The following is a 56,320-nucleotide window of genomic DNA, read 5'->3' as shown; positions in this document are numbered from 1 at the left end:
GCGACGCGTCGCAGCAGGGCCCCGACGTCCACCTCCCGCAGCTGGAGGAAGTCCGGGCGGCCGGACTTCGCGAGGAGGAGGAGGTCGTCGACCATCCGCGACATGCGGTCGAGCTCCTCCATGACGAGGGCCGTGGTCTCGCGCCGCTCTGCCGGGTCGTCGCCGAGCAGCTCGAGGTGCCCCCGGACGATCGTGAGCGGGGTGCGGAGCTCGTGCCCGGCGTCGGCCACGAAGTCCCGCTGCACGGCGAAGGCCTGCTCGAGCCGGTCGAGCATGCCGTTGAAGGTGCGGGTGAGGGTCGCGACCTCGTCGCTGCCGCGCGGGTCGGGCAGCCGGCGGGACAGGTCCGTCGCGCTCTCGACGTCCTTCGCGGTCGCGGTGAGGAGCCGCAGGGGTGCGAGCGCGCGGCCCGCCGCCAGCCAGCCGACGGCGACGGCCACCAGCAGGAGCAGCGCCGCGACGGCCTCCGCGCGGCGGATGGCACGGGTGATCTCGCGCCGTTCGCCGGTGTAGTCGAAGAGGACGGCGAACGTCGCGCGCGCCTCGCCGTCGGCGACCAGCGGCACGACGAGGTACTCGTAGCGGCGCTCGTCGAGGACGATGGCGTCGCGTTCCGGCTCCAGCAGGCCCGACCACCGTTCGACCTCCGTCGCCGGCAGCGGCAGGGGCCGGGTGGTGTCGCGGACGGTGCCGTCGACGATCGTGACGAAGACCTCGCGCTCCGCGGGGATGTTGCGGGCGAGGAAGACCTCGAGGATGCGGTCGACGTCGCCGGCGAACGGCTGCGCGGTCTCGGGGTCGACGCCCTCGGCGAGCCGTCGCAGCTCCGCCACCTCCTGCGTGAGCCCCTGCTCGACCCGGCGGTCGACCGCGGACACGAGGACCCGCTCGAGCACGAGGACGAAGCCGAGCAGCGCGACGGTGACCGTCACCATGACCGCGAGCAGGACGCGCGCCCTCACCCCGAGGTGAGGGCGGCGGACTCGCGTCACCGCGGTGGGCGGACGCGGTCGCGGGGCGGCATGGAGGAAGGATGACGCGCGAAGGGTCCGGCCGCGCGCCGTATCAGCGGGCGCCCACCGCGCTCCTCGCACCCGTGGGACGGACCGCGATCGTGTACCCCGGGTTCCTCCGTGCGGCCGCGAGCACCGTCGTCAACACCACCCGCTACGTGTGGAGCAGGCGACGGCGCCTCACCCTCGAGGGCCGCGTCGCGGGTAGCGAGTACCGCAACTGGTCCGGCGACCGACGTCACACCGCCGTGCTGCACCAGCCGTCGACCGTCGAGGAGCTGCAGGAGGTCGTGCGGACGGCCACGTCGGTCCGCGTGGTCGGGTCCGGGCACTCGTTCAACGACGGGCTCGCGACCGACGGCGCTACGGTGTCGCTCGACCGGCTCGCGGGCATCGTGCGGATCGACCGCGACACGCGCCGGGTGACGGTCCGCGCGGGCACGCGGCTGCGCGACCTCACTCCCGCGCTGCTACGGGAGGGACTCGCCTTCGCGACGCTCGCCTCGCACGACGCGCAGAGCATCGGCGGGATCCTCTCGACCGACGTGCACGGGACGGGTCGCGGCCCGGCGCACTTCAGCGACTGCGTCGTCTCGCTCGACCTCGTCGACGGCACCGGCGCCCGCCACGACGGGCTGCGGCCCGACGACGACCGGTTCCGGGCCGCGGTCGGGGGCATCGGCGCGGTCGGGATCATCACGGGTGCCACCGTCCAGTGCGTCGAGGCGTTCACGCTCCAGCAGGGCACGCGCGTGGAGACGTCGGAGTGGGCGGCGGCGAACCTCGAGGCGCTGGACGCCGCGCACGAGCACGTCAGCTTCTACGCCTACCCGTTCACCCCGCTCGTCCACGTCCACACGTGGACGCGCACCGAGCGGCCACGCTCCTTCCTGGGAGCGTTCCGGGAGTCGCTCAACGAGGCGAAGGCGGCGGTCGCCGCCGCGACGCTCGGCGACGCGACCGCCCACTGGGGGCTGCTCCCCCGCACCGCGACCCCCACGATGCGGCTGCAGAAGCCGTCCACCCTCGCGCTGCACTCGCACGAGGCATTCAGCCGCAGCCAGTACCACCTCCACCAGGAGCTCGAGGTCGCCGTCCCGCGGGAGCGGGTGTGGGAGGACCTCGCCCACCTCCTCGACCTCTACGAGCGCCGGTACGCGGGACAGCGGCTGCCGTTCCTCCTCGTCGAGGTCCGCTTCACCCCTGCGGGCCACGACGCGTCGCTGCTGGGGGCCGCGGTGGAGCGGGACAGCGCGTGGCTGTGCCTGTGCGCCAACCAGTCCGGTGCCGTCGGCGACTACTTCGCCGACGTCGAGGAGTGGGTGCGCACGAGCGACGCGCGCGTGCACCTCGGCAAGTGGTGCGAGGGCCTCGACGCGGCCGACGTCGCCCGGATGCACGGTGAGCGGTTCGCGCGCTTCCAGGAGGTGCGCCGCCGGCTGGACCCCGACGGCCGGTTCACGAACGGGTTCGTCCGGCGGGTGCTGGGAGACGGAGCACGTCCCCGGACACCGGACGGCGCGCCGCCCGAGGGCGTCGGAGCGGCCGGAGAGCAGCCACCGTGAGCACCCAGAAGACGCTCGTGAACAGCGCCAGCCCGAGTGCCAGCGGGACGGAGGCGCCGTCGACGTCCCGCACGAGCATGACGACGGCCATCGCGACGACGGACGTCCCGACGAGCGTGTAGGTCCCGAGGACCGCGTACATCGGTCGCCGCGCCCATGCGCGGTGCCGCAGCAGCCCCACCCCCGTGGCGACGGCGAGCGGCACGAGCAGCGCGAGGTCCATGAGCTTGACGAGCCAGAACGCCGTCGGGGTGGCGAGGTACTCGCTGCCGGTCGGGACGGGGCTCATGGCGTCGAGCAACGTCGGGAGGTGGAGCCCGACGACGAGGAAGACGGCGAGCACGAGGAGCGTGGCGCCGACCGTCCGCTCGAGCCGCCGCCCGACCGGCGGGACGTCCGCGGCGGCCGTCCAGGCGAGCGCGAGGCCCGTCCCGCCGAGCACGACGAGCCCGAGCAGGAGCGGGACGAAGCGTTCGACGGTGCCGGGGTACGTGAGCCACTCCTGACCAACCGCGTACTGGGTGAACGTGTACGCGGCGAACCCGGACGGGCCGAGCGCGAGCGGCGCCGCGACGGGGTGCTCCCGCCACGCGAGCACCGCCGCGACGACGCACAGCGGCACCACGACGAGCAGGCCGGCGACGTCCGCGCCGAGCAGCTGCGCGGCGCCCGACGGTGACGTCCGCGGCCGGAGCAGCCCGGCACCGAAGGGCCCGAGGAGCGTGACCGCCGCGGTCCCGCCGGCGAGGCCGAGCAGGACCGGGGTGAGCGGGCGGGTCGACATGCCGCACCTCCTGGTCTCAGTGCAGGCCGGACGGACCTGCCCGTCCAGCCTGGTCGGCGCGGGCGCCGGCGACCCGAGACCTACGTCGCGGGCGGGCCCGGGAGGAGGTTCCCGGTCGCGAGGACCCCGTCGGGGTCGAACGCGTCGACGAGCGCCCCGAGCGCCGCCGTCCCGACCGGGCCCTTCTCCTCGACCGCGGCCGCACGGTGGTCGCGACCGACGCCGTGCTGGTGGCTCACGGTGCCGCCGCTGCGCGCGATCGCAGCGAGCGACGCGCTCTTGAGCGCGCGCCAGCGTTCCAGCGTGGCCTCGCGGGAGGCCCCGAGGGGGAAGACGGCTGTCGTGTACACGCTCGAACCCGTGCGGTAGACGTGCGACAGGTGCGTGCCGACGTGCGCGCGAGCGCCGGTCGCGGCGACGGCCTCGGCGACCGACCGCTCGAGGTCCGCGACGAGCGCCGGGACCGCCGACCAGACCGCGGCGGTCTCGACGGTGTCGACGCCGTAGCCGAGCTCCCACAGCCGCGACCGCCAGTACGGCGAGTCGTAGCGGCTGCGCTGCCACCGCCGCCCGAGGCGGGTGCCGACGACCCGGCCGGCGTGGCGGCGCACGGCGTCGCGCACGCGCGCGCGGACCCGGCGGGCGGTCGTCGCGTCGCCGGTGACGCCCGCGAGCAGCAGGCACGGCGCCCCTCCCAGCCTCGCGAGGCGCAGCCCCTGCTGCAGTGCGCGCCCGGCGGCTCCTGCGAGCGCGAACGACACGGCGGTCTCGGCGGGCGTGCTGAGCCGCAGCATCGAGAGACCGGCCGTGCCGGTCGGGTCGGCCGCGAGTGCCCGGACGGCGGCGACGCCCTCGTCCCAGCCGGGCAGGTAGCACGCGACGACGTCGTCGACCTCGGGCAGCGGCCGGACCCGGAGGACCGCCTCGACGAGGACCCCGAGCCTGCCCTCGGAGCCGAGGACGGCGTGCCGCAGGTCCGGTCCCGCGGCGGACGCGGGGAACGGCGGCAGCGTGAGCGGGCCGACCGGCGACTCGACCGTACCGCCGGCGAAGAGGTCCTCGATGCGTCCGAAGCCGAGGGACTGCTGCCCGCTCGAGCGGGTGGCGACCCACCCGCCGACCGTCGAGTGCTCGAAGGACTGCGGCCGGTGCCCGAGGACGAGCCCGTGCTCGCGGAGCCCGGCCTCGCAGGCCGGTCCGGTCGCGCCGGCCCCCACCGTGGCCAGCGACGACACCCGGTCGACGTCGCGGACTCCGCTCAGCCCGACGAGGTCGGCGACGACGACCGGCCGCTCCCCCGTCGGGCAGTCGACGCCACCGACGACGCTCGTGCCGCCGCCCCACGGCACGACGACGGCGTCGTGCGCCGCCGCCCACGACAGCAGCGCCCGGACCTCCGCCGCGGCACCCGGCCGGGCGACGGCGTCGGGCACGGGGCCCACGTCGCCGGAACGGACGGCGACGAGGTCGGGGAAGGACTGCCCGCGGGCGTGCAGGAGGCGGTCGAGTGGGTCGAGCGCCCACGCGACCGGCGGCGAGGTCCCGGCGAGCCGGCTCGTGCGCGTCGCAGCGACGACGTCATCGAGCGGGACGTCGAACGGGGGGACGCCGACCCCGACCTCCCCGGCCAGCAGGGCCGGCAGGCGGCTCGGCAACGGCACGTCGCGAGAGCCGTCGCCCCACTCGCCCCAGCGGTGCACGGTGCCCTCCCTCCGCGGCCCCGGCTCCCAGGGTGACGCGTGGGAGCCGGGTCCGCGAGGGAGTGCGTCAGGTGCGGTCGCGGTGCCCGTCGTCGTCGCGGCTGTGCGTCGCGAGAGCGCTGATGATGCCCATCGCCATGATGGCCGCGCCCACGAGGATGTCGTTCCAGTAGATCCCGACGGTCGGCCCGCCGTCCTCGTACACGAGGACGAACGGGGAGACGATGAGCCAGGCGCCGAGGACCACGTTGACCCAGCTCAACGCGGCGGCCGTGTGCGGGGCCGCGACGCGCACAAGGGCCAGCACGGCCACGGCGATGCCGATGACGGTGTGGTTCCACACCGCGTTCGTCTGGTCCCCGTAGCCGATGACCCACGGCGCGATGACCAACCAGATGCCGAGCAGGACGTTGATCCCGCTGAACGTGCGGGTGAGCCCCGTCTCGGAGTCGTCGCGGTAGTAGCGCTCGTCGCGCGCACCGTACGGGTCGCCCGCAGGACGCTCCGGCGCCGTGGCTCCGCGGTGCTCCACCCGCAGGTCGTCGTCGTGCGCGGTCGTCCCTGGCTGCGTGTTCCGTGACATGTCGTCCACCTCCGAGAGTGGTCCTACGGCGCAAGGGGTGCTGCCCCTCACGCCTACCCGTGGGCGGGACGGCGATTCGTTCTCGTGGTCACGGAACGATCACGCCTGCCGCGACGACACCTCGGCGGCGTGCGGCCGTGACCTCCGGGTAGGGGTTGGGGATGTCCGTCGCCCCGTCCCCGAAAGAGATCTACGCCCGCTCCGAGCGCGAGGGGGAGCGGCGGCTCTCGATGTCGCTGCTGGAGGAGACGTCGACCGGGTTCATCGCCGGCGTGACGATCGTCTTCGGCGTCGTCGCCCTCGGGATGGCCGAGGAGCTCGTCCTCCCCGCCTTCGGCGAGGGTCCGGCGAAGCTGGCCGGTGCGCTCGCCTTCGCCATCGGCGTCGTGTTCCTCGTGGTGGGTCGCTCGGAGCTCTTCACCGAGAACTTCTTCGACCCTGTCGCGAAGGCGATCGACGCGCGGCGCAGGAGCACGTGGCTCCGTCTCCTGCGTCTGTGGGGTGTCGTCCTCGTCCTGAACTTCGTCGGGGGTGCGGTGATGGCCTTCGTCTTCAGCGTCGACGGCACGCTGCCCGAGGGCGCCCACGACGCCCTCGACCGCGTGGCGGAGGAGATCGCCGCGAAGAGCGACCTCGCCACGTTCACCCGCGGGGTCGCCGCGGGGACGCTCCTCACGCTCCTGTCGTACCTTCTCAACGCCGTGGACTCGGTCGGTCCGCGCATCGCCCTCGCCTACGCCGTGGGCTTCTTCCTCGCCCTCGGACCGTTCGACCACGTGGTCGTGTCGGGGCTCCACGTCCTCATGGGGGTGTGGCTCGACGGTGCGGTCGGGTACGCGGACGTCCTCCGCAACGTCGTCCTGGCCGGGGCCGGCAACCTCGCCGGCGGCCTCCTCCTCATGACGCTCACCCACACCGCGCAGGTGAGGGGCTGAGCGGAGACCGAGGGCGGACCGGGAAGACCTCGCTGTCGTACCGGACGCCCCGTCGTTCCTCCTCGCTGAGCCCCATCGGAGGTCGACGCGGCCGACGAGGCGTGCCGTGACGCGACCGTTGGGGACTGCCCCCGTGCGCCCGTAGCCTGCCGAGGGTGCGCCACACCCCCCGCTACCTCATGACGGAGCCCGACGAGGTCAAGCAGCTGGTCCGCGCCAACCCCTGGGCGACCGTCGTGTCCGCGACGAGCCGCGGGCTCGTGGCCTCGCACTACCCCGTGATGCTCGACGAGGGGGCCCCGGGCATCGCGCTGGTGAGCCACGTCGGGCGCCCGGACGACGAGCTCCACGAGCTCGGGCAGCACGAGGTCCTCGTCATCGTCCAGGGCCCGCACGACTACGTGTCGCCCAGCTGGTACCCGCCGGGCGACGTGGTGCCGACGTGGAACCACGTGACCGCGCACCTGTACGGCACACCGCAGGTCCTCGACGACGAGGAGAACTACGCGGCCCTCTCCGCCCTCACCGACCACTTCGAGGCGCACCGCCCGGGCGGACGTTCGTTACGGGAGGACGAGGCCGGCACCCGCAGGATGGCGAAGGGCACCGTCGGGTTCCGGCTCCGCGTCGAGCGGTTCGAGGCGCGAGCCAAGCTGAGCCAGAACAAGGCGCCCGAGGTCGTGGAGAACGTCATCGCGCACCTCGACGACGCCAACCCCGCGCTCGCGGCGGAGATGCGCCGCACCATGGGGTGACAGACCCCCGTATTGTCCACGAACGGCGTTTGGGTGAGGGGTGCTTCGGGGCTCCGGCTACCGTCATCACGTGGACGAGGCGGCGTCGGGGCGCAGGCTCCTCGTCTCCGGCCGTGCCGTCGCGCGGTACTGGGGGGTGCACCACGCGCTCGTCGCCCAGGCGCAGCGTGCGGGGCTGCTCGACTGGCACGTCGTCCCGCGGCCCGGCGCGACCGACGCCGTGGCCGAGCAGGGCTACGACGCGGAGCGGGTCCTCGAGCTCGGTCGGCGCCCGCCGGTCGACCCGGCGGACCTCGTCGCCTTCGAGGAGCGGTCGGTGCTGCTCGTCCAGCAGACGAGCATCCACCGCACCACTCCCGAGAACTACGACTGGTCGTGGCGCAGCGCCTACGGGTGGCACACCACGATGGACCCCGGCGAGGCGCTGCTCAGCGCGTCGGGCTGGTGGTCGGTCGACGCCGGTCGGCAGCGCGGGGTCCAGGCGATCGTCAGCGCGGTGAGCGGGTTCGTCGTCACGGTGGCCGTCGTCGACCGGGACCAGGAGCCGCAGGAGCACCCCGACGGGCGCGTCCGGTTCTCCGTCGCCCCCGCCGACGACAGCACGCCCCTGGGCCGCCACCTGCTCCGCGTGTTCGAGGGACGACGCGTGCCGGTGAGGAAGGGCGTCTCGCGCCTCGTGCCCCGCAGTGGCAGCGCACCGCTCGGCTGAGACATCTGTCCAGAGCGTACGAAAGGGCCTATCGTGTCCTCGTGCTGAGGGGAAGCATGGCGGTGGCAGGGGCGCAGGCCCCTGCCACCGCGTCCTCGTCGGGGGTGCCCGTGTTCTTCCTGACCTGAGAGCGGGCCTACGCGCGGCCGTGCGCCTCCCGCCACGCCACCCACACGTGCGGTCGCAGCCGACCCCGGTCGGGCACGGCGATGCCCGCACCGCGCGCCCACGCGCGCACCTCGGCCGTGCTCGGCTCGGGCGCCTCGGGCCCTGCGGCTGCGTCGTCGCCCACGCCGACCGCCGTTGCGGCAGCCGCCTCGCCGGCCGCCCACTGGTACGCCGCCGCGAGGTAGCGGTACGTCCACTCCTCGGCCAGGGCGCGGGTGTCGCAGAACACGACCGGCACGTTCGGCCACCGCACCTGGAGCTCGGCGAGACCGTCGGCGACGACGGCAGGGCGCACGTGCTCCTGCCGGAACACCTGCGAGTACCGCTCCTCCACCACCACGGCCGCGCGGGGCAGGGCCGCGAGCTCGGCGACCGCGAGGGCGAGCCGACCCGACGTGAGGCTGGAGACGAGGTCCGGGAGCGACTTCCGCTCCACCGACGCGACGAGCCGGCCGTCGTGCGTGGTCGCGTAGTCCCCGCACGGCAGGGCCCGGCGGACCACGCTCACCTGCTGGGTGGCGAAGCGGTAGGCGTAGCGCTCGTGGGCGTCGACGACGACCTCGAGCTGTGCGACACCGGCGGCGCGCGCCGTCGGCGTGCGGACATCGGGCCGGGACTTGACCCTCGTGCGCGGGGACTGCCAGAACACGACCTGCCGGCCGCGGGCCCTCGTCCACACCAGCTGGGACCGGTTCTCGCGGCTCCGGTCGAGGACGAGGTCGACGGCGGCCCCGCGTCGCGCGCACGAGCGCACGCCCACCTGCTCGACGAGGTCCGGCTCGGCCGGCCACTCGGAGGCGGCCACGGGATGGCAGTACACCGCGCTCGTGCGGGGCCACGTGTCCTTCGCGCGGAACACGAGGCCGTCGCCGAGCGGCAGGCGCAGCAGGTACGGCAGGCTCGACGAGGCGTCGGGGTTGCGCGCGACGAGGAACTGCCGGGCGGGGGCCACGGACCCATCATGTCCACAGGCACGGCGGCCGTGCTGCAGGCACTGCGCGTAGCCTGCAGCGATGTCGTTCGTGGAGAACCTCCGGGCGGATCTCACCGCCGCGATGCGCGCCGGCGACGCGCTGCGCGTCGGGACGCTGCGCATGGTCCTCACCGCCGTCCGCGAGGTCGAGGTGTCGGGGAGGACGCAGCGGACGCTGAGCGACGCGGAGGCGCAGAAGGTCGTCGCCAAGGAGGCGAAGAAGCGCCGCGAGTCCGCGCAGGTCTACACCGACGCGGGCCGCCCGGAGCTCGCCGAGCGGGAGCAGGCGGAGGCGGAGCTGCTCGAGCAGTACCTGCCGCAGCAGCTGTCGCCCGCCGAGCTCGAGGCGCTCGTCGACGAGGTGATCGCGGCCGAGGGCTACGCGGGCCTGCAGCAGATGGGCGCGGCCATGAAGGCGGTCAACGCCCGGGTGCAGGGTCGCGCCGACGGCGGCGCGGTCGCGGCGCTCGTCAGGTCCCGTCTGACCTGAGCCTCGCGCTGCGTCGCCGGTCTCGACGAGGCTCCGGGGGGCCGGCCCTGGCCGCGACCGGTACCGCACGGTCGAGGAGCAGGAGCACGCCGGCGAACACCACGGCCACCACGAGGAGCACCGTGAGCATCGTCGTGACGCCCGCGACGCCGACCTCGCCCGGGTCGAAGAACGGGTACGGGGTCGCAGGCTCGGTCGTGGGTGGGCGGGACGCGGAGGGCGTGGAAACCGTCATCAGGCACTCCTCGGATGGCACGGGCGCGAGGTCGGGGCTGCGCTCGCCATCGTCCTCCGCGTGCGGTGGGGGTCCGCGCCGCCCCGACCTGCTCACCGGGACCGACGGCGCTACTCATCCCGGCTCCCCTCCAGGCGGATGACGTGCTGCACCGCGTTGATGAGCGCGAGGTGGGTGAAGGCCTGGGGAAAGTTGCCGAGGTGCTGGCCCGTGTGGTGGTCGAGCTCCTCGGCGTAGAGCTCGAGCGGGCCGGCGAACGACAGCAGCTTCGCGCACAGGTCGCGGGCGCGCTCGAACTCGTCGATCTCGCACAGCGCCGAGACCAGCCAGAACGAGCAGATGGTGAAGGTGCCCTCCTCCCCGGAGAAGCCGTCGTCGATCTCGTCGACCTTGTAGCGCAGGACGAGGTCGTCGACCGTCAGCTCGTCGGCGATCGCGAGGACCGTCGCACGGATGCGCGGGTCGTCGGCCGGGAGGAACCGGAGCAGCGGGGCGAGCAGCAGCGAGGCGTCCAGGGCCGTCGTGTCGTAGTGCTGGGTCAGCACCCCCCGCTCGTCGACGCCGTGCTCGAGGATGTCCGCCTTGATCTCGTCGGCGGCCGCCGACCACTCGGCAGCCTTGCCGTGCTCCCCGAAGATCTCCGCGAGGCGTGCCCCGCGGTCGGCCGCCACCCAGCACATGATCTTCGACGAGGTGAAGTGCCGCAGCGGCCCACGCACCTCCCAGATGCCGGCGTCGGGTTCGCGCCAGTGCTTGAGCGCCTGGGTCACCTGCAGCTCGAGCATCGGCCAGACCCGGTTGTCGAGGTGGTCGACCCGTCGGGCGTGGAGGTAGACGGAGTCGAGCAGCGCGCCCCACACGTCGTGCTGCGCCTGGCAGTAGGCGGCGTTGCCGATCCGCACGGGCCTCGACTGCGCGTAGCCCGGGAGGTGGTCGAGCTCGCTCTCGGGCAGCTCCCGCTCCCCGCCGATCCCGTACATGATCTGCAGGTCCTCGTCCTCGCTCGCGATGTCCGCGATGAACGCGAAGAAGTCGAGCGCCTCCCAGTCGAAGCCGAGGGAGTACAGCCCCCACAGGGCGAAGGTCGCGTCGCGGATCCACGTGTACCGGTAGTCGTAGTTGCGCGCCCCGCCGAGGGTCTCCGGCAGCGACGTCGTCCCCGCGGCCGCGATGGCGCCGGTCGGTGCGTAGGTGAGGCCCTTGAGGGTGAGTGCGCTGCGCTGGAGGTAGCTGCGCCACGGGTGGTCCGGGAAGTCCCCGCGGGCGAGCCACCGCTGCCAGTGGTGCGCGGTCCACACCTGCTTGGCGTAGGCGGCGTCGTAGTCGTCCGGTGGCGGCGCACCGTTCCACGTCAGCGCGACGAAGCGCTGCTCACCGTTCTTCAGCAGGGTCCGCGTGCTCGCCCGACCGCCCTCGAAGCCGATCCGCATGTCGGAGCTGAGGACGATGCCGGACGCGGGCGCGCCGTCCGCGACGGCCTCGGCCCGGTGGTAGGAGTCGCCCGTGTAGCGCCACTCGACGTCGCGGCGGCCGTAGTCGAGCACCGGCTCGCACTCCATGATCATCTGAGCCTCACCGCCGACGCAGCGGATGGTCCGCAGGAGGATGTGCTCGGCGGCGTAGTCGGTGGGCGTCCGCCGGTAGGTGCGCGAGCGGTCGTCGTCGTGGTGCCAGGGCCCCATGAGGAGGGCGTCGCGTACGACGACCCAGCCGCTGTCGGTCCCCCACGTCGTCTCGAGGATCATCGTGCCGGGCAGGTACCGGCGCGCGGCGGGCACGCGGGTGTCCGCGGGGGCGACGCGGAAGGAGCCCGCGAGCCGGCCGAGCAGCCGCCCGAACACGCTCGGGGAGTCGAAGCGGGGCACGCACATCCAGTCGATGGACCCGCCGGGGGCGACGAGCGCGGACACCTCCCCGTCGCTGAGGAACCCGTACGCGCCGATGGGCACGTCCCGGGCCCCCGTCGGGTCGGTCGGACCGGTGACGTGGCTGTGGACCGCGTTCATCTCCCCGAGCATCCAGAGGCACCGGCGCACCGGCAAGGCGGGACGGTGGCTGCCGGCTCACCGCGCCCGCCACGACGTCCGCGAAGCGGACACCCGGACGACCCGCGCCGGCCTCAGGTCGGCACGACCCCGTCCTGCCGCAACCAGGCGACGACGGCCTCGGCGGCGCGCTCGACGTCGTCGTCGCTCACGTCGACGACCAGCGACGGCAGGGCGGAGGCGGTCACCGCTGCCCGCATGGCCTCCTGCTCACGCACGAAGACCTCGAGGTCGTCGTACTGCGAAGGATTGCCCGAGACCTCGAGACGGCGCAGCCGTGCGGCCCTGAACGTGGCGGGGTCACGGACGCACAGCACGTGCCGGAAGCCGAGGTCGGCGAGCGCGGTGTCGACGTCACGCAGGTCGACCGGACGCCCGGCTGCGGCCTGGTGGACCTGCGTCGACACGTGGAAGCGGTCGACGAACCACGGGTAGTGCGCGTGGGCGCGGAACAGCTCGAGCCACGCGTCGTAGCCGCGACGCGCCGCGTCCGCCAGCTCCGGCGGGTAGCTGATGAGACTCGGCCCCCACGGCACCGGCGCGAGAGTGCCCCACTCCGCGGACACGACCGGGAAGTGGTAGCGGTACCGCCGCCGGCCGGTGACGGCGGGGTGCTCGTGCAACGCGAAGAGCAGGTCCGTCTTGTGGGTGAGCCGGGTTCCCTCGACGACGAGCTTCGGCAGGGGAGCAGATGCCGTCGGCCCACTCTCGGCGGCGGAACCGGGCGGCACACGACGATCCTGACAGGCGCGGCGTGGGACCGGGCGCGCTCAGTCGACGAACTCCTCGGTGTCGTCGTCCCACAGCCGGCCGTCGAGACGGTCGGCGAGGTCCTGCAGGCGCTCGCGGAGGCGCGCGTGCTCCGGCGCCGACGCCCCACCCCGCCCGCTGACGGACAGCGAGACCGTGCGCAGCGGGCCGTCGCGACGGTCGACGTGCACCTCACCGGTCAACGTGCGACCGATCCACAGCCCGATGGCGGCTCGGTACTCGGGCTGCTCGGCGAGCCACCGCTCGAGGGTGCCGTCGTCCCGCAGCGGCGGACGCGGCAGGGAGGTGTCGTACTGGTGGCCGACCTCACCCGTCGTGACGACGAGCCACGTGCTCACGGTCGGTCGGCCGCGGCTCCGCCGTCCACGTGGGCGACCCGGCGCCGGAACACGTCGAACAGGGCCGTGTCGTGCGTGTCGCGCCCCTTGCGGGCGCGCAGGCACATGGTCCACGCGACGTCCGGCCCCACGAGGTCCGCCTGTCCCAGCGCCACGCCCGAGCGCTGGAAGTCGGCCATCCGCACCCCGTCCCGCTCACCGACGAGCCGCCACCTCGCCCCGGGGACGGTGCGGAGCGCGACCTCGTCGAGGTAGTGGCCGAGCTCGTCGGCGAGCACGAACATGCCGTTCGGGAAGGCCGTCTCCCGCGGGTCGTCACCGCGGACGAACCAGGGCGGGAGCCCGGCACCGGCCGGATCCCCCCCTGCGTCCGGCTCGCCGAGCCGCGCCACCGCCCACCGCCACAGCGGGACGAGGCTGTCGCGGCTGCCGTCGAGGTCGACCTCGCCGGCCGTGCGCGCCCGGAGCCGCTCGAGTACCTCGCCGTGCCGGGCCACCACCGCCTCGTGGCGGCGCTGCGCCTCCTCCGGCGGCAGGGCGGCGTGGTCGACCATCGGCACGGCGCGGCTCCTAGGGCAGGTGGAGGACGTAGGGGATGCCAGCATCGTCGAGTGCGTCGAGGATCCGCACATCCGCCCCGACCGTTCCCGCCTGGCTGGCGAAGAAGTGCCACTCGACGTCGGCGAACTCGCCGGAGTCCAGCAGCGCCCTGTCCTTCGCGATCTGCTCGAGGGTCTCCTCGACCCTCGCCTCGATCACGTACCCGCTCTTGCTCTCGTAGGCCGTTCGCGTCAGCGGGTCCCAGGCGTCGACCTTGCGGCCGCCCGTCATGTCACCGGGGCGCGTGGGGTCCACGGGGAACGGCTGCTCGTCGGCCTGCGACCCGGTGATGCGTCGCAGCTCGATCTCCGCGTCGGACCCCTTCGCGAAGTAGCCGCTGCCGGAGTCGACGCGCGTGGCCCGTGAGGCGAGCGACTCGAGCTGCTTCATGTCGGTCCGCTTCGCCAGCCGCACGAGGTCGGCGTCGGCGACGCCCGAGCGGCGGACGGTCGCCAGCCCGCCGGCGGCCTCCTCGAGGATGTCGACCTTGACCGACGCCGGCAGGTCGAGGCCCATCGCGAAATCGATCGTCGCCCGACCGCGGGGCGTGTCCGCACCCACGCGCCGGAGGAACTTGACGACCCCCTCGCCCGCCTTCACGGCGTCACCGGCGATGGGGATGACACCGCCGGCGGCGAAGCCGACCCCGATGAGGTCGAGCCTGATGAGGCTGGAGATCGCGTCGCGGACGTCGCCGTACACGACGAACCCGCTCACGAGGTTGCCCGCCAGCCACGCGATGCTGTCGGACTCGCAGAAGCCGAAGAGGTCCCCGCACGTGGCGCCGACCAGGAAGTCCCCGAGGTAGGACCAGCCGCTCTGGATCTCGGTGACGACGAGCGCGTCGTACCCCTGGTCGCGGTTGGCGACCTCGAACGCGTCGAGGAAGCCGTCGCCGTCGGAGTCTCGCGACATCGGGTCCGTGCCCTCGGCATCCTCTCGGCCGTCATCGAGGTCGTCGAAGTCGCTGTCGGGATCACGCGGGAGCGAGCCCTGGTCCAGCTCGGTGAGGTCGTCGAGACCGTCACCGTCGCTGTCGACCGCGCGCGGGTCGGAGCGGACCCCGAGGACCGAGGACACGACGTCCGGACCGAGCGGGGCGAGGAGCAGCCGCTCGAGGTCGGTCATGTCGCGGCGCGCGATCTCCGTCCCGTCGGGCAGGCCGTCTCCGTCGGTGTCGGGCAGGCGCGGGTCGGACGTGAGGCGCTCACCCGACTCCGGGTCGAGGGCGCCCAGCTCCTCGTCGCAGTCGGACAGTCCGTCGCCGTCGCTGTCGCGGCCGTCGTCGCCGGTGTCCTCCTCGATCTCGCGGAAGACGTCCGGCAGGTCCTCGGCGGTCGCCACCGGGTAGTACGCGCCGCCGGTCTCGTCGGCGATCCGCTGGAGCAGCGCGCTGTCGACGAAGCTGCCGAGCCCGACGGTGTAGACGGTGACCCGCTCCTCCGCCGCACGTGCCGTGAGGGAGCTCGAGTACGAGCCGACACCGTCCGTGAGCAGGATCATGATCTTGGCGACGGTCGGGTCGGTCTCGGCGGCGAGCGCGCTGAGGCCGGTACTCACCCCCGCCCCGATGTTGGTGCCGCCGCTCGCGCCGACCCGGTCGATCGCGGCGCGCAGCGCGGCCTTGTCGCCGGTCAGACCCTGAAGCAGGCTGCTGCCGCTCGCGAAGGACACGACCGCGCCCTTGTCACCGTCGACGAGCGCGTCGACGAAGTTCTTCGACGCCTGCTGACGCAGTCGCTGAGGGTCGTTGGACAGCATCGAGCCGCTCGCGTCGAGGACGAACGCGACGTCGACGAACACGCTCGCCCCGGTCCCGCCGCCGGGACGGCAGGTGCCACCGAGGCCCGTGAGGGTCGAACCCCAGCCGGGCACGGAGAAGACGGCGTAGACGGAGAAGTGCTCGAGCGTCGCCGTCACGGTGCCGCGGTTCTGGTCCACCGGCTGCTCGCCGGGCACCGGGAGCCACGTGCCGCTGGTCGGGTCGTGGACGAACACCCGCAGGTCGTCGTCACCCGCCGCGGCCGGGTCGAAGGGCAGCTCCACGACGGCCTGCTCCAGCCCGGCCATCGCGCCGGGCGCGAGACCGAGCTCGAACGGTGTGCCGACCCGGCCACCACCCGGCGCCGCGGCGGGGCCGCCGCGGACGGGCGTCGCGGAGAAGCCGTCGGCCAGATCGGCCCGGCCGGTGAGGGTGACGCGGACGCCGCCGGAGGTCGTCGTGACGTCGACGACCTCGTCGGCGTCACCGGTCCCGTCGTCGTCGGTGTCCGCGTCGCGGGGGTCGAGGGTCCCGCCCGTGCGCCGCTCGCTGGCGTCGGACAGGCCGTCACCGTCGGTGTCGGTGAGCGCGGCGTCACTGCTGCCGTCCTGCTCGACGGCGTCGGTGACGCCGTCGCCGTCCGTGTCGGCGGTCAGGGGGTCGGTGCCGAGCCGCTGCTCGTCGAGGGCGGTGAGGCCGTCGCTGTCCACGTCGGACGCGTCGTCGCGGACACCGTCAGCGTCGGAGTCCGCGGTGGTCGGCCGGTGCTGCAGGCCGCCCTCGAGCGCCTCGAAGCGGTCGGTGAGGCCGTCGCCGTCGGTGTCGGCGACCAGCGGGCTGCTGCCCCCGCGGAGCTCGAAGAGGTCAGGCAGGCCGTCGGCGTCGAGGTCGCGGAGCCTGTCGAGCGGCAGCAGACCCGCGTCCGCGAGCACGGCGCCGCTGGATCGCACGGACTGCTCGAGGTGGGCGACGACGGCGACGGGCTGCCCGGCGCCCCACTGACCGAGGGCCTGGTCGAGCTGTCGCTCCGCCTGCGCGACCTTCGCACGGTCCTGCGCGTCCGCCGCGACGAGCCGGGCGTCCACGAGCGAGGTCCGCGCGGACTGCACGTCGGCGGCGAGGACGTCGGCGAGGGCGTCGACGATCGCACCCTCGGCCGCGGTCCCGTCGTTGAGCGCGGCCTGGAGGACGACGGCGAGCCGTCGGTCACCGTCGAGCAGCTCCCCGGCGGCCTGCGGACCGGCGAAGCGCGTCTCGTCGGCGTAGCGGGCGGCGTCGTCGCGCAGGTCGGCGACGAGCGCATCCGCCACGCCGTCGACGGCGTCCAGCGCGGTCGACGCGACGACCCGCCGTTCCGCGCTCGTCACGCCGGGGGCGGTGTCGACCATCGCGCCGAGGGCGTCCCGCCACGTCGGGGGCGGCTCCGCGGCGGAGGCTGCGCCTGGTGTCGTGGCGAGCAGCGCCACCGCCACCACCGTGCTCGTGAGAACCCGTCGCCAGCCGTGCGTACGCGTCATCGCGTGATCCCCCTCGTCCCCGGAACGGTCGACTCCGACCGTCGAGCGGACGCTAGTGGCGCGACCGGGCCCACGTACGGAGATTCGACGAATGGGGTGAGCACTCGCGATGGGGCCCGGCCATACCAGGGTTGAGGCCGCCGGTGTCCGTCCCGTCGCACGATCGTGACCCGGCCGTCGTCGTGCTCCCCGACGAGCCGCGCCGCGCGCGCCCCGTCCGGTGGGAGGGTGAGCAGTGTGACTGATGCCCGGTCGGGCCGGCCCCGGGGACCGCTGTTCCCCGGCCTCGTCGCTGCGCGCTCCTACCGTCGCTCCTGGCTGCGGGCCGACGTGCTCGCGGGTGTCACCGTCGCCGCGTACCTCATCCCGCAGGTCATGGCGTACGCGAGCGGCGTCGCCGGCCTGCCGGCCGTCGTCGGGCTGTGGGCGATCATGGGGCCGCTCGCGGTGTACGCGCTCCTCGGCTCGTCGCGGCAGCTGTCCGTGGGGCCCGAGTCCACGACGGCCCTCATGACGGCCGTGGCGGTCGCCCCGCTCGCGCTCGGCGACACCGGACGCTACGCCGCCCTCGCCGCGCTGCTCGCACTGGCCGTCGGGGTGCTGTGCCTCGCGGCGTTCGTCGCGCGACTGGGCTTCCTCGCCGACCTGCTCAGCAAGCCCGTGCTCACCGGGTACCTCGCCGGGATCGCCGTCGTCATGATCCTGGGACAGCTCGGCACCCTCACCGGTGTCCCCGTCGACGGTGACACCGTCGTCGCGCAGGTGACGTCGTTCGTGTCGGGCCTCGACCAGACCGTCACCGCGACGCTGGTCCTCGGCCTGGCGGTCCTCGTGCTCCTCCTCGCCGCGCAGCGCGTGTTCCCGCGCGCTCCCGGCCCGTTGATGGCGGTGCTGGCGGCGACGGCCGTCTCGGTCGCGTTCGATCTCGAGTCCGCCGGCCTCGCCGTGGTCGGTGACATCCCCGCGGGCTTCCCGACGCTCGGCACGCCCGACGTCGCGTGGTCGGACGTCCGTCACGTCCTGCTCGCCGCGGTCGGGGTGACGATCGTCGCGTACTCCGACAACGTCCTCACCGGCCGCGCGTTCGGCAGCCGGAACGGCTACCGCATCGACCCCAACCAGGAGCTGCTCGCCCTCGGTGCCGCCAACCTGTCCGCGGGGGTGTCGCAGGGCTTCCCCGTGAGCAGCAGCGGCAGCCGGACCGCGATCGGCGACGCCCTCGGCAGCCGCACCCAGCTGTACTCGCTCGTCGCGCTCGCGAGCGTCGTCGTCGTCCTGCTGTTCCTCCGGCCGGTGCTCGCGCAGTTCCCCACCGCGGCGCTCGCCGCGATCGTCGTGTACGCGGCGCTGCGCCTCGTCGACGTGCACGAGTTCCGACGGCTCGCGGCGTTCCGGCGCAGCGAGCTCGTCCTCGCTCTCGCCACCACCGCGGGCGTCCTCGTCTTCGACATCCTCTACGGCGTCCTCGTCGCCGTCGGCCTGTCGGTCCTCGACCTGCTGCGCCGGGTCGCCCGCCCCCACGACGGCATCCTCGGCTACGTGCCAGGTCTCGCCGGCATGCACGACATCGACGACTACCCGACGGCGGTGCAGGTGCCGGGCCTCGTCGTGTACCGGTACGACTCCCAGCTGTTCTTCGCCAACGCCGAGGACTTCCGAAGACGCGCCCTCGACGCCGTCGACGCCGCCGAGGGCCCCGTCGAGTGGTTCGTCCTCAACGCCGAGGCGAACGTCGAGGTCGACATCACGTCGGTGGACGCGCTCGACGAGCTCGTCGCGGAGCTCAAGGCCCGCGGCGTCCACTTCGCGATGGCGCGCGTCAAGCAGGACCTGCGGCGGTACCTCACGTCGTCGGGCTTCGTCGACCGGATCGGCCCCGACCGGATCTTCTCGACGCTCCCTACGGCCGTCCAGGCGTACCTGCGCTGGTACGAGACGGAGCACGGACGCCCGTTGCCGGACGTCAGCGGGCTCAGCCCCACCGTCAACCCCGTCCTGCCTCCGCGGGCCCCGGCCGACGCGCCTCCGCCCGACGTCCCGGACGTGAGCGACCACGACGCCGGGATGACGTGAGCAGCACTGCGGGACGGGCGGCCCGCGTGACGCTGCTGTGGGCAGAACCGCCTGCAGCAGCACGACCACCCCGCTGGCGCTCGGCGAGCGCAGCCTGGCTCCATGAGCGACGACTCCCCCGACCCCGGCCTCGTTCTCGACCGCGCCCTCCAGCAGACCCTCTTCGAGCGCCGCACCCTCGTCCTCGACGGGCCCCTCGAGCAGCGCACCAGCGCGCGGCTCTGCCAGGCGCTGCTCCTGCTCGCCGCCGAGGATCCGGAGGAGGACATCCGCCTGCTCATCAGCTCCCCGGGCGGCTCCGTGCCCGGCATGCTCGCGATCCGCGACTGCATGCGGGCCGTGCCCAACGATGTCGTCACCGTCAACCTCGGCATGGCGTACAGCGCCGGGCAGTTCCTGCTGTCGGCCGGCACGCGCGGGCGGCGGCTCACACTCCCCCACGCGAAGGTGCTGCTGCACCAGGGCTCGGCCGGCATCGGCGGGACGGCGATGGACATCGCGATCCAGGCCGACGACCTGCGCCACACCCGCGACACCGTCCTCGGCCTCATCGCCGAGGACACCGGCCGCCCCGTCGAGCAGGTCGAACGTGACTCCCAGCGCGACCGCTGGTTCACCGCCGAGCAGGCCCTCGAGTACGGCTTCGTCGACGCGGTCGTCGCGTCGGCGGACGACGTGCTGCCCGGCCGTCGTCGACGGCTCGGCCTCACCGGGACGGGCGGCCGGTCGTGAGCGGCTACGCCGTGCCCTACGTCACGACCCGGACCAGCGGCGGCGAACGGACCGTCGACGTCTACAGCCGGCTGCTCGCCGACCGGATCGTCTACCTCGGCACGGGCATCGACGACGGGGTCGCGAACACGGTCATCGCCCAGCTGCTGCACCTTGAGAACGACAACCCCGACGCCCCGGTCCAGCTGTACATCAACTCACCCGGCGGCTCGATCCCGGCCACGCTCGCGATCTACGACGCCATGCAGTTCATCCGCCCCCGCGTGGAGACCACGTGCGTCGGGCAGGCCGCTGCGACCGCGGCGCTGCTGCTGGCCGGCGGGGCGGCGGGCAGCCGGGCGATCCTCCCGCACGGCCGGGTCGTCATCCACGCCCCGGCCGCCGAGGGCCGGGGCACGGTCCCCGACCTCATCCTCGAGGCGGAGGAGGTCGAGCGCGTCCGCACCGAGCTGGAGACGATCCTCGCCCGCCACACCGGTCGGAGCGCCGAGCAGATCCGCGCCGACACCGCCCGCGACCTCGTCCTCACCGCCTCGGCCGCGCGGGAGTACGGGGTCGTGGACCTCGTCCTGGGCTCGCGTGCGCAGGCGTGAGGTCCTCAACGGGCCGAGGGCAGCCAGGCCGCGACGTGCGCCGCGACGTCGTCGATATCGGCGTAGCGGTGGACGAGCAGGTCGCGCAGGCCGACGGTCCGGAGGACACGCCTCACGCGGCGAGGCGGACCTGCGCCGGTGTCGACGGCGGGACGGTGGTGGAGGGCGCCCGTCCGGTCGAGACCACGGCCGCGGTGAGGTCGAGGACGCTCGCACCCAACGCCCCCGCGACCGCCGCGAGCACCTCCGAGCTCGGGTCCTTCCGGCCGCGTTCGAGCTCCGACAGGTACTGCGAAGACACGCCCGCGCGAGCGGCGACGTCGACGAGGCGTGCGCGCCTGGCCAGACGCCGGCGTCGCAGCTCCGCCCCCACGAGCTCTCGCCACAGCGGCTCCAGGCCCCCTCGCGGGACCCTTGCGCGGAACTGGACGACCTCGCTCATCGCGCCACGTTAGAGCGGTGAGCGCGGGCAGCACCCCACCGTTCGCTCACGGCTGCATGAGGTTTGACGATCCGTCGGACTTCACGATCGGTCAGGACGAGGTGGACGGAGCCCACCTCACCCCACCAAGCGTGCGGCAGCCGTCCGGTACTCCCGCGTGATGCGCAGGAGGCCGAGCACGACGTCTTCTCGCTCCCCCTCGGGCACCATGTCCTCCACCTGCCCCTCCTCCACGGGCGCGCGACCGCTGCGGGCGCGCGCGTCGAGGACGAGCCGCCGCAGCCGGCGCCGCTCGGCTGGTTCGAGCTCGTGGAGGTCCCCGTCGTCGCAGAGCTCGGCGAGCACCTCGACGACAGCGGCTCCCACGAGGCCGGTCGCCGACTCGACGAGCTGCTCGACGAGGTCGAGCCAGCGCTGGTCGTCCGTCTCGAGGCTCTGCGCCGCGTCGGCGACGGCCTCAAAGAAGCGGAACGTCGCGGTCTGCAGGGCGGGGACGGCTTCCTCGTGCGGGTCGTAGCCGAGGTCGAGCGCGCGTCTCACGAGCGCGCGGGAACGCGCCTCGTCGGTGTCAAGCGACCGCTCCGCCTTTCCCAGCAGGTTTTCGGCGGCGAGGAACAGCGACCTGCTCCGTTCGGCCGCCACCGCGTTCATGCCGAAGCCGAAGGCGGGTTCGAAGTCCTGCAGGGTGACGGCCACGACGTCAGGGTGGCACGGGGGCTCGCCCCCTTCGGCGAAGCGTCGGCCTCGTGTCGCGGGGCGACGCCGCTACCGCAGCCGCACCCAGAGGTGCCCCGTCCCGGAGCCGTCGAGCCGTGTGTCGACTTCGAGGTACGCCTGGTCACGAACGAGGTCCCCCAGCTTGAGGTATCCGTATCCGCGCGAGTCGAAGGTCGGGTGGGTGTTGACGACGTACCAGCCGACGCTGGACAGCGGAGCCCACCCGTCGTCCTTCGCCCTTGCAGCAACAGCAGCACGAAGGAGGGGCTCCAGAGGCGGCGCGACCGCTTCCGGCTCTGCCATCGGCTCCGGCTCGCTGGCCTGGTCGACCGCCACAGGGCCAGACTGCGTCGTGTTCGGCGTCTCGCTCGGGGAGGCATCAGCCAGGATCTCGAGATACGTGAATCGGTCGCACGCGTGGCGGAAGGCCTGCGGCGTCCTTCGCGCGCCGATGCCGTACACGCGCCGGCCGGCCTCGCGGAGCCGCATGGCGAGCCGCGTGAAGTCGCTGTCGCTCGACACGATGCAGAAAACCTCGGTCCCCGTGCTGTGGAGCAGGTCCATCGCGTCGATGATGAGCGCTGAATCAGTTGCCTTCTTGCGTGTGCTGTACGGGAACTGCTGCACGGGCTGGATCGCGAGTGCCGGCAGGAGCGCTCGCCAGCCGGCCAGCCGAGGGCTCGTGAAGTCGCCGTAGGCGCGTTTGATGCTGAGCGTCCCGTGCTTCGCCGTCTCCGCCATCACGGCTTCGGCTGTCCTGGGACTCACGTTGTCGCAGTCGATGAGGAGACGCGGACGGCCTCAGGCATCGCTCGCCCCGCTCGACGAACCTTGCGACTGCCCTGACGCGGATCCTTCGCGCCGGGTGACGCGACGCCGCGCGGCGACGTCGGACAAGCCGCTGGTCACCCTCCCCGTCGCACCCCTGGCGCGCCCCAACGCGTCGAGACCGAAGCGTCTGGCGGCCACCACACCTTCGGCTCCGCCATCGACCACCTTGTCACGCACGTCGGCCGCGGCGTCGCGCCAGCGACGCCCGTTCCTCGTCTGCCGGTCGCCGTCCAGCCCGAGGAGATCCCGGAAGTCCTCGACCGATAACCCTACGGAGTTGCACGTCCGGACCACGGCCGGCGACTCGAAGGGGTTCATCAGCACCTTGGCGTTGGCTACGTTCGCAGCGGCGTCGAGCCGTTCGAGGAGCATCGCGGTCGCTGCGGCGAAGCTGTCCCGACGCATCTGCCGGGCCTTACGCAGCCCCAGGCGATGCTGGTCGAGCTCCTCCGGCGCCGCATCGAGCACCCGATCGAGCTCGAGAACAGCCAACGCGTCCTGGAGCTGGAAGCATCGAGCCAGGACGGCAAGCCACTCGCGGACCGACACCTCCGCCTTCTTCGTCGCCTTGACGAGCTCCCCCACCCTGTCCTCGCGTTCGAGGTTCTCCGCCACGCGGACGATCTGCTTGAGGGCGTACGACTGTGTCGTGGCGATCGTCTGGCTGCTCCCCTGCACCTTCGACCACGTGACGTCGGAGACCCTGCCCACCTCGTCCCGGACGGTCATCGCCTCCTCGATCAACAGCTCGACGCCGATCATGTCCGCGAGGACGGAGTCCTTCTGGGCGCGCAGTACGTCGTCGATCTTCGCGTCGATCACCGCGAGGTACTCGGTGATCTCGTCCATCGTCTGCTGCATCGCGAGCTGCGCCATGACGCCGGCGGCGCCGGCGAGGAGGGCAGGGTTCGTGAGCAGCGCCCCCGCGGTCTTCGGGTCGACGATCTCGAGCAGCCCGGTGATCTTGCCGCTGCTCGTCGTCAACACCGCTCGGTTCACGCCGGCGCTGGAGCCCTTCATGAGCGCGGGCGACTGCTTGAGGGCGACGGCACTCTTCTCCGTGAGCTTCACCCAGCGTCCGGACTGCTCGGCGAAGACGGACGCCACCTGTGCAGCACCGCCCCCGGCACCGAGGGCGGCGGAGAACCGCGCCCGGTCGATGCTCCTCGACTGCAGTCCCTCGGCGTCGAGGAAACGCTCGACCACACCAGGGTTGCCGATGACGAGGACGCCCTCGCCGTCGTTGATGAGGTGGATCTCGTCGCTCATCGTTCACTCCCCCTCGTCGGGCCGCCGAGAACCGCGACCCCGTGATGTCTGACTCGCGGTGGTGTCGACATGTCGTCTGCCGATCTGAACTCGGCGGAACCGCGTGCCCCTGCCAGGACACACCGGTGCGGCTTGTAGATGCAGCGGAACTGGTCCGCGATCGACCAGACGAAGTTCCCCAGAGTGCTCACCGTGCTGCCAGAACCCTGCCGTACTCGTCGCCGTCGTCGATCCTGGGCAGTCTGCCCCAGGAGCGACCGGCCCATGAGCGTTCACCGGATCGGAGATGTCTTGCAGCGCGCGTTGCAATACTGCAAAACTGCAAAACATGGCTGACGAGCTGCGAGACACGGTGGCCACGCTCGTCGCCCGGGTGAGGCGCCTCGGCACGGACACCGCCCGCATCGAGGTGAAGGCTGCCGCGGGCGGACTCCCCAAGTCGACGGGAGAGACGCTGTCCGCCTTCCAGAACACATCGGGGGGTGTCGTGCTCCTCGGGCTGGCCGAGTCCGAGGGCTTCCGCCCCGCTGAGGGCTTCAACGCATCGGCCGTACGCGACGCACTCGCAGGCCTCTGCGCCGATGCAATGGAGCCGCCGTTGCGCGCCGAGATCGACATCGTCCCGTTCGAGGGGCGCGAGGTCGTCGTACTCGAGGTGCCCCCGCTCGACCCGGTGATGCAGCCCAGCCATATCCGGACCAAGGGCGCATACGCAGGCTCCTTCTTCCGTAGCGGCGACGGTGACCGGAGGCTGACGCACTACGAGGTCACACAGCTGCTCTCGAACCGGAGTCAGCCGCTGCACGACACGGAGGTAGTGCCGACGGCGACCCTCGACGACCTCTCTGACACCGCCGTCGACGTACTCGGATCCCGGCTGGCCACCTCGTCGAGCCGCGCCTTCTCGGGCCTCACGCGCGAGCAGATGCTCATCCGAGCAGGCGCTGCCACTCGGGACCACGACGGGACGGTGCGGCCCACGGTCGCCGGCGTGCTGTGCCTGGGCGAGTACCCTCAGCAGTTCTTTCCACAGCTGCTCGTCTCGTTCGTCGCCCTGCCGGGATCGACCCTGGGGGACACCGCGCCAGACGGCACCCGCTTCCTCGACAACGCCGTCTGCGACGGCACGATCCCCCAGATGCTGGAGGGCGTCCTCGCCGCGTGCAGGCGGAACATGCGCACGGCTGCGGTCATCCGTGGAAGTGGCCGGGAGGACCGGCACGACTACCCCGTGGAGGTGATCCGCGAGCTCGTCGTCAACGCCCTCCTGCACCGGGACTACTCCGCGGGAGCACGAGGGACGCAGGTACAGGTCGAGCTGTTCCCTGACCGTCTCGTCGTCAAGAGTCCCGGGGGTCTCTTCGGGAACGTGGTTCCGAGTCAGCTCGGTGTCGAGGAGGTGTCGTCCACCCGGAACGCCACCCTCGCCCGCCTCCTGGCTGACGTCCCCGGAGCCGACGGCCTGCCCGTGAGCGAGAACCGGGGTTCGGGGTTGTCCTTCGTCATGGCGCGACTGCGCAGAGCGGGGATGAGTCCGCCGAGCTTCGACGTCACTCCGGCGCACGTGCATGTGACCGTCCCGCAGCAGGCGCTGCTCGAGCCCGACACCGTCGCGTGGATCGGCTCGCTGACCGATGCGCACCTCACCGACGAGCAGCACATCGCCTTGGCGCTGATGCGTACGACGGGGACGGTCTCCAACGAGATGCTGCGTGCCTGGGGCGTCGGGTCCCACGATGCCACTGCGGCGTTGCGGGGCTTGGTGGACAAGGGTCTGGCCGTCAAGCTCGGGGGCCGTCGGTACGCCACGTACGAACTCGCCGCGACCCCACCGGATGGCGCCGGATTCCATGGCGCGGACCAGTTGAGCATCGTCGGCGTCGAGGACGACGACGCCAAAGACCCCCGACCCGGGGCTCCCGTACCTCGGGGAAGGGACGCAGGGCTGGAGGCCGTCATTCAGGCTGTCCGGGCGGGTGCAGACAGCACCAGGACCATCACCGAGACGCTCGGGGTCAGTGTCGCGACCACGACCAGACGGGTGAACGCGTTGCTGACAGAGGGCCGTCTGGGACAGACGGCCGGGCCACACAGCCGGTCGCGGCGGTTTTTCGTCATCGATCCCGGTTCCGACCGTTACTGATTCCCGAGGCCCGCACAGGTGAGCGCGCTGCCCTGGGCCGCGTCGCTCCCAGCAGCGCCCCCGGGGGCGACGGTCGGCCGGCGCGCTCCTCCGGCTCGTCTGACAGATACCCTCGAGCGTCTTCCGGGCCTCTAGCTCAACTGGCAGAGCAGCGGACTTTTAATCCGCGGGTTGTGGGTTCGAGCCCCACGGGGCCCACTCGCACGCGGACATACTCTCCCCGTGGACGGGGAGGGCTCTCGGGCTCGGAGCATCGGCTTCGCGCGGCTCACCGAGTTGCCGCTCGAGGACGTGCGGGCGCTGCTCAACGAGCCGCGCAACCACCGGCACATGCCGCTGGCCACCGTGTTCTCCGAGGAGGACACCGCCCGGTGGGTCCACGACAAGGATGTGCAGTGGGAGCAGCACGGCTTCGGTCCCGAGGCGGTGCTCGTCGACGGCGGGCTCGCTGGCTGGGGCGGTTTCCAGCGGGAGGACGCGGGCGCCGACCTCTCACTCGTCCTCGCGCCCCGCTTCTGGGGGCACGGCGCGGAGGTCGCCCGACGCTTCGTCGACCGGGGGTTCGGCGAGCTGGGGCTCGAGGAGATCGTCGTCTCGCTGCCGTTCAGCCGCTCACCCGCCCGCGCTCTCGCGCCGTACGGCTTCCGGGACCAGGGCACCGTGACCCACGGATCGGTGACGTTCCGGCTGTTCCGGCTGCGGAGAGCCGACTGGGCCGGGTCGGGAGCTCGCCCGTGACCGACACCGGCGGCCTCGCGCGCACACCGCAGCCGCCGTACACGGCCGTCATCTTCACCTCGACACGCACCGAGGCCGACGACCAGGGCTACGAGGCCATGTCCGCGGCGATGGCCGAGCTCGCAGCCCAGCAGCCCGGCTACCTCGGCATGGAGTCCGCCCGCGAGGACGTCGGCATCACGGTGTCGTACTGGACCGACGAGAACGCCGCGCTCGCGTGGAAGGACGTGGCTGCCCACCTCGTCGCCCAGCGCCGGGGACGCGCCTCCTGGTACTCCGCCTACCAGGTGCGGGTGGCGACGGTCGGCCGCGACTACGGCTGGACCGCGCCGACCCCTCACGACCGCTGATCCGACGCCTCGGCGCCCTCGGCGTCAGGCGGAGGCGTCGCCGAACTCCTGGAACAGCGTGAGGTGGATGCCGCCCGGCGCGTCGAAGCGTGCGTTGAGGGAGTCCCACGGCGTCCGCGTCGGCGGCGCCACCTCCGCGGCGCCGCCGGCCGCGGCCGCCTCGCTCGCCGCGGCAGCGTCCGGCACCTCGAGAGCGACGCGCCAGGTCCCGGCGACCTGCCGGCCGACCTCGACGTCGTCGATGTACCGCTGCTGGGCGGGGTTGGCGATCTCCAGCGTCGCCCGACCGGCGCCGAGGATCGTCACCTGCGCGCCGTCCGGACCGTCGTACGCCTCCTCGACGGGCATGCCGAGGACGTCCCGGAAGAACGCGACCGCTGCCTCCGCGTCCTCGGTCGCGACGACGAGGCGCAGCTGCCGGACCGGGGCGGGACTCTCGACCATCACCGCACGCTAGACCCGGCGCCGCAGCCGACGCGCCAGTCCGGCGAGGACCTCCATCACCTCCCGCACCCCGAGCAGTCGCGCAACCGGTAGGTACACGAGCGCGAACAGCACGATCGCGACGACGCCCTCGAGCTCCGGCGGCAGCCGCAGCAGCAGCGGCCGCAGCGGCACGAGGACGACGGCCGCCGCCACGGCGGCGAGCACGATCCGACCGAGCTGCCCCCCGCCGAGCCGCACCCGTCCGAGCCGTCGGCCGACGGCCCGGCGCAGCAGCACGAGCTCCACCCACGCCGCGACCCCGCTCGCGAGCGCGATCCCCACCGCCCCGAGCCGGACCAGTCCCGCGACGTCGTCGCGCTCGTCCGCGGGCAGGGGCGTGAAGGCCGGGAGGTCGCCGACGACCCGGAGCCCGTCGGCGTCGAGCACGAGGCGGTCGAGCTGGAGCATGAGCACCGCCCCGAGCGCGAGCGACACGACGACCCGGACGGTCGCCGTGACCGCCGGCACGCGCGTGTCCCCGGTCGCGAACAGGGCGGCCTGCAGCAGCCGCCCGGACGTCGTCGCGACGAGACCGACGGTGAACCCGGCGAGCACGAGCCACACGGCGAGCACCTCGAGGCGGCCGAACGCGCCGGTCTGGAACAGCGTCGCCGTCACGAGGTCGCCGACGACGAGGTAGCCGGTGGCCGTCGGCACGACGAGCGCCGCGACCCGACCCAGGCCGGCGTCGACCCGGCGCAGGGTCCGTTCCCGCGCCACGGCGTCGTCGGTGTCCGTCGAGCCCTCGGCCGACAGCCGGGGCAGCGCCGCCGCCGCGACGGCCATCCCGAAGAGGCTGATCGGCAGCATGTACAGCACCTGCGCGTACCGCAGGGTCGCGAGCGCCCCGGCGGCGAGGAAGCTCGCGAGCAGCACCTGCAGGTACGTCGAGATCTGCACGACGCCCTTGGCCGCGACGACGGGGCCGAACGCCCGCAGCACGTCGGGCACGCCGGGCACCCGGACACGCGGGACAGGCCGCAGGCCACGGGTCAGCCGCACGACGGCCGGCAGCTGCACGGCGAGCTGCACCGCCCCCCCGACGACGGTCCCGATCCCGAGCCAGCGGACGAGGTCCTCCTGCAGCGCGACGCCGAGCGGACCGCCGCCGTCGACACCGGTGAGGAGGTAGTGCGCCGCGACGACGAGCGTCACGACCTGCACGGCGTTGAACAGCGCGGGCGCGACGTACGACAGGAAGAAGCGCCCGTGGCTGTTGAGCACCCCGAGGCACCACGCGGACACCACGAGGAGCCCGACGGCGAAAAACATGATGCGGACGAGGTCGACGGTGAGGTCGAACACCTCCGGCCGGGCGCGCAGGCCCGCCGCGACGAGCACCGTGAGCGGCTCGGCGAGGAGGACCCCGAGCAGCGTGAGCCCGCCCGCGGCGAGGAGGAGCAGCCCGAGGACGGCCGAGGCGACGCGGCCGGCGTCGCGGTGCCGGCCCTGGGCGAGCAGGCGGCTGTAGACGGGGATGAAGGACGCCGACAGCACGCCCTCCCCCAGCAGGTGCTGGAGCAGGTTCGGGATGCGGAACGCGACGGTGAAGGCGTCCGCTGCGCCGCCCGCTCCGAGGTAGTGGGCGAGGGCGCGTTCCCGCACGAGACCCGTCAGCCGGGACACGAGGATGCCGGCGGCCACCAGACCGGTGCTGCGGCGGCCGGTGACGTCGGCCGGCGTCACCGGGGCGGTCGCAGCGGACCGGGGAGCAGCCTCACGCGCAGGCGCCCTCGGCGGCGGGGTCGACCTCGTCGCCGACGGTCCGCGGGTCCGGCGCCGGGCCGGGACGCAGGCGCCCCGTCACGAGGTGCCACGTGGGCCCCGGGTCGCGCAGCGACCACACGCTGCGCTGCGCGGTCGCCGACCACGCGAGGGTGCGGGCGACGTCGCTCACCAGGCCACCGCGCCGTTCGACGCTCGCGCGCCGCAGGTCCCCCGCGCCCCACGAGAACCGCACGCCGGCGGGCGCGTCCGGCAGGTCCGGCACATCGAGGCCCAGGACCTGCCGGCCCCACGCGTCCGCGAGCCCCGGCCGGGCGGCGTCGGTGAGCGCCATCGAGCCGTAGAAGCGGCCGTTGAGGTCGATGAGGTGCGGGACGCCGTCGGGGCCGGTGAGGAACTGCAGCTCGACGAGCCCGGTCCAACCGAGGTCGACGAGCAGCCGCTCGGCGCGGGCGGCGAGGTCGGCATCGACCGGGACGGTGACGGCGCTCGCCGACACCCCGCTCGGCGTCGGCCACAGGCTGCGCGCCCGCTGCTGGAGCCGACCGGTCAACCGGCCGCCGTGCACGAGCCCGATGAGCGCGCCGAGCCCACCGTCGACGGGCTCTTGCAGCACCGCCTCGAGGCCCGAGTCGCGGATGAGGTCGAGCCGCTCGCGGGCGGCGGGGTCGTGGGCGGAGGCGAACCACCTGGCCTCGACCCGCAGCAGCTTCCGCTGGCCGGGCCGCCAGTGCGAGCGGCACTTGACGACGACCGGGCCCTGCCACGCCTCGAGCGCCTCCGGCGTCGCCTCGACCGTGCGCGGGGCGGCGAGGCCGACGGCGCGGGCGCGCTCCACGAGACCCGCCTTGTCGAGGGCGCGGTCGACGACGTCCGGTGCCGGGTGCGCGACGACGGCCGGGATGTCCGCCCGCAGGTGCGAGAGGGCGGCCATCCAGTCGTCGCCCCCGCCGAACACGACGTCGTAGCCACCGGTCCGGACGGCCTCGGCGACGGCGCCCGCGAAGTCGCGACCGTCGCCGCGGGGTCGGGGGACGACGTGCGTCGCGCGGCAGGCGCGGGACGCGCCGACCATGCCGCCGCCGTCGGGCGTGCCGACGCCGACCCTCCAGCCCGCGACGTCGAGCGCGCGGACCGCGGCGAGGGCACCTCGTGCGCGACCCAGCGTCACGACGAGCGCGCGGCGACCTGTCACGGTTCCGGACGGTACCCGTCACACATGAGACGGCGACGGAGGCGTGCTGGGACCGCCCGGGCGAGCGCCTCCGTCAGCCGGCGAGGGCCCGGCAGATGTGACTGCCGTCGTCCAGACGCGTCGGCTCCTTGAGCACCTCCCCGGTGTCGGGGTCGAGCTTGAGGACGCCCTTGTAGTCGCGTGGCAGCTGTCCGACGATCGACAGGATGAGCGAGCCGTCCGGCATGCGGAGCAGGGTGTCCGCTCCGACGTCCCGGACCGTGATGCTGCGCTCCCCCGCAGTGAACGTGATGGCGACGTTGACCGTGCGCACCGCGAGCAGTCCCTGCTTGCCGGTGTCCTCGAAGGTCCGGTTCGTCGCCGTGCCCTCGCCGGAGACGATGACGGGCCCGGGGATCCCGCACAGCTCCGGAAGGGTCTCGGACTCGAACTCGAACTCGATGACCTCCTGCTCGCTCGACGGCGCGGCCGCCGACGCCGGTCCGGCCGCGGCGGCCATCGTGAGGGTCGCGGCCGTCGCGACGGCGATCCGCAGAGCTCGTGCCTGGGTCATGGGGCCTCCTCGGGGTCGTGCGCCGGCGCGCTCCGTGCGGCCGCGTCCCGACGCTAGGGACGGCCCCTCTCCCCGACATCCGTGCCACCACGGGAGTCCGGTCCCTGCCGGGACGCCACGTCCGCCCCGTACCGTGAGGCCATGGCAGGCGGAGCGGCGGACGAGCCCGCGCTGCTGCGCCGCATCCGCGAGTCCGTCATCGGCGACGACCAGGTCATGCACGGGCCGTACGGCCCCCGCCGCGTGACGTACGCCGACTACACCGCGAGCGGCCGGGCGCTGACCTTCGTCGAGGACTTCGTGCGGGGCGAGGTGCTGCCCCGCTACGCCAACACCCACACCGAGTCCAGCGGCACGGGCCTGCAGACGACCCGACTCCGCGAGGACGCCCGCCGCCTCGTCCGGGAGGGCCTCGGCGCCGGCGACGACGTGGCCGTCATCTTCTGCGGGTCCGGCTCGACCGCCGCCATCGACAAGATGATCGGCCTGCTCGGGATCCGGCTGCCGTGCGGGCTCGAGGACCGCTACCACCTGTCGGCGCACATCCCGGCCGACGAGCGCCCGGTCGTGCTCATCGGCCCCTTCGAGCACCACAGCAACGAGCTGGGCTGGCGGGAGTCGATCGCCGACGTCGTGACGATCCCCGAGGACGCCGACGGCCACGTCGACCTCGCCGCACTCGAGGCGGCGCTGCGCGAGCACGTCGACCGTCCGCTCAAGGTCGGCTCCTTCTCCGCCGCCTCGAACGTCACGGGCATCGTCACCGACACCCGCGCCGTCACCGACCTCCTCCACCGCCACGGTGCGCTCGCGCTGTGGGACTACGCCGCCGCCGCCCCCTACGTCGACATCCGCATGGGCGAGGTCGGCATGGACGCCGTGTTCTGCTCCCCGCACAAGTTCATCGGCGGGCCGGGCACGCCCGGTGTGCTCGCGGTGCGTCGGGACCTGCTCCACAACCGCGTGCCGGTCGTGCCGGGCGGCGGCACCGTCGCGTACGTCAACCCGACCGAGCACCGCTACCTCGCCGACGCCGAGCACCGCGAGGAGGGCGGCACGCCGGCGATCGTCGAGTCGATCCGCGCCGGGCTCGTCTTCCAGCTGAAGGCCGCGGTCGGTGTGGCGACGATCCGGGCGCGCGAGGAGACGCTGCTGCGTCGCGCCGTCGACCGGTGGCGGGAGGTCCCGGAGATGGAGATCCTCGGCAACCTCGCCGCGGAGCGGCTGTCGATCGTGTCGTTCGTCGTGCGGCGTCCCGACGCCGACGGTCGCCCCGGCCGCTACCTGCACCACAACTTCGTCGTCGCCCTGCTCAACGACCTCTTCGGCATCCAGTCCCGCGGCGGCTGCTCGTGCGCCGGCCCGTACGGGCACCGCCTCCTCGGCATCGACCTCGACCGCTCGCACGCCTTCGAGCGCGAGATCGCCACCGGCTGCGAGGGCATCAAGCCGGGCTGGGTGCGGGTCAACCTCAACTACTTCGTGTCCGAGCAGGTCGTCGACTACGTCGTCGAGGCGGTCGGCTTCGTCGCCCGGCACGGCTGGCGCTTCCTCACCGACTACACGTTCGACCCGGGCACGGGGCTGTGGCGGCACCGGGACGGACCGGTCGAGCCGCCGCTGCGCCTCGACCAGGTGACGTACGACCCCATCACGGGCGAGATGACGTACCCGCGTCACGACGAGCCGGTGCCGGAGACCGCGCTCGCCGGCTACCTGGCGGACGCGGAGCGACTGCTCGGGTCGCGGCCGTCCGAGACCGCGGCGGTGCCGGGTGCGCGGACACCGCAGGTGTCGGACGACTTCGAGCACCTCCGGTGGTTCGAGCTGCCGCCGGCGTGCCTGCTCAGCGGCTGAGCAGGAAGGGCTGCGCGAGGAGCGCCGCCGGGGGCAGACTGAGGCTGCATGGGGAGCCTCCCGTTCGTCGGGCGGGACGCGGCGCTCACCGAGCTGGCGGCCGCCGTGACCGCGGGCGAGCACGTGCTGCTCCGCGGCCCGCCGGGGATCGGCAAGTCCCGCCTCGTCGAGGAGACGCTGCGCGTGGCGCGGTCCACGGGCCTGTCCGACGCCGGACGTCATGTCGACCGGCTCCTCGCGAGCGCCAGCACGTCCGGGCGGGCGCTCAGCACCCTCGCTCCTCTTTTGCCGACAGGCGCGGCGGGCGGCGACCTCGCGGCGGTGCTCGCGACGTTGTCGCGGCGCTGGCGGCAGCTGGCCCGTGCCGGCGAGGCCCCTCTCGTGTGGCTCGACGACGCCCACCACGCCGACGCGATGTCCGCGGTCGTGCTGCGGTACGCGACGAGCCCTGGGGACGTGCAGCTGCTCGCCACGCGGCGTGACACCGATCCGCTGCCGGACGACGTCGAGGCGCTCCTGCGTGAGGGGACGCTTCGGGTCGTCGACGTCGGGCCGCTGCGCGACGGGGACGTCGTCCGGATCGCGACGGCGGCGGCCGGGCGCCCCTTGGACACCGACCGTGCCGCTCGCGTGGTGGACCTGGCGGGCGGCAACCCGCTCTTCGCCCGGGAGCTCGCGCTCGCGGCCGCCGGCGTCGGTGAGCCGTGGGGCGGCCTCGACGACCTCGTCGGCCACCAGGTCGCGGCGCTGCCGCCGCACCAGCGTCGCGTCCTCGAGCTCGTCGCGGCCGCGGAGCCGACTCCTGCCGCCCTGCTGGCCGGGGACGAGGAGAGCGTCGCCGACTGGTCGGTCGCGGCGGGCCGACCACCCCCGCCGACCGTCGCCCTGGAGGCGGCACGCCTGGACGCCCTCCGACCTCCGGAGCAGCCGTGACCATCCGTCGGACGCCGGACGGACGGGACGCGCCCCGTCCCGGGTCGTGGGGCCGCGCCGGACGCGAGGAGGCCGCGCTGGAGACGACGCTCGTGCCCGGCGACCCGGCCGGGACGGGACCGGGCGAGCGCCGCCGGCTCCCGGTCGCCGTCCTGGCCGTCCTCGCCGGGGTCGTCGGCCTCGTCGTCGGGTCCGTGCTCGCCTCGCCCGGCGTGGCGACCCCGGAGACCTCGGACCCGGAGCGGGCGGCGGTGGCGGCGTTGCTGCGGGAGTGGCACGAGGCCGTCCGCGAGGGGGACGTCGACGGTGTCCGCCGGCTCGCCGCACCCGACGCCCAGGTGTTCGGCGGCAGCGTGGGGGACGCGAGCACGCAGCTCCAGGTGGAGTCGTGGCGCGGGAGCTTCGACTCGGGCGCGCAGGTCGGGCGGCCGGTCGTGGCGATCGTCGACGGGTCGACGTACCTCGTCGCCCAGCACGCGCAGTGGCCCGGGTCCGAGGACCTCCTGGTGTTCTGGGTGGTGGCGGGTGAGGACGGCCTGCGCGTCGCGCGGCTCGGGGACGTGACGGGACTGGACCGGTGAGCGCCGTGCGGGCCGTCTCCCTCGTGCTGCTCTCGGGCTGCGTGGGGACGGCGGTCGGCGCGTTCGCGCTGCCCTCCGGTGTCGCACCGCACGACACCACGGAGACCGAGGCGGAGGTGACCGCCTTCATCGACGAGTGGGAGACGGCTCTGCGCGCCGGGGACTCGACAGCGCTCACCGCCATGACGCGGCCGTCGGCGTACGTGTACGGCTCGCAGTGGGAGGACGGGCCACCCGACGTGGGGGTCACGACCGACGTACCCGAGCCGCGGGCGGCCGGCCCGTCGGTGGTCATGCCGACGGCCGGCGGCGTCGTCGTCTACGTGGCCCAGGTGGTCGACCACGGCGACGGGGAGGACCTCGTGCTGTACCGGCTCGAGCGGACCCTCGATGGGCTCCTCGTCGCCTTCGCCGACCGCACACCGCGCCTCGAGTGAGGCTCGTGCACGTCACACCGACCGGTGGTCGACCGTCGTCCACGGCTGCGGCGGACCGAGGAGCCAGCCCTGGCCGCTGCTCACGCCCAGCTCGAGCAGCCGGCGTCGCTGCACCTCGGTCTGCACGCCGCACGCGCTGCACCGCAGCCCGAGGTCGTGGGCGGCGACCGTGACCGCCTGCACGGTCGCGGCCGCCCCGCGACGCTCCAGCCCCGAGACGAGTCCCCTGTCGATCTTCACGCCGTCGATCGGGAGCGAGGCGAGGAGGTCGAGGGAGGTGGTCCCGCTGCCGAAGTCGTCGAGCACCCCTCGCACGCCCAGGCCGCGGAGCGCCCCGAGCAGGCCGCGGGCCCGCGCCGGCTCGTGCAGCACGGCCTCCTCGGCGATCTCGAGGGTGAGGGCCTCGGGCGGGCAGCCGTAGCGGGCGAGCAGCTCCTCGACGGTCCACGGCAGTCGCGGGTCGCGGAGGTCGGCGAGCCCGATGTTGACGGCGATCTCCTCGCCGCGCTCCGGCACGACGCGGCGGATGGCGGACACGAGGACCGCGCGGGTCACGCGTCGCGCGATGCGCGGGTGCGCGCTGCGCCCGAGGAAGGTGTCCGGCGTACGGAGCCCTCCGTCGGTGGTGAACCAGCGCAGCAGCGCCTCGCCCTGGGAGCCGGAACCGTCCTCGAGCGACACGACGCCCTGGCGGAACAGCTGCAGGCCACCGCCGGCGAGTGCCGCCTCGAGCTCGCTCTCGACCTCCGCCCGCTGCCCGGCGCGTGTCCGCAGGTCATGCGAGGCGACCTCCGCCCGCCGGCTGCCGAGCCGCTTCGCGCGGTACATCGCGGCGTCGGCGTCGGCGAGCAGGTCCTCCGGCTGCAGGGCGGTGTCCGGGCCGGTCGCGAGGGCGATGCCGCAGCTGACGGTCACGGAGACGGGGAGGCCGTCGATCGTGACCGGGCGGCGGACGGCGGCCGCGGCCCGTCGCGCGAGCCGTCGCGCCTCCGGCACGCCGCTGCCCGGCATGACGGCGACGAACTCGTCGCCGCCGAGCCGGGCGAGCAGGTCCTCGGGACGCCGGAGGTTCTGCAGCCGGAGCGCGAGCGTGCGCAGCAGGCCGTCGCCGGCCTGGTGGCCGAAGGTGTCGTTGACGGCCTTGAACCCGTCGAGGTCGAAGTACACGACCGCGACGGAACCGCCCGCCTCGTGCGCGCGGTGCAGGGCCCGGCGCAGCTCGGGCAGCAGGACGGCGCGGTTCGGCAGGCCCGTCAGCGGGTCGTGGCCCGCGGCGTGGGCGAGGGCGACCTCGTCGAGCTTGCGGGCGGTGATGTCGAGGTGGGTGACGAGCGCACCCGTCGACGTGCCGCCGGCGTCGTCGGGCAGGTGCAGCGGCACGACCGTCAGCTGGAACCACCGCTCCTCCTCCGGGGAGGAGCAGTCGTAGTCGCGCGAGTACGAGGGCGCGCCGCCGGCGAGCACGGCCTCGATGCCGTCGGCGACGGCGCCGGCCTCCTCCTCGCACGACCCCTCGGCCCGCCGGCACACGGCCAGGTAGTCGGCGCCGACCCCGCACGCCGCCTCCTCGCCGTCGTTGGCGACGCAGAAGCCGCGCCACGACACGTTGACGGCGGCGATCCGACCGTCCCGGTCGAGGACCGCCGCGTTGGCCGGGAGGGCGTCGAGCACCGCCGCCAGCACGTCGCGTCCCGCGGTCTCGCTCACGACCGGCCTCCTCGTCGGGCCCTCTCCCCCAGGATGCTCCGGCCGTGCGCCGCTGACCAGGAAAGAGGTCCCGACCGCGCCTACCGTGGGTGCCGTGACCCCGACCTGCGACTTCTGCCAGGCCGCCGACGCGGTGTGCGAGTACCCCGTGAGCACGGGGATCGCGACCACGTCACCGGTCAGCGGGCGCGCCGACGACCGCGGCACCCGCCCCTGGGCGGCGTGCGAGGCGTGCGCCGAGCTCGTCGACGGCGACCGGTTCGGGGAGCTCCTCGAGCGCAGCCTCGCGGTGGCACCCCGCCCGGACGTCGCGGGCTCCGACCCGCTGTTCGGCTTCGCCAAGGCGTCCCTCCGCGAGCAGCGGGCGGACCTGTTCGCACAGGTCGCCCTGTCGCACGGACCGCGCCGACCGCTCGGCGGCTGAGGCGCCCGAGGTCAGGTCGGCTCCCAGCCGTCGAGGAAGGCGACGACGGTGGCCGCCGGCATCTCGCACGGGCGGAAGCGCTCTCCCCCGCTCGTGACGTAGATGTTGGCGCTCACGACGCCGGTGCCGCCCAGCTCCTCGCCCCACAGCTTCTGCACCCGACCGCCCTGCTGGACGGTGCGCGTCACGGACCAGGTGCGACCGCGGTAGCGGACCCGGCTCGTGCCCTCGGGGATCCGGGCGAGGCGCGCGAGGACGGCCTCGTGGCCCGTGGCTCCCGGATCCTCGCGCGACACCCCGACATCGTCCCCCGGCCGCCACGTCGACATCACGAAGGGGCCCGCTGTACGTCAGCGCGCCCAGGAGACCGTCGCATGTGTCGTCGTGGCGGCGTGTGGGGACCCGGACGCCGGCTGTCAGCCCGCAGGCCGCTCCAGCGGCACGAGCTCGGCGGCCGTCCGGACCCCGCTCCAGCGCTGCCGCTCGCCGGCGAGGTCGAGCCGCTCGACCGGCGCCGTGTTCTCGTAGACCCCCCACTCGGCGCGCGGCAGCATCCACATGACCTCGAACTCGTTGCCGTCCGGGTCGGCCGCGTACAGGCTCTTGGTGGCGCCGTGGCTCGACTCGCCACCGAGGGCGCCGAGCCGGCTCAAGGTGTCCCGCGCCTCGACGAGCTCGTCGATCGTGTCGACCTGCCACGCGAGGTGGTAGAGCCCGATCGCGCCGCGGGGTCGTGGCGGCTGGTCGCCGACCCCGAACAGACCGAGGTCGTGGTGGTTGCCGGAGCGCGGCAGCCGGAGGAACGCGGCGTTCGCGCGGGGCTCGAGCGCGACGACCTCCATCCCGAACGCCTCGCGGTAGAAGGCCAGGCTGCGCTCGAGGTCGGCGACGAAGAGGACGGCGTGGTTGAGGCGGACGGCGGCGACGCTCACGCGGCCACCCCGAACCCACCGGTCCACGACACCTTCTCCTGCGCGGCGAGGGTGATCTGGAGGAAACCGAGCGCCTCGAGCTCGCGGGCCCGGGCGAGCGGGCCGGCGTCCACCGCCGCGAGGCCACCGTCGGTGACGATGCCGGCGAGGAGCTGCTTGGCCTCGGCGTCGTCACCGGCGACGAGGACGGTCGTCGGCAGCGAGCCCACCGCCCCGCTGGCGAGGGTGCCGGCGAAGTTCGTGTTGAAGGCCTTGACGACGCGGGCGGTGGGCAGCGCCGCGGCGATCTCGGCGGCGGCGGAGCTGTCGGCCGGGACCACGAGGGAGTCGAAGGTGGCGAAGTCGAGCGGGTTCGTGACGTCGACCACGACCCTCCCGGCGAGCTGGTCCGCCCGCTGGTCGAGGACCGCGCGGACGGCGGGGTACGGGACGGCGAGGACGACGACCTCGCCGCTGACCGGAGTGGCCGTGTCGGCCGAGCCGAGCTGCTGGACCGAGTGGCCGCCGCGGGCGACGAGCGCGGCGATCGCGCTGCCCATCGCGCCGGAACCGAGGACCGAGACGACTGCCATGAGGGTGCTCCTTGCTCTCGTTTGGTTGTTGCTACAAGTAACACTGTCCACGGGTTCACTTGTTCCGTCAAGTGATGCGGGTAGGGTCCGCGCATGACGGGGACCCGCTGGCTCGACGCCGAGGAGCGAGAGGCGTGGCTGCGGCTCATCGCCGTCGTCGAGCTGCTCCCCGGGGTGCTCGACACCCAGCTGCGCGCCGACTCCGCGCTCTCGCACTTCGAGTACATGGTCCTCGCGATGCTGTCCGAGGCGCCGGAGCGCACGCTGCGCATGACGGCGCTGGGACAGCGGACGAACGCCTCGCTGCCGCGCCTGTCGCACGTCGTGCGGCGGCTGGAGGACCGCGGGCTCGTCGAGCGGTTCCCCTGCCCGGAGGACGGGCGCGCGACGAACGCGCGCCTCACCGCCGCGGGCTGGGACACGGTCGTGGCCGCCGCGCCCGGCCACGTCGAGACGGTCCGCCGCACGGTCCTCGACCCGCTCACCCGCCAGCAGGTCACCCAGCTGCGCCGTATCGGCGACGCGCTGCTCGGGCAGCTCGACCCGGAAGGCCGCATGACCGCGCGCCCGTGACCGGATGCGCCGGCGTGTCGCGGTCACGGGCGCGCGCTCACCCGCGAGCACCGGCTGCTCAGGGCTCGAGCAGCCCCGCGATCTCCTCCGTCGTGAGCGCGCCACCGAGCGCGTCGCCGTCGTCCATCACCGAGGCGAACAGCTCGAGCTTGCGCTCCTTCAGCTGCATGACCTTGTCCTCGATGGTGTCGCTCGCGACGAGCCGGTACACCATGACGGTCTTGTCCTGCCCGATCCGGTGGGTGCGGTCGACGGCCTGCGCCTCCACGGCCGGGTTCCACCACGGGTCGAGGACGAACACGTAGTCGGCCTCGGTGAGGGTGAGCCCGACACCGCCCGCCTTGAGGCTGATGAGGAAGACCGGTTGGTCGCCCTCGCGGAACTCCTGGAGGCGCCGCGCCCGGTCGCGGGTGCGCCCGTCGAGGTAGGAGTAGGCGACCCCGTCGGCGTCGAGGCGGTCCCGGACCGTGCGGAGGAAGCCGGTGAACTGGCTGAAGACGAGCGCCCGGTGCCCCTCGTCGATGACCTCGTCGAGGAGCTCGGCGAGCACGTCGACCTTGCTCGCCGCCACGCCGGCGTACGCCTCGTCGACGAGGGCGGGGTCGAGGCTGAGGCGGCGCAGGAGGGTGATGGAGCGGAGGATGGCGAACCGGTTGCGCTGCGGGTCGTCGATGAGCCGCAGCACCTTCTGCCGCTCCCGCTGCAGGTGCGTGGCGTAGATGCGGCGGTGGCGGGGGTTGAGCTCGACCTCGATGACCTGCTCGACCTTCGGCGGCAGCTCGGTCGCGACCTGCTCCTTGCTCCGCCGGCGCATGAGCGGGCGCACCCGCCGCCGCAGGCGGGCCAGCGCCTCGGTGTCGCCCTTCTCGATCGGGACGGCGTAGCGGGCGGCGAACCGCTTGGGGTCCGGGTAGAGACCGGGCGCGACGATCGACAGCAGCGCCCACAGCTCCATGAGCGTGTTCTCCAGCGGCGTGCCCGTGACGGCGAGCTTGAACGGCGCGTCCACGCGCCGCGCGACCTGGTGGGTGCGACCGCGGTGGTTCTTCACCGCCTGCGCCTCGTCGAGGAGCAGCCCCGCCCACGGCAGGGCCTCGTACTGCTCCCCGTCGAGGCGGAACAGGGCGTACGAGGTGACGACGACGTGCGCGCCCTCCGCCTGCTCCGCCACGGTGGCGCCGGACGCCCGCGAGGTCTGCGTGATCCCGACGACGCGCAGCCCCGGTGTGAACCGCGCGGCCTCGTGCAGCCACGTCGGCACGACGCTCGTGGGGGCGACGACGAGGAACGGGTCCGTGGTCCCGCGCTCGACCGCACCCGTCACCATCGCGAGGACCTGGAGGGTCTTGCCGAGGCCCATGTCGTCGGCGAGGACGCCGCCGAGCCCGTTCTCCTGGAGGAAGGCGAGCCAGCGGTACCCGTCGAGCTGGTAGGGCCGCAGCTGCGCCTCGACCCCGGCCGGGACGGGCCACTCCGGCACGGCCTCGAGCCCGACGAGCGCGCCGACCGCCTCGCTCCAGCGGCGGCTCTGCTCCTCGACGACGCCGAGCCGGGTCAGCTCCTGCCAGAGGTCGGCCTGGTACGCGCTGATCCGCAGCCCGTCGCTCGGGCGGTCCTGCAGCTCCCGCGCCTCCTCGATGAGGGAACGGAGCTGGGCGAGCTCCGGTCGGTCGATCGCGAACCACGTGCCGGAGTCGAGGACGAGGTGGCTGTCGCCGTGGGCCAGGGCGACGAACAGCGGCTCGAACGGCACCTGCTCGCCCGCGACGGTGACGGTGACGCCGAGGTCGAACCAGTCCCGCTGCCCCGACTCCGTCGCGCTGAGCCGCACGACCGGCGCCTCCTCGGTGTACCGGTACTCCCCCGGTGCGCCGCGGACCTCCACCTCGACCCCGGCGTCGCGCAGCCGGGGCACGGTGTCCTCGGTGAAGCGCACCGTGTCGAGCCCGGACAGCCGCTGGGACGGCACGAGCAATCGCTCGTCCCCTCCGTCGGTCCACAGCACGTCGAGGTCGCCCGCGCGCTCCCGCAGGCCGTCGAGCAGCGACTGCTCCGCCGCCTCGTCGCGCACGACACCCGGCGCCGCGGCCTCGGTGAGCCCGGCGCGGACGACCTCCCCGCCGACGCGGTACGTGAAGGCCCACTCGACGACGAGCCGGCTCGCCGCCTCGTACGTGAGGCGGACGCCGAGCGCGGGCGGCAGCACCTCGGGGAAGGTGACGGAGCCGTCGGAGGAGACGAGCTCGAGCACCTGCCGCAGCCGCGGGTAGTACTCGCGGAGGAACCGGGGCAGGTCGGCGGCGGGGATCTCGACCTGCCGGCCCTCCTGCAGCAGCGTCGACAGCTGCGGGCCGGCCGGCTCCTGCAGTCCCGCGAGCAGCAGGCCGGCGTCCGGCAGCTCGACGACGACGCCGTGGACCGGCGAGCCGACGACGAGGAGCTCGGACGCCGGACGGGAGGTGCCGTCGACGTCGACGACGGTCGTCATGCTCGCGTGGGCGGGAGCGCGCCCGCCCTGCCCGAGGACGACGTCGACGACCGCACGCGCCGGGGACGCGGCGAGGTGCACCTCCCCGCCGCCGGCGGAGAGCAGGGCCACCCCCGCCGTCCGCAGCTGCTCGAGCAGGCGCCACACGGCCGGCCCGACCTCGTCGAGGTGGACGGGCCGATCGGCGAGGTAGCGGCCGCGGCCGCGCGACTGGTACGCCGCGTGGAGGGCGAGCAGGGCCTCGCGGTGGGCCGGGTGCGGGGCGGGGCGGCCGTAGGCGGCCCAGCCGTGCTCCAGCTCCCGCCACGAGGCGCCGCCGCGCACCCACGTGCCCTTGGCGCCGCGGACGAGCGGCCGCAGCAGGACCCGACGCGACGACCCCGCGCCCGTCCGGGTGCTCGCGACCTCGAGCTGGAGCGCGAGGGCGGCACCGCCCCCGTCCCTCGACGGGGCCGTGGGGTCGGGCTCGACGAGCGGGCCCAGCTGCGCCTCCCACGGCGCGGGCGCCCGCCCCGCGTCCAGGGTGGTGGGCCCACGGGCCGCGAGCAGCACGGCGACGGCGTGCTTGCAGTCGCCGCCCACGGGGCAGCTGCAGCGCGCGGTCCAGCGGCGCCGGCCCCGGGAGCCGACCGGTGTGGGGGTGACCAGCGTCGTGTACGGCTCGCGTCCGCTGCCGCGGACCTCGCCGAGCAGCGCCCCGCCGCCCTGACCGGTGACACGCAGCACCATGCCGCGGCGTGCGTAGTCCGCCCCGCGACCGAACGTGCCCGGGTCGACGACGGCGCGGATGGCGGCGTCGTCCAGCCCGTCGGTCCAGTGCGCCACCCGGTCAGGTTACGGACGTGGGACGACACGTCCCGCGGCGTCCCGGCGCGTCAGTCGATGCGCTGGTACGCCACCAGCGTGAGGAAGTCGACGAGCTCGTCGGAGAGCGCGACCTCCTCGAAGACCGCCATCGCGTCGTCGGCGCGGCTGGCGGCGAAGACGTCCTCGCCCACCGCCTCGCGGATCCTCTGCAGCTCCTCCGCCGCGACCTGCCGGACGAGGTCGGCGGTGACGGTGCGTCCGTCGTCGAGCGTGACGCCGTGGTGCACCCACTGCCACACCTGCGCCCGCGAGATCTCCGCGGTCGCGACGTCCTCCATGAGGTTGTCCACGCCGACGGCGCCGGAGCCCCGCAGCCACGACGACAGGTACTGGATCGACACCGACACCGCGTTGCGCAGGCCGTCCTCCGTGCACCGCGTGCCGGCGGAGGCGATGTCGAGCAGCTGCTCGGCGGTGACGTCGACGTCCGGCCGCTGCCGCTCGATCTGGTGCGGGCGGCCCTGGAGGACGGCGTCGAGCTCCGCCATCGCGACGGGCACGAGGTCGGGGTGGGCGACCCACGTGCCGTCGAAGCCCGCGGTCGCCTCGCGCCGCTTGTCCTCGGCGACCTTCGCCAGGGCCCTCTCGTTGAGCGCGGCGTCGCGACGGGACGGGATGAACGCCGCCATGCCGCCCATCGCGTGCGCGCCGCGACGGTGGCACGTCTTCACGAGCAGCTCGGTGTAGGCGCGCATGAACGGCACCGCCATGGTGACGCTGCTGCGGTCGGGCAGGATCCGGTCGGCGCGCGTCCGGTTCGTCTTGATGGCGCTGAACAGGTAGTCCCAGCGGCCGGCGTTGAGCGAGCACGAGTGGTCGCGGAGCTCGTGGAGGATCTCGTCCATCTCGAATGCGGCGGGCAGCGTCTCGATGAGGACGGTCGCCTTCGTCGTCCCGTGCTCGAGACCGAGCTGGGCCTCCAGTAGGTCCAGCACGTCGTTCCACAGCCGGGCCTCGAGGTGGCTCTCGAGCTTCGGCAGGTAGAAGTACGGGCCGCGGCCGCGCTCGGCGAGCGTGCGGGCGTTGTGGACGCAGAAGACGCCGATGTCGAACAGCGAGGCGGAGACCGCGTTCCCGTCGACGATCACGTGCCGCTCGTCGAGGTGCCAGCCGCGCGGCCGGACGAGCAGCGTGGCGAGCTGCTCGCCGAGGCGGTACTCCCTGCCGTCCGGCGACGTGAACGACAGGGTGCCCGCGACTGCGGCGGTGAGGCTCGCCTGGCCGGTCACCATGTTGGCCCAGGTCGGCGTGTTGGAGTCCTCGAAGTCGGCCATGAAGCCGGTGGCGCCGGAGTTGAGGGCGTTGATCACCATCTTCAGGTCGGTGGGCCCGGTGATCTCCACGCGCCGGTCGCTCAGGCCCGGCGACGGGGGCGCGACGGTCCAGCCGCCCTCGCGGACGTGCGCCGTCTCCGGCAGGAAGCCGAGCTCCTCGCCGGCGTCGAGGCCGGCCTGCCGCTCCTTCCGCGCGGCGAGGAGCTCGCGGCGCCGGTCCCCGAACGCCCGCTCGAGGCGGGCGACCATCGCGAGCGCCTCCGGGGTGAGGACGTCGGGGTAGGCCTCGCCGCTGACGAGCACGCCGTCCGGTCTCGCGGTCACGCGGTCCCTCCGACCTCGTGCGGGTAGGCCGCCGAGCGGCCCTGGAACGTGAGGATCCGCTCGTTGCGGATCTCTCCCTGCTCGATCTCGACCGCCCGCCCGATCGTCGGGTGCTCGGCCCACGCCCGCGGTCCGCGCTGGACGACGTCGAGCCACGGGAGCAGCGCCTCGCTGATGGTCCACGTGGCGGAGTCCCAGTACAGCGACGGCGTGTGGTCGACCGCGTAGTAGTGGACGCGGTCGCCGACCTCCACCATCGGCTCGGCGAACGACGTCGGGCGCGCCCACGAGAACCCCATGCCGGTGTCGACGGACACGTCGACGACGAGGGTGCCCGGCCGCAGGGCGGCGGGGTCGGCGACGAAGACGAGCGGGCTCTCGGTGTCCTGGAGGATGCAGTTGACGACGACGTCGTGCTCGGCGAGGAACGCGGCGGTGTCCTGGGGCCCGTCCTCGCGCAGCACGCGGGTGCGGTGCGGGTCGTCGTCGAGCCGCTCGAAGCGCTCCATGACGACGCCCGCGAACGGCGCCGCGACGGCCGGCTTGTCGCGCTGGGTGATGACGGTGACGTCGAGCACGCCCATGGCGTGAAGCGCCCGGACGGCGCCACGGGCCGTGGAGCCGAAGGAGACGACGGCGGCGCGCAGCGGGCGGCCGTAGTGCCCCGTCGCACCGCGGAGCTGCAGCGCGTGCACGACCGCGGCGTAGCCGGCGATCTCGTTGTTGAGGTGGAAGACGTGGAGGGAGTACGACCCGTCGGCGTTCCAGTGGTTCATCGACTCCCACGCGATGACCGACAGCCGCCGGTCGACCGCGAGCTGCGTGAGCCCCGGGTCCTGCACGAGGTGCGGCCAGCCCCACAGCACCTGCCCGTCCCGCATCTCCGCGAGGTCGGCCGCGAGCGGCTTCGGCAGGAGCACGACGTCGGCGCGGCCGAGGAGCTCGTCGCGGTCTACGACCCCGCCCACCCAGGGGGCGATCTCCTCGTCGGTGGCCCCGAAGTGCGCGCCGTAGCCGCGCTCCACGAGCAGGTGCGCGCGGACGGCCTCGTCGAGCCGCTGCAGGTGCGCGGGGTGGAGGGGCCGGCGCCGCTCGTGCGGCTTCCGCGTGGTGCCGACCACGCCGATCGTCAGTCGCTCCATCGGGTCCCCTCGCCGGCTGCACGTCCTCGGACAGCCCGAGGCTAGGCCCGTCGCCCCGGACGCGCCCCGTCAGCCCCAGCTGCTGCCGGGCAGGTACGTCCCGGCGCTCCACTCCCGCCCGCCCGGGTCGAGGACCCGGCAGCGGCGGGTGCCCCACTCGGTGTCCTCCGGGTCGATCACCGAGCGGCCGCCCGCGGCGACGGCGGCGGCGTGGAAGTCGTCGACCTCGTCGACCGACGCCGTGCCGAGGTAGAGCCCGGCGCCGGTGGAGCGCCCGACGAGGGGCGGCACCGCGTACGCGGCGTCGTCGCTCGCGACCATGCAGACGACGTCCCCGAGGCGCACCTCGGCGTGGAGCACGGCCCCGTCGGGCCCGTCCTGACGCGCGACCACCTCGAAGCCCACCGCGGCGAGCCAGTCGAGCGCCCGCGGCGCGTCCGGGTAGCTGAGGTAGGCGAAGAGCCGCGCCGTCACGGCAGCATGCTGCGGCGGTCCGCCCGCGCGGTCAAGGGTGCTCGTGCACGCGCCGGGGCTGGCGGGTCCCGGGGGCGCCTGCCACGGTGAGGTCCGTGTCGGGACCGCTGCGCGCCCTCCTCGCCGTGACCGCCGCGCTCGCGACGCTCGCCGTCGTGTGGGTGCTCGGCATGCGCCGGAAGGACTCGGTCGTCGTCGACCTGCAGCGCCGGGTCAACCGGCGCCTGCTCAACCCGCGCACGATGGCGACGGCGGGGCGTCCCGGCGCGGAGGCCGCCGTCGTCCGTCACACCGGCAGGCGCTCGGGGCGCGCGTACGAGACGCCCGTCGACGTCGTCGCGACGGGGGACGGCTTCCTCGTCGGGCTCGTCTACGGGCCGCGCACCGACTGGGCGCGGAACGTGCTCGCGGCGGGGGCCGCGGTCGTCGTCCACGAGGGCGAGGAGCACGCGGTGGACTCGCCGCGGCTCGTCCCGCTGGAGTCCGTCGCCGAGCACTTCCCCCGCGCGGCGCTCCGGGCGATGAAGGCGTTCGGGGTCACGCAGTGCCTGCGGGTCGAGCGCGCGGATGCCGCCGTCACTGGTACGTGACGAGGTCCGGCAGCGGCTCGACCGCCACGGTCTCCTCGGGCGTCAGCATCGGCGCGTCCTCGTCGACGAAGTTCTTCCACCCCCACCACCGGACCCCGGGGGCGTGCTCACGCAGGCCGCGCCACGTCTCCTGCTTGGCGCCCTGGCTGCCCTGCCCGTCGACGTGGAGGAGCAGCGCGAGCTCCGAGCGGGAGCGGTCGACGTCGTCGGCGCCCGGGACCATCCGCGGGGTGAAGGCGTGGAGCACGAGGAGCTTCTGCGGCAGCCGCTCCGCACGCACGAGGTCGGCGAGCCACGTGACGACGGCGTCCACCTCGCCGCGCTCCACGCGGCCGATCTGCTCGAGGTGCACCTCGTCCGGTGCGAGCCGCCACTCGGGGTCGAGCGCGAGCCCGACGTGGGGCTCGCGCAGGAGCTCCTCGTACTCGCGCGCCTGGGACAGGAAGTCCGAGCGGCCGGGCTGCAGGTCGAGAAGCACGTACTGGCCCGCGTCGCGGGCCCGGTCGACGAGCGGGCGCAGGTCGGCGACGGGCCACTCGGTCGAGTAGTCGCCGTCGGCACCGGGCCCGCCCGCGGCCACGGACGCGATGATCTCCAGCGTCGGCACGACCGGGGTGTCGACGAGCGGCTCGTACTCCGCGGCGCGCGCGGCGGCGCGTCCGATCGTCGCGTCCGGGCCCTGCTCCCCCAGCACCCCGAGGCGGGAGGTGATGGGCGAGCCGTACAGCGCGACGTAGATGGCGCCCGGCAGGACGAGCTGGCCACCGGCGGGCAGCTCGACACCGGTCGCCGCGGTCGCGGCGCGCCACGCGAGCGTCTCGGCGTCGCCGAACGCCGGGCCGAGACCGACGACCGTCTCGGGCGCGAGGTCGGCGAGCGCCTGCACGGTCGCCGACGTCGCCCGTGGGTCCCCGCCCGGCACGACGACGACGGGTGCGCCGGCGGCGCGCGCGGTCGCGACGGCCGCGAGCTGCTCGGCCGGGTCCTCGACGAGGACGGCGAGGCCGGCCACCGGTCGCGGCGGCTCGACCGACCGCAGCAGCTCCGGTCCGGTCGCCTCCCCCGGACCGTCCCAGCGCTCCAGCGGCTCCACGGGTGCGAGGCCGGCCACCGCCGCGGCGTCGGACGGGACCTCGACGGGGCGGTCGAGCAGGTCGTCGAGCCCGGTCGCCGTCGCCGGCGCGGCGACCACCGGGACCGCCGCACCGTCGAGTGGGACGTCACCGACGGACAGCACGACGCCCACGCCGAGCCGCTCGACCTCCGCCGCGAGACGCGAGCCCGAGGGCGACGAGGGGGCCGGCGAGCGCGCGGCCGACGACGCAGCAGCGCTCGACGCGGCCGCGGCCGGAGGAGAGGGCGCGAGGAGCAGCGGCACCCCGAGGGCCGCCGCTGCTCCCGCCGCCCTGAGACGGTCCGTGGAGTCGGCGGCGGACCCCCCGTCGGGGGCCACGACCACCACGGGCGAGGACCGGAAGAGCGCCTGCGACGCCCCGGACGCGACAGTCGCCGCGTCGTCGCCGACGACGACCGCGCTGCTGCCGGACGCCGCCGGCACGGGACGCGGGACCACAGCCTCGGCGGTCACCGTGGCCGCGGCGGACGGCGTCGTTCCTGCGGGCCCCCCGGCGGGCCCGTCGAGGGTCGGTCGCCCGCTGCAGGCACCGAGGAGGAGGGCGAGGACCGCTCCGACCACGACCGTCACCCGCCGCCGCACGAGCCGTCGCCGCAGGACGGACGTCGGCGTGGGGGCGGGCATCGCCCCCACGCTCGCACACCACGCCCCTGCGGTCGCCTGCTCGCTGGCGGCCGGGTCCGCTGGCTACCGTCGAGCGGTGCTCACCATCGCGGACGACCTGCTGCTGCTCGTGCTCGACGACGAGTCCGGACGGAGCTCGCTCGACGGCTCGACCCTCGACGCGGCCGTCGGGGGTGGGCTCCTGCTCGAGCTCGCGCTCGCCGAGCGGGTGGACGTCGAGGAGAGCGGGCGGCTGCTCCGGCAGAAGCTCGTGCGCGTGGTGGACGCCGCCCCGTTCGACGACCCCGTCCTCGACTCCGCGCTCGGGACCGTCGCGGAGAGGTCCCGCACGCCGCAGGACCTCGTGTCGCGGCTCGGGAAGGAGCTGCGGCCGCGGCTGCTCGACCGGCTGGTGGAGCGCGGCATCCTGCGCCGCGAGGAGAACCGCGTCCTCGGCCTCTTCCCGCAGACGCGCTGGCCGGCCGAGGACTCCGAGCACGAGGACGCGGTCCGGCAGCGGCTCCGCGACGTGCTCGTGACCGGCCTCGCGTCGGACGAGCGGACGAGTGCCCTCGTCGCGCTCCTGCGGGCCCTCGACCGCGCCCACACCGTGCTGCCCGACCTCGACCGCGAGCAGCGCCGCACCGCGAGGTCGCGCGCGAAGGCCGTCGCCGACGGGGCATGGGCCGCGGACGCCGTGCGGTCCTCCGTGCAGGCCATGCAGACGGCGGTGCTGACAGCGACGACCGCCGCCGCCGTCACCACCTCGACGTGACTCCCTGACGACGACCGACGGGGCGAAGGGGGCCGACCTGACAAATCTCGTGACGCTGCGTGCGCGCCCTGGCAGGATGACCGCTGTCACCACCGCCACGACGCTGCGCGCCTGCGACGGTCCGGTCACCCACAGGGGGCGAGGACGATGGCTGCACCGATCCCGAGGCACCAGGTGTGCCCCGTCGACGACGTCGGCGAGGCGCTCGGTCGACTGACGCGCCGCGAGCGCGAGGTCCTCGACCTCATGGCCGCCGGGCTGTCGAACGCGGGCATCGCGCGCCGGCTGTTCGTCAGCGAGCGGACGGTCGAGGCGACGACGGCGCACGTGTTCCGCAAGCTCGACCTCGACCCCTCACCCGACCTCAACCGGCGGGTGCTCGCGGTCCTCCTGCACTACGAGCGCGTCTCGAGGACCGCCCAGCCGAAGCCGTCGACGTGGACGCGGTCCCCGTCGGCGCTGACCCCGTCACCGAGGAGCAGCCGCGCGCCGGTCGCCTCGGGCACCACGACGTCGTAGCCGCGACGGGCGGGGTTCACGACGACGACGTGCGACCCGCCGCGCTCGTACACGAGCGGGTAGTCGCGGTGGAGCACGCGCGTGCTCGGGCCGACGCGCAGCGCCGCCACCTCCCGGCGCAGCGCCACGAGGCGACGCACGGTGTGGAGCAGCGACGTCTCCTCGGCCGCCTGCGTCGCGACGTCGGGACGGTCCGCCGCGGTGTCCACCGGGAGGTAGAACCGCTGCGGGTCCGCGGTCGAGAACCCCGCCCCGGGGCCGGGCTCCCACTGCATCGGGGTGCGGCACGCGGCCCGGTCGTAGAAGCCGGGGTGGCACACGCTCCCCTCGGTCTCGGGGGCGTCGACGAGGGTGCGCTGGCCGATCTCGTCGCCGTAGTACACCGACGGCGTCGTCCCCCACGTGAGGAGGAACGCGAACGCCGCCGGCAGCTGCTCGGTCGGCCGGTCCCCCACGCGCAGGCGCGCGTAGTCGTGGTCGGCGGTCGCGAGCAGGAGCGGCCGGTCGTCACCGAAGTGGGCGCGGTGCTCCTCCCACTCCTGGAGGAACACGTCGAGGGACCCTCGCGCGTCGGCGTCGAAGAACGGCGGCCGCGGCTCCCACCACGGCTTGCGCCCGGAACCGCCGTTGTCGAACAGCGAGCTGTGCATCGCGTGGATGACGAGGGCGAAGTCCCCGTGGAAGGCCGGCGGCTCCGGCTCCCGCGGCTCGACGCCCTCCGGCACGATCACGCGGTCGGGCCACTCGGCGTCGAGCCACGCCCGCAGGTCCCGCCACAGCGCCGTCGTGGCGACGTACCCGGGGTCGTCCTTCACGAGGGAGAACGCCATGTCGACCCGGAACCCCATGACCCCGCGCTCGAACCAGAACCGCATGACGTCCTTCAGGGCCTGCCGGTTCGCCTGCGGGCCGGGGGCGTCGACCGGCTGCTGCCACGGCTTGGTCGGGTCCGGGTCCCGGTAGCCGAAGTTGAGCGCCGGCTGGGAGTCGTAGAAGTTCTTGAGGTACCAGCCGCGACGCGGACCGGGGCTCGGCACCCACTCCTCGCCGGGCTCGTCCCGCTCCGGCGCCCAGATGTAGCGGTCGTGCGCGGGGTCCGCGTCCTCCGCGCGCAGCGCCTCCTGGAACCACTCGTGCTCGTCCGAGGTGTGGCCGGCGACCAGGTCGAGGAGCACGTGGATGCCGCGATCGCGGGCGGCCGCGACGACCGCGTCGAGGTCCTCGTTCGTCCCGTAGCGCGGGGCGACGCGCAGGTAGTCCGCCACGTCGTACCCGGCGTCGCGGAAGGGCGAGGCGAACAGCGGGTTGAACCAGATCGCGTCGACGCCCAGCCACTGCAGGTGGTCGAGGTGGGCGAGGACGCCCCTCAGGTCGCCGACCCCGTCGCCGTCGGAGTCGGCGAAGGACTGGGGGTAGATCTCGTAGAGCAGCGCGTCCTGCAGCCAGCTCGTCGGCCTGTCCGTCGGGGGCGTCGCCGTCACGAGGGCCCACTCTGGCCGCACGGACCGTCCGTCGCACCCGGGACCGCAGGTAGTTCCTCGTGTCACCCACCGGGTACGGGTGGGGACATGTGGTTCGACTCCTGGTCCACCATCGGCCGGACCGTCCTCGTGGGGGCGGCCGCCTACGTGTCCCTCGTCGTCATCCTGCGGCTCGCGGGGAAGCGGACGCTGTCGAAGCTCAACGCGTTCGACCTCGTCGTCACCGTCGCGTTCGGCTCGACCCTCGCCTCCATCCTCCTGTCGACGGAGATCGCGCTCGCCGAGGGGGTCACGGCCCTCGCCCTGCTCGCGCTCCTGCAGGTCGTCGTCGCGTGGTCGTCGCGTCTGCTGCCGAAGGGTCGCTGGGTCGTGACGGCGTCGCCGACGCTGCTCGTCGACGACGGCGAGGTCCTCGAGGACGCGCTGCGGGAGCAGCGGGTGACCCGGCAGGACGTCCTGCAGGCCGCCCGGTCGAGCGGGGTCGGGGGCCTCGACGAGGTCGCGGCCGTCGTCCTCGAGAGCGACGGGTCGATGAGCGTCGTCACCCACCAGCAGAAGGGAGACGGCTCCGCGCTGGCGGGCCTGCGACACGCCGGTACCAGCGGAGGCCGATCGGGACGCTGACACCGGAGACGACGGTGCTCGCCGCCACGACGAGCACCCCGGCGGCCAGCACCGTCTCCTGCCTGCCGAGGCGCTCGGCCTCCAGCGTGAGGTAGAGGAGCGCGCTCACGCCGACGGGACCGAACCAGCCGACGTAGCCGGCTCCCGCCCACGACAGCCCGAGCGGGCGCCGCAGCAGCAGCACGACCGGCAGCCGGCGCAGCAGCAGGACGCCCACCACGAGGGCGACGCCCCGCCACCCGAGCTCCGCCCACTCCCGCCACGGCAGCAGCGCCCCGACGAGCAGGAACACCGGCAGGAGCCCGAACCTGTCGACGCTCTCGTCGACCGGGATGGCGTTGTCCCGCTCGGTGCCCGTCGAGACGAGGTTGAACGTGAGCCCGGCGACGAAGACCGCGAGGACGTCGGCGACGTGGAGCAGGCCGCCGGCCCCGAGGACCGCGAGTCCGAGCAGCAGGGTGAAGAACAGTGTGGGGCCCGGCTCGCTCGCGCCGTGGGCCTCGCCCGCGCGCAGCGCCCGGGCGCCGAGCCAACCTGCGACCGCACCGAGCAGCACGCCCCCCACCACCTCGACGAGCGAGCGCGCCACCGCCTCCCCGACGGGTGCGAGCCCGTCGCCGGCGAGGGGGCCGGCGGCGACCCCGAGGGCGACGAGCACGACCGGCAGGGCGAGGCCGTCGTTGGCCCCGGACTCCGCCGAGACGAGCACACGCTCCCGCAGCGGCAGCGTGCGCTCCGCCTCCTTGCCCGTGACGGCGCTCGTCGCGAGGACGGGGTCGGTGGGGCACAGCGCCGCGCCGACGAGGAGCGAGACCGACAGACCGGCGCCGAGGGTGAGCCAGGCGACGGCCGCCGTCGACAACGCCATGATCGGCATGGCGACGAGGACGAGGAGCGCTGACGGCCACGCGAGGCGGCGCAGCTCCGCGAGGGGGAACCGCAGCGCGACACCCATGACGGACACGGCGAGCAGCACGCGGGTGAGCTCGAGCACGAGCGGGTGCCGGTCGAGGACGGTGCCGAGGTCGACGACGCCGAGGACCGCCGGACCGAGCAGGACCCCGGCGAGCAGGCCGAGCACGGCGGTGGACACGGGCAGGCGCCGCAGCCGCCCCGACAGCGCGGCCACGGTCAGTCCGAGCACCCCCGTCGCGGCGAGGACGGCGTCGACCATGCAGGTGTTCATACCCACGGCGGGAGGGGTCCGCACGCGCCCGCCGACCCGTCGGCTGCGGGACGCGTGGGACCGGCCGGGGCCGGGTACCCCGTGCGGAGGCACACGAGGGAAGGACGACGGCATGCAGGTCGGCTACAAGCTCGCGACCGAGGGTCACGACCCGAAGGAGATCGTCGAGCTGGGGGTCCACGCCGAGCAGGCGGGCTTCGACTTCGTCGAGCTCAGCGACCACTACCACCCGTGGCTGGAGGAGCAGGGGCACAGCGGCTTCACGTGGACGATGCTCGGCACGCTCGCGGCGCGCACGGAACGCATCGGCCTCGCGACCGGCGTCACGTGCCCGATCATCCGGTACCACCCGGCGGTCGTCGCCCAGGCGGCCGCGACCACCGCACTGCTGTCCGACGGGCGGTTCACGCTCGGCATCGGCGCGGGGGAGCGGCTCAACGAGCACGTCGTCGGCGGGGGGTGGCCGTCCGTCGGCGTCCGCCACCGCATGCTCGTGGAGGCGCTGGAGATCATCCACCGGCTCTTCGAGGGCGGCTACCAGTCGTACGACGGGCAGTACCTCACGCTCGAGGACGCCCGCGTCTTCGACCTGCCGGAGACCCCTGTCCCGATCGCCGTCGCCGCGGGCGGACCCCAGGCGGCACGGCTCGCCGCCGACAAGGGCGACGGGCTCTTCGTCACCGAGCCCGAGGCGTCGCTGCTCGAGACCTTCCGCGAGGCCGGGGGCACCGGCCCGGCCTACGCCGAGGTCCCGCTCGCCTACGGCGCGAGCGAGGAGGCAGCCGCCGAGGAGGCGCACCGCACGTCCCGGTGGACGCTGTCGGGCTGGAAGGTGATGGCGGAGCTGCCGAACCCCGTCAACTTCGACGCCGCCAGCGGCACGGTCACCCTCGACGACGTCCGCGGGCAGTTCTCGTGCGGCCCCGACCTCGACGCGCACGTCGAGCAGGCCCGGCCGTACGTCGAGGCGGGGTACGACCGCCTCGTGCTGATGGACGTCGGCCCGGACGCGCACGGGTTCCTCGACGTCGCCGGGGAGCAGCTCGTCGACCGGGTGAGGGCCCTCGGCAGGAGCTGACCACCGTGCGCCTCCTGCTCCTCGCCGACACGCACGTCCCTGCGCGGGCACGACGGCTGCCGGACGAGGTGTGGGACGCCGTCGCCTCCGCCGACGTCGTCGTCCACGCCGGTGACTGGGTGGACGTCGGCCTGCTCGACGAGATGGCGGAGCGGGCCCGCCGGCTCGTCGCCGTCCACGGCAACAACGACGGACCCGCGCTGCGGGCGCGGCTGCCCGAGGCCGCACGCGCCGACCTGGCGGGGCTCCGGGTCGCCGTCGTCCACGAGACCGGGGCCGCGGCGGGCCGCGAGACCCGCTGCGACGCCCGGTTCGGTGCCGGCTCGCCGGACCCTGCGGACGTCCTCGTCTTCGGCCACAGCCACATCCCGTGGGACACCGTGACGCCGTCCGGTCTGCGCCTGCTCAACCCGGGCTCCCCCACGGACCGGCGCCGGCAGCCGCGGTGCACGTACGTGACCGCGACCGTCCGCGACGGTGTCCTCGACGACGTACGGCTCGTCGCGCTCCCCCTGCGCGGGACCTAGGTCCCTGGGGGGTCGCGCCCCCCCGGCGCACCCTGGGACGAGGGGCAGCCGCACGGAGGTGGACGACGTGATCAGCACGACCAGCCCGAGGGGGACGACCGACGTCGACGCCGCGGACGCCGTCGTCGAGGCGATGGCCGAGGCGGCGCGGTGGGCGCCGTCGGTCCACAACACCCAGCCGTGGGTCCTGCGACGCCTGCCCGACGGCCTGCGCGTCGCGGTCGACGACGCGCGCGCGCTGCCGGTGCTCGACCCGGACGCCCGGCTCCGCACCATCTCGTGCGGGGCCGCGGCCGCGAACGCCGCGATCGCGGCCGCCGGCCTCGGCGTCCGCACGAGCACCCGGCTGCTGCCCGACGGACCCCGCGCGGCGGCCGTCGCCGACGTCCTCGTCACGGGACCGCGGGAGGCGACGGAGTGGGACCGGGCGCTCGCCCGGGCCGTGGCCGTGCGGCGCACCCACCGGCGGCTGCACGCCCGCGGCGACCTCGGCCCCGAGCTCCTCGACGCGCTGCGGGCGGTGGCCGCCGACGTCGGCGCCCGCCTCGTGGTGCTCGACGACCTCGGCCGCCACCGGCTCGCCCGGCTCCTCGTCCGGGCCGCGCACGAGCAGGAGCGCAACCCCCGCCTGCTCGCCGAGACGCGGTCGTGGCTGCGCCCGCCGCGCGGCCACCACGAGCCGCACCCCACGGACGGGATCCTCCTCGCGTCCCTCGGCACCACGCCGTACCCGACCGACTCCATCGTCCGTGAGGTCGGGCACGTGTCCCGCCTCACCGGCTCCCCGGTCCGGGACGAGGTCGAGGCGAGCACGACGGTGGTGCTCATGACACCGGGCGACGGCCGCCGGGACCACGCCGTCGCCGGCCTGGCGCTCGAGCGGGTGTGGCTCGAGGCGACGGCGGCCGGTGTCGTCGCGACCTTCGCGGACCAGGCCACGCAGCAGCGGGTCACCCGCGACGACGTGAGCGCCCTCGCGGGCCTGCCGGGTCACGCGCAGCTCGTGCTGCGGCTCGGCCGCCCGCTCGTCGACGTGCGCATCCCGCCACGGCGCCCCCTGGCGGACGTCCTCGACCCCGCCCCGCACGCCACGACCGAGGGGAGCCCCCGCTCATGAGCACGCTCGTCGACCCGCTCCCCGTCCCGGGCGGGCACCTGCCCCTCGACGTGCGACCGCGTCGTGTCGTCGTCGGCTACGACGGCTCGCCCGAGTCCCGCGCGGCGCTGCGCGAGGCCGTCGCCCGCGCCGGCTGGGCGGAGGCTCCGCTCGTCGTGGTGACGGCCGCCGAGCCCGTCGCGTTCGCGTACGAGCTCTACCCGGAGATCGAGGCCCTGGCCCGCGGCCACGCCGCCGACGCGATGGCGAGCGCGGTCGAGCACCTGCCGCTGGGGGACGTGTCCCAGCACGTCGCCGCCGGCACGCCGAGCTCGGTCCTCCTGCAGCTCGCACGCCCGGACGACCTGCTCGTCGTCGGGACGCGCGGGCAGGGCCGGGTGGAGCGGTGGCTCCTCGGCTCGACGAGCACGGGTGTCGCGACCCACGCGCCGTGCCCGGTGCTCGTGGTGCCCCGCGACGCCCGCCACGACGGTGCGGTCGTGGCGGGCGTCGACGGCTCCGCGGCGTCGTGGAGCGTGCTCGCGCACGCCCGCGCCGAGGCCGCCCGCCAGGGCACCTCGCTGCAGGTCGTCTCCGCCGTGCCGCCGCTGCCCACCCGCGTGGAGCCGGACGGCCTCGCCGTCGCGGCCGAGCGGCAGCGGGTCGCGGACGTCCGGCGCCTGCTCGCCCGGCTCGTCGAGCAGGCCGGCGTCGAGTCGCTGGCGTCGGTCGACGTGCAGGTGGAGGCGGACCCCGCCGCCGAGGTGCTGCGCCGCAAGGCCGGCGCCGCCCGGCTGCTCGTCGTCGGCTCGAAGGGCCACGGTGGTCTCCACGCGCTGCTGCTGGGGTCGGTGAGCCGGGCGGTGCTGCACCAGACGCCGTGCGCCGTGCTCGTCGTCCGCTCGCCCGCATGGTCGGAGACACCTGCGGGTACCCCCGCCGCATGACAGCGGCCGACCGTCCCGTCCGCACGACCCGCGCCACCGGACGCGTGTGGGGGGAGGTGCGCCTGACCGACTCCCTCGAGGGGCACGACCCCGACGCCCCCGTGCCGGGGTCCGCGCCGGTCGTCGTCGTCGGCGCGGGCATCACCGGGCTCACGACGGCGGTGCTCCTGCGCCGGTCCGGCGTCGACGTCGTGCTCCTCGAGGCACGGGAGCCCGGTGCGGGCACGACCGGCGGCACGAGCGGCAAGGTGTCGCTGCTCCAGGGCAGCCACCTGCAGGAGGTGCGCGGCCGGCACGGCGACGAGGGCGCCGCCCGGTACGTGGAGGAGAGCAGCCGCGCCCTCGACTGGGTGCGGGCCGAGGTGGCCGCCGCCCGGGGCACCG

Annotated in this window: 55 protein-coding genes, 1 tRNA gene and 1 pseudogene (2 of these 57 cut by a window edge); 27 read left to right on the top strand and 30 right to left on the bottom strand. The window is 74.3% G+C overall.

Annotated features, from left to right (window positions below):
- Positions 1-962 carry the 5' portion of a sensor histidine kinase gene (locus WAB14_RS10605; RefSeq protein ID WP_340269625.1) on the bottom strand. Its footprint begins 430 nt before the window's first position, so 962 of the gene's 1,392 nt are visible here — the first part of the coding sequence; it begins with the start codon at positions 960-962; its stop codon lies off the left edge, out of view.
- Between the two features lie 71 nt (positions 963-1,033).
- Between WAB14_RS10605 and WAB14_RS10600 the strand changes: the two genes are divergently transcribed.
- Positions 1,034-2,578 carry an FAD-binding protein gene (locus WAB14_RS10600; RefSeq protein ID WP_340269624.1) on the top strand — a complete coding sequence of 515 codons (1,545 nt, stop codon included), beginning with the start codon at positions 1,034-1,036 and terminating at the stop codon, positions 2,576-2,578.
- On the opposite strand, the gene WAB14_RS10595 is transcribed toward WAB14_RS10600, so the two are convergent.
- The 3 genes from WAB14_RS10595 to WAB14_RS10585 form a co-directional block, all read right to left on the bottom strand.
- A complete protein-coding gene (locus tag WAB14_RS10595) occupies positions 2,472-3,362 on the bottom strand; it encodes a hypothetical protein (RefSeq protein WP_340269623.1) in 891 nt (296 codons plus the stop codon). The genes WAB14_RS10600 and WAB14_RS10595 overlap by 107 nt on opposite strands.
- An 80-nt stretch (positions 3,363-3,442) precedes the next feature.
- On the bottom strand, positions 3,443-5,062 hold the full coding sequence (locus WAB14_RS10590; RefSeq protein ID WP_340269621.1) for an FAD-binding oxidoreductase: 1,620 nt from the start codon (positions 5,060-5,062) through the stop codon (positions 3,443-3,445).
- A gap of 67 nt (positions 5,063-5,129) precedes the next feature.
- The gene (locus tag WAB14_RS10585) at positions 5,130-5,645 is read right to left on the bottom strand and encodes an SPW repeat protein (protein ID WP_340269620.1); all 516 of its coding nucleotides are present in this window, start codon (positions 5,643-5,645) and stop codon (positions 5,130-5,132) included.
- A 161-nt stretch (positions 5,646-5,806) separates the two neighbouring features.
- On the opposite strand from WAB14_RS10585, the gene WAB14_RS10580 reads away from it, so the two are divergent.
- From WAB14_RS10580 to WAB14_RS10570, 3 genes are all read left to right on the top strand, one after another.
- Positions 5,807-6,580: a formate/nitrite transporter family protein gene (locus tag WAB14_RS10580; RefSeq protein WP_340269619.1), complete on the top strand. Its 774-nt coding sequence runs from the start codon at positions 5,807-5,809 to the stop codon at positions 6,578-6,580.
- Between the two features lie 155 nt (positions 6,581-6,735).
- Positions 6,736-7,335, top strand: coding sequence for an FMN-binding negative transcriptional regulator (locus tag WAB14_RS10575; RefSeq protein WP_340269617.1), 600 nt, complete (start codon positions 6,736-6,738; stop codon positions 7,333-7,335).
- 70 nt (positions 7,336-7,405) lie between these two features.
- Positions 7,406-8,044, top strand: a complete 639-nt coding sequence (locus tag WAB14_RS10570) for a hypothetical protein (RefSeq protein WP_340269615.1) — start codon at positions 7,406-7,408, stop codon at positions 8,042-8,044.
- 136 nt (positions 8,045-8,180) lie between these two features.
- On the opposite strand, the gene WAB14_RS10565 is transcribed toward WAB14_RS10570, so the two are convergent.
- On the bottom strand, positions 8,181-9,164 hold the full coding sequence (locus tag WAB14_RS10565; RefSeq protein WP_340269614.1) for an ERCC4 domain-containing protein: 984 nt from the start codon (positions 9,162-9,164) through the stop codon (positions 8,181-8,183).
- A 61-nt stretch (positions 9,165-9,225) separates the two neighbouring features.
- Here WAB14_RS10565 and WAB14_RS10560 point away from each other — a divergent pair, with 61 nt between their 5' ends.
- Positions 9,226-9,675 (top strand): GatB/YqeY domain-containing protein, encoded by a 450-nt coding sequence (locus WAB14_RS10560; protein ID WP_340269613.1) that lies wholly within the window; start codon positions 9,226-9,228, stop codon positions 9,673-9,675.
- On the opposite strand, the gene WAB14_RS10555 is transcribed toward WAB14_RS10560, so the two are convergent.
- From WAB14_RS10555 to WAB14_RS10530, 6 genes are all read right to left on the bottom strand, one after another.
- Positions 9,656-9,910 (bottom strand): hypothetical protein, encoded by a 255-nt coding sequence (locus WAB14_RS10555; protein WP_340269612.1) that lies wholly within the window; start codon positions 9,908-9,910, stop codon positions 9,656-9,658. The two genes, WAB14_RS10560 and WAB14_RS10555, sit on opposite strands and share 20 nt — an antisense overlap.
- 110 nt (positions 9,911-10,020) lie before the next feature.
- Positions 10,021-11,946 (bottom strand): glycoside hydrolase family 15 protein, encoded by a 1,926-nt coding sequence (locus WAB14_RS10550; protein ID WP_340269662.1) that lies wholly within the window; start codon positions 11,944-11,946, stop codon positions 10,021-10,023.
- A gap of 83 nt (positions 11,947-12,029) precedes the next feature.
- On the bottom strand, positions 12,030-12,686 hold the full coding sequence (locus tag WAB14_RS10545; RefSeq protein WP_340269611.1) for a hypothetical protein: 657 nt from the start codon (positions 12,684-12,686) through the stop codon (positions 12,030-12,032).
- 39 nt (positions 12,687-12,725) lie between these two features.
- Positions 12,726-13,064 carry a hypothetical protein gene (locus WAB14_RS10540; protein WP_340269610.1) on the bottom strand — a complete coding sequence of 113 codons (339 nt, stop codon included), beginning with the start codon at positions 13,062-13,064 and terminating at the stop codon, positions 12,726-12,728.
- Positions 13,061-13,624 (bottom strand): hypothetical protein, encoded by a 564-nt coding sequence (locus WAB14_RS10535; RefSeq protein WP_340269609.1) that lies wholly within the window; start codon positions 13,622-13,624, stop codon positions 13,061-13,063. Before WAB14_RS10535 ends, WAB14_RS10540 begins: the two co-directional genes overlap by 4 nt.
- A 10-nt stretch (positions 13,625-13,634) precedes the next feature.
- Positions 13,635-16,943, bottom strand: coding sequence for a VWA domain-containing protein (locus tag WAB14_RS10530; protein ID WP_340269607.1), 3,309 nt, complete (start codon positions 16,941-16,943; stop codon positions 13,635-13,637).
- Between the two features lie 237 nt (positions 16,944-17,180).
- Between WAB14_RS10530 and WAB14_RS10525 the strand changes: the two genes are divergently transcribed.
- From WAB14_RS10525 to WAB14_RS10515, 3 genes are all read left to right on the top strand, one after another.
- On the top strand, positions 17,181-19,016 hold the full coding sequence (locus WAB14_RS10525) for a SulP family inorganic anion transporter (RefSeq protein ID WP_340269606.1): 1,836 nt from the start codon (positions 17,181-17,183) through the stop codon (positions 19,014-19,016).
- Between the two features lie 102 nt (positions 19,017-19,118).
- Positions 19,119-19,748, top strand: coding sequence for a ClpP family protease (locus WAB14_RS10520; protein WP_340269604.1), 630 nt, complete (start codon positions 19,119-19,121; stop codon positions 19,746-19,748).
- Entirely contained in the window at positions 19,745-20,341 is a 597-nt protein-coding gene (locus WAB14_RS10515; RefSeq protein WP_340269602.1) for a ClpP family protease, read from the top strand. The genes WAB14_RS10520 and WAB14_RS10515 overlap by 4 nt, the downstream gene beginning before the upstream one ends.
- Before the next feature lie 112 nt (positions 20,342-20,453).
- Here WAB14_RS10515 and WAB14_RS10510 read toward each other — a convergent pair whose 3' ends face one another.
- The 4 genes from WAB14_RS10510 to WAB14_RS10495 all read right to left on the bottom strand — a co-directional run bounded on the left by WAB14_RS10510 (position 20,454) and on the right by WAB14_RS10495 (position 23,438).
- Positions 20,454-20,783: a helix-turn-helix domain-containing protein gene (locus WAB14_RS10510; protein ID WP_340269601.1), complete on the bottom strand. Its 330-nt coding sequence runs from the start codon at positions 20,781-20,783 to the stop codon at positions 20,454-20,456.
- Between the two features lie 117 nt (positions 20,784-20,900).
- Positions 20,901-21,479 carry a hypothetical protein gene (locus WAB14_RS10505; protein WP_340269600.1) on the bottom strand — a complete coding sequence of 193 codons (579 nt, stop codon included), beginning with the start codon at positions 21,477-21,479 and terminating at the stop codon, positions 20,901-20,903.
- Between the two features lie 69 nt (positions 21,480-21,548).
- Positions 21,549-22,283: an NYN domain-containing protein gene (locus WAB14_RS10500; RefSeq protein ID WP_340269660.1), complete on the bottom strand. Its 735-nt coding sequence runs from the start codon at positions 22,281-22,283 to the stop codon at positions 21,549-21,551.
- Positions 22,284-22,301: 18 nt separating this feature from the next.
- Positions 22,302-23,438 (bottom strand): hypothetical protein, encoded by a 1,137-nt coding sequence (locus WAB14_RS10495; protein WP_340269599.1) that lies wholly within the window; start codon positions 23,436-23,438, stop codon positions 22,302-22,304.
- Positions 23,439-23,928: 490 nt separating this feature from the next.
- Here WAB14_RS10495 and WAB14_RS10490 point away from each other — a divergent pair, with 490 nt between their 5' ends.
- The 4 genes from WAB14_RS10490 to WAB14_RS10475 all read left to right on the top strand — a co-directional run bounded on the left by WAB14_RS10490 (position 23,929) and on the right by WAB14_RS10475 (position 26,831).
- Entirely contained in the window at positions 23,929-25,743 is a 1,815-nt protein-coding gene (locus WAB14_RS10490; RefSeq protein ID WP_340269598.1) for an ATP-binding protein, read from the top strand.
- Between the two features lie 125 nt (positions 25,744-25,868).
- Positions 25,869-25,941: transfer RNA gene (locus WAB14_RS10485), tRNA-Lys, on the top strand.
- Positions 25,942-25,965: 24 nt separating this feature from the next.
- Positions 25,966-26,481, top strand: coding sequence for a GNAT family N-acetyltransferase (locus WAB14_RS10480; RefSeq protein ID WP_340269596.1), 516 nt, complete (start codon positions 25,966-25,968; stop codon positions 26,479-26,481).
- Positions 26,478-26,831 (top strand): antibiotic biosynthesis monooxygenase family protein, encoded by a 354-nt coding sequence (locus WAB14_RS10475; protein ID WP_340269594.1) that lies wholly within the window; start codon positions 26,478-26,480, stop codon positions 26,829-26,831. Before WAB14_RS10480 ends, WAB14_RS10475 begins: the two co-directional genes overlap by 4 nt.
- A 24-nt stretch (positions 26,832-26,855) precedes the next feature.
- Here the strand turns inward: WAB14_RS10475 and WAB14_RS10470 are convergent, their stop codons facing one another.
- The 4 genes from WAB14_RS10470 to WAB14_RS10455 form a co-directional block, all read right to left on the bottom strand.
- Positions 26,856-27,275, bottom strand: coding sequence for a VOC family protein (locus WAB14_RS10470; protein ID WP_340269592.1), 420 nt, complete (start codon positions 27,273-27,275; stop codon positions 26,856-26,858).
- 9 nt (positions 27,276-27,284) lie between these two features.
- The gene (gene murJ, locus WAB14_RS10465; protein WP_340269591.1) at positions 27,285-29,003 is read right to left on the bottom strand and encodes a murein biosynthesis integral membrane protein MurJ; all 1,719 of its coding nucleotides are present in this window, start codon (positions 29,001-29,003) and stop codon (positions 27,285-27,287) included.
- Between the two features lie 31 nt (positions 29,004-29,034).
- Positions 29,035-30,237 (bottom strand): hypothetical protein, encoded by a 1,203-nt coding sequence (locus tag WAB14_RS10460; RefSeq protein ID WP_340269589.1) that lies wholly within the window; start codon positions 30,235-30,237, stop codon positions 29,035-29,037.
- A gap of 73 nt (positions 30,238-30,310) precedes the next feature.
- The gene (locus WAB14_RS10455; protein WP_340269588.1) at positions 30,311-30,790 is read right to left on the bottom strand and encodes a hypothetical protein; all 480 of its coding nucleotides are present in this window, start codon (positions 30,788-30,790) and stop codon (positions 30,311-30,313) included.
- Positions 30,791-30,931: 141 nt separating this feature from the next.
- On the opposite strand from WAB14_RS10455, the gene WAB14_RS10450 reads away from it, so the two are divergent.
- The 4 genes from WAB14_RS10450 to WAB14_RS10435 are packed head-to-tail and all read left to right on the top strand — an operon-like array spanning position 30,932 to position 34,598.
- Positions 30,932-32,647, top strand: coding sequence for an aminotransferase class V-fold PLP-dependent enzyme (locus tag WAB14_RS10450; RefSeq protein ID WP_340269587.1), 1,716 nt, complete (start codon positions 30,932-30,934; stop codon positions 32,645-32,647).
- Between the two features lie 48 nt (positions 32,648-32,695).
- The gene (locus WAB14_RS10445) at positions 32,696-33,580 is read left to right on the top strand and encodes an ATP-binding protein (protein ID WP_340269586.1); all 885 of its coding nucleotides are present in this window, start codon (positions 32,696-32,698) and stop codon (positions 33,578-33,580) included.
- Entirely contained in the window at positions 33,577-34,161 is a 585-nt protein-coding gene (locus WAB14_RS10440) for a Cif family virulence factor (RefSeq protein ID WP_340269585.1), read from the top strand. Before WAB14_RS10445 ends, WAB14_RS10440 begins: the two co-directional genes overlap by 4 nt.
- Positions 34,158-34,598: a hypothetical protein gene (locus WAB14_RS10435; protein ID WP_340269583.1), complete on the top strand. Its 441-nt coding sequence runs from the start codon at positions 34,158-34,160 to the stop codon at positions 34,596-34,598. The genes WAB14_RS10440 and WAB14_RS10435 overlap by 4 nt, the downstream gene beginning before the upstream one ends.
- 12 nt (positions 34,599-34,610) lie before the next feature.
- Here the strand turns inward: WAB14_RS10435 and WAB14_RS10430 are convergent, their stop codons facing one another.
- A complete protein-coding gene (locus WAB14_RS10430) occupies positions 34,611-36,305 on the bottom strand; it encodes a putative bifunctional diguanylate cyclase/phosphodiesterase (protein WP_340269581.1) in 1,695 nt (564 codons plus the stop codon).
- A gap of 94 nt (positions 36,306-36,399) precedes the next feature.
- On the opposite strand from WAB14_RS10430, the gene WAB14_RS10425 reads away from it, so the two are divergent.
- On the top strand, positions 36,400-36,729 hold the full coding sequence (locus WAB14_RS10425; protein ID WP_340269579.1) for a hypothetical protein: 330 nt from the start codon (positions 36,400-36,402) through the stop codon (positions 36,727-36,729).
- Between the two features lie 11 nt (positions 36,730-36,740).
- Here the strand turns inward: WAB14_RS10425 and WAB14_RS10420 are convergent, their stop codons facing one another.
- The 3 genes from WAB14_RS10420 to WAB14_RS10410 form a co-directional block, all read right to left on the bottom strand.
- Complete coding sequence (locus tag WAB14_RS10420; protein WP_340269577.1) at positions 36,741-37,025, bottom strand: peptide methionine sulfoxide reductase; 285 nt, start codon at positions 37,023-37,025, stop codon at positions 36,741-36,743.
- Between the two features lie 120 nt (positions 37,026-37,145).
- Complete coding sequence (locus WAB14_RS10415) at positions 37,146-37,661, bottom strand: VOC family protein (protein ID WP_340269576.1); 516 nt, start codon at positions 37,659-37,661, stop codon at positions 37,146-37,148.
- Positions 37,658-38,233, bottom strand: coding sequence for an NADPH-dependent F420 reductase (locus WAB14_RS10410; RefSeq protein ID WP_340269575.1), 576 nt, complete (start codon positions 38,231-38,233; stop codon positions 37,658-37,660). Before WAB14_RS10410 ends, WAB14_RS10415 begins: the two co-directional genes overlap by 4 nt.
- Before the next feature lie 93 nt (positions 38,234-38,326).
- Between WAB14_RS10410 and WAB14_RS10405 the strand changes: the two genes are divergently transcribed.
- The gene (locus WAB14_RS10405) at positions 38,327-38,806 is read left to right on the top strand and encodes a MarR family winged helix-turn-helix transcriptional regulator (protein ID WP_340269574.1); all 480 of its coding nucleotides are present in this window, start codon (positions 38,327-38,329) and stop codon (positions 38,804-38,806) included.
- Between the two features lie 58 nt (positions 38,807-38,864).
- Here WAB14_RS10405 and WAB14_RS10400 read toward each other — a convergent pair whose 3' ends face one another.
- From WAB14_RS10400 to WAB14_RS10385, 4 genes are all read right to left on the bottom strand, one after another.
- The gene (locus WAB14_RS10400; RefSeq protein ID WP_340269572.1) at positions 38,865-42,119 is read right to left on the bottom strand and encodes a DEAD/DEAH box helicase; all 3,255 of its coding nucleotides are present in this window, start codon (positions 42,117-42,119) and stop codon (positions 38,865-38,867) included.
- A gap of 50 nt (positions 42,120-42,169) precedes the next feature.
- Entirely contained in the window at positions 42,170-43,759 is a 1,590-nt protein-coding gene (gene aceB, locus WAB14_RS10395) for a malate synthase A (RefSeq protein WP_340269570.1), read from the bottom strand.
- Complete coding sequence (locus WAB14_RS10390) at positions 43,756-44,901, bottom strand: N(5)-(carboxyethyl)ornithine synthase (RefSeq protein WP_340269568.1); 1,146 nt, start codon at positions 44,899-44,901, stop codon at positions 43,756-43,758. The genes aceB and WAB14_RS10390 overlap by 4 nt, the downstream gene beginning before the upstream one ends.
- Positions 44,902-44,970: 69 nt before the next feature.
- Complete coding sequence (locus WAB14_RS10385) at positions 44,971-45,375, bottom strand: VOC family protein (protein WP_340269567.1); 405 nt, start codon at positions 45,373-45,375, stop codon at positions 44,971-44,973.
- Between the two features lie 95 nt (positions 45,376-45,470).
- On the opposite strand from WAB14_RS10385, the gene WAB14_RS10380 reads away from it, so the two are divergent.
- Positions 45,471-45,965 carry a nitroreductase family deazaflavin-dependent oxidoreductase gene (locus WAB14_RS10380; protein WP_340269565.1) on the top strand — a complete coding sequence of 165 codons (495 nt, stop codon included), beginning with the start codon at positions 45,471-45,473 and terminating at the stop codon, positions 45,963-45,965.
- Here the strand turns inward: WAB14_RS10380 and WAB14_RS10375 are convergent.
- The gene (locus tag WAB14_RS10375; protein ID WP_340269564.1) at positions 45,952-47,724 is read right to left on the bottom strand and encodes a hypothetical protein; all 1,773 of its coding nucleotides are present in this window, start codon (positions 47,722-47,724) and stop codon (positions 45,952-45,954) included. The two genes, WAB14_RS10380 and WAB14_RS10375, sit on opposite strands and share 14 nt — an antisense overlap.
- Before the next feature lie 76 nt (positions 47,725-47,800).
- Here WAB14_RS10375 and WAB14_RS10370 point away from each other — a divergent pair, with 76 nt between their 5' ends.
- Together WAB14_RS10370 and WAB14_RS10365 are read left to right on the top strand one after the other, a co-directional pair.
- Positions 47,801-48,478, top strand: coding sequence for a GOLPH3/VPS74 family protein (locus WAB14_RS10370; protein WP_340269563.1), 678 nt, complete (start codon positions 47,801-47,803; stop codon positions 48,476-48,478).
- A 147-nt stretch (positions 48,479-48,625) separates the two neighbouring features.
- A pseudogene (locus WAB14_RS10365) lies at positions 48,626-48,814 on the top strand (helix-turn-helix domain-containing protein); the annotation flags it as partial.
- A 59-nt stretch (positions 48,815-48,873) separates the two neighbouring features.
- Here the strand turns inward: WAB14_RS10365 and WAB14_RS10360 are convergent.
- The gene (locus tag WAB14_RS10360) at positions 48,874-50,478 is read right to left on the bottom strand and encodes an alpha-amylase family glycosyl hydrolase (RefSeq protein WP_340269562.1); all 1,605 of its coding nucleotides are present in this window, start codon (positions 50,476-50,478) and stop codon (positions 48,874-48,876) included.
- An 87-nt stretch (positions 50,479-50,565) separates the two neighbouring features.
- On the opposite strand from WAB14_RS10360, the gene WAB14_RS10355 reads away from it, so the two are divergent.
- The gene (locus WAB14_RS10355) at positions 50,566-51,102 is read left to right on the top strand and encodes a DUF421 domain-containing protein (RefSeq protein WP_340269561.1); all 537 of its coding nucleotides are present in this window, start codon (positions 50,566-50,568) and stop codon (positions 51,100-51,102) included.
- Here WAB14_RS10355 and WAB14_RS10350 read toward each other — a convergent pair.
- Positions 51,020-52,276, bottom strand: a complete 1,257-nt coding sequence (locus tag WAB14_RS10350; protein WP_340269560.1) for a cation:proton antiporter domain-containing protein — start codon at positions 52,274-52,276, stop codon at positions 51,020-51,022. The genes WAB14_RS10355 and WAB14_RS10350 overlap by 83 nt on opposite strands.
- 124 nt (positions 52,277-52,400) lie before the next feature.
- Between WAB14_RS10350 and WAB14_RS10345 the strand changes: the two genes are divergently transcribed.
- From WAB14_RS10345 to WAB14_RS10325, 5 genes are all read left to right on the top strand, one after another.
- Entirely contained in the window at positions 52,401-53,366 is a 966-nt protein-coding gene (locus WAB14_RS10345; RefSeq protein ID WP_340269559.1) for a TIGR03557 family F420-dependent LLM class oxidoreductase, read from the top strand.
- Between the two features lie 5 nt (positions 53,367-53,371).
- A complete protein-coding gene (locus WAB14_RS10340; RefSeq protein WP_340269557.1) occupies positions 53,372-53,893 on the top strand; it encodes a metallophosphoesterase family protein in 522 nt (173 codons plus the stop codon).
- Positions 53,894-53,960: 67 nt separating this feature from the next.
- A complete protein-coding gene (locus WAB14_RS10335; RefSeq protein WP_340269555.1) occupies positions 53,961-55,010 on the top strand; it encodes an Acg family FMN-binding oxidoreductase in 1,050 nt (349 codons plus the stop codon).
- Positions 55,007-55,936, top strand: a complete 930-nt coding sequence (locus tag WAB14_RS10330) for a universal stress protein (RefSeq protein WP_340269553.1) — start codon at positions 55,007-55,009, stop codon at positions 55,934-55,936. The genes WAB14_RS10335 and WAB14_RS10330 overlap by 4 nt, the downstream gene beginning before the upstream one ends.
- On the top strand, positions 55,933-56,320 hold the beginning of the coding sequence (locus tag WAB14_RS10325; RefSeq protein WP_340269551.1) for an FAD-dependent oxidoreductase. It continues 1,229 nt past the right edge of the window; only the first 388 of its 1,617 coding nucleotides appear in the window; the start codon lies at positions 55,933-55,935; the stop codon falls past the right edge of the window. The genes WAB14_RS10330 and WAB14_RS10325 overlap by 4 nt, the downstream gene beginning before the upstream one ends.

This window comes from Aquipuribacter nitratireducens (assembly GCF_037860835.1).
GTDB lineage: Bacteria > Actinomycetota > Actinomycetes > Actinomycetales > JBBAYJ01 > Aquipuribacter > Aquipuribacter nitratireducens.
This window is presented reverse-complemented; position numbering and strand designations above follow the sequence as displayed.

What these genes read in the sequence shown, in the direction of transcription:
- WAB14_RS10600 (WP_340269624.1), top strand. Translation starts at nt 1,034, where the DNA reads ATGACGCGCGAAGGGTCCGGCCGCGCGCCGTATCAGCGGGCGCCCACC.
- WAB14_RS10595 (WP_340269623.1), bottom strand. Translation starts at nt 3,362, where the DNA reads ATGTCGACCCGCCCGCTCACCCCGGTCCTGCTCGGCCTCGCCGGCGGG.
- WAB14_RS10585 (WP_340269620.1), bottom strand. Translation starts at nt 5,645, where the DNA reads ATGTCACGGAACACGCAGCCAGGGACGACCGCGCACGACGACGACCTG.
- WAB14_RS10580 (WP_340269619.1), top strand. Translation starts at nt 5,807, where the DNA reads ATGTCCGTCGCCCCGTCCCCGAAAGAGATCTACGCCCGCTCCGAGCGC.
- WAB14_RS10560 (WP_340269613.1), top strand. Translation starts at nt 9,226, where the DNA reads ATGTCGTTCGTGGAGAACCTCCGGGCGGATCTCACCGCCGCGATGCGC.
- WAB14_RS10555 (WP_340269612.1), bottom strand. Translation starts at nt 9,910, where the DNA reads ATGACGGTTTCCACGCCCTCCGCGTCCCGCCCACCCACGACCGAGCCT.
- WAB14_RS10530 (WP_340269607.1), bottom strand. Translation starts at nt 16,943, where the DNA reads ATGACGCGTACGCACGGCTGGCGACGGGTTCTCACGAGCACGGTGGTG.
- WAB14_RS10520 (WP_340269604.1), top strand. Translation starts at nt 19,119, where the DNA reads ATGAGCGACGACTCCCCCGACCCCGGCCTCGTTCTCGACCGCGCCCTC.
- WAB14_RS10510 (WP_340269601.1), bottom strand. Translation starts at nt 20,783, where the DNA reads ATGAGCGAGGTCGTCCAGTTCCGCGCAAGGGTCCCGCGAGGGGGCCTG.
- WAB14_RS10490 (WP_340269598.1), top strand. Translation starts at nt 23,929, where the DNA reads ATGGCTGACGAGCTGCGAGACACGGTGGCCACGCTCGTCGCCCGGGTG.
- WAB14_RS10470 (WP_340269592.1), bottom strand. Translation starts at nt 27,275, where the DNA reads ATGGTCGAGAGTCCCGCCCCGGTCCGGCAGCTGCGCCTCGTCGTCGCG.
- WAB14_RS10455 (WP_340269588.1), bottom strand. Translation starts at nt 30,790, where the DNA reads ATGACCCAGGCACGAGCTCTGCGGATCGCCGTCGCGACGGCCGCGACC.
- WAB14_RS10450 (WP_340269587.1), top strand. Translation starts at nt 30,932, where the DNA reads ATGGCAGGCGGAGCGGCGGACGAGCCCGCGCTGCTGCGCCGCATCCGC.
- WAB14_RS10445 (WP_340269586.1), top strand. Translation starts at nt 32,696, where the DNA reads ATGGGGAGCCTCCCGTTCGTCGGGCGGGACGCGGCGCTCACCGAGCTG.
- WAB14_RS10410 (WP_340269575.1), bottom strand. Translation starts at nt 38,233, where the DNA reads ATGGCAGTCGTCTCGGTCCTCGGTTCCGGCGCGATGGGCAGCGCGATC.
- WAB14_RS10405 (WP_340269574.1), top strand. Translation starts at nt 38,327, where the DNA reads ATGACGGGGACCCGCTGGCTCGACGCCGAGGAGCGAGAGGCGTGGCTG.
- WAB14_RS10390 (WP_340269568.1), bottom strand. Translation starts at nt 44,901, where the DNA reads ATGGAGCGACTGACGATCGGCGTGGTCGGCACCACGCGGAAGCCGCAC.
- WAB14_RS10375 (WP_340269564.1), bottom strand. Translation starts at nt 47,724, where the DNA reads ATGCCCGCCCCCACGCCGACGTCCGTCCTGCGGCGACGGCTCGTGCGG.
- WAB14_RS10355 (WP_340269561.1), top strand. Translation starts at nt 50,566, where the DNA reads ATGTGGTTCGACTCCTGGTCCACCATCGGCCGGACCGTCCTCGTGGGG.
- WAB14_RS10350 (WP_340269560.1), bottom strand. Translation starts at nt 52,276, where the DNA reads ATGGTCGACGCCGTCCTCGCCGCGACGGGGGTGCTCGGACTGACCGTG.
- WAB14_RS10345 (WP_340269559.1), top strand. Translation starts at nt 52,401, where the DNA reads ATGCAGGTCGGCTACAAGCTCGCGACCGAGGGTCACGACCCGAAGGAG.
- WAB14_RS10330 (WP_340269553.1), top strand. Translation starts at nt 55,007, where the DNA reads ATGAGCACGCTCGTCGACCCGCTCCCCGTCCCGGGCGGGCACCTGCCC.